The organism is Microcoleus sp. BROC3 (genome assembly GCF_036702515.1).
Lineage (GTDB): Bacteria > Cyanobacteriota > Cyanobacteriia > Cyanobacteriales > Microcoleaceae > Microcoleus.
The window spans coordinates 1-57,671 of sequence record NZ_JAUBTQ010000049.1 but is presented as its reverse complement, the minus strand read 5'-3'; the positions used below and the strand labels follow the sequence as shown (position 1 = coordinate 57,671).

Below are 57,671 nucleotides of genomic sequence, written 5' to 3'. Positions count from 1 at the left end.
TCAGATGGAGACGGCAAATCCCGTCCGTAAATGCGGCGGTTGCTGGATGGAGATTTGCTACTATCGATACAAAGTCTCACTGTTAATAACACGTAAGCAAGCCAAACGTCCCCCATCTCACCTAAAGAACCTTCAGTAATGTTATTCAGTATTATAAACACCAAGTAAATAATCGGTATTCCAGATTCAGATAGCGGGCTGCGATTCAGTTGTCGCACTGCCAAAATTAGATTAGTAAACAGTGAAGCTAACATTAATAAAAGTCCCAGATAGCCGTAAGATAGCAATACTGATATAGCACCGTTGTGAGCAGTTTTTGGTTGAAATCCATTGGCCGTATATATGAAATAAGCTGGAGTTTTCTCCCCAATTTCGTCTTGCTTAAAAAAGCCCTCAAATCCATAGCCAAACCAAGGGCGCTGATTCGCCGCCTCGATCAATTGCGGCCAAAACTCTGTCCGCCCTGTCAAGGTCAAATCTTTCCCCAATCCCCCGACAACAATAGACTCTAAGTTGTCTATGATATAAACGCTGGTAATAATACCGAAGACCGTAAAGCCGACAATACAAGTAAAAGCCCATTGAAACTTTAACCTACTCAAGAAACTTAAAGATGACACTACAGCTATGAGCATCAAACTATTAACTAGAGAACCCCCCGAGCTACTAGCTCTCACCAAATAAAAGGAAAACAACATGAACCCCAGAGCTATCAAGCGTTCTTTCTGAGTTTTAGCACTTTGGGAATAGTGCAGATACCAAAGTGCTGTACTCACAACCATGAGGCTGCCGAAAGCATTTTTATGGCTGGTAATTCCTGCAAATTCTTTGCCCACATTCGGGTACCGCAAAACGCTAACTATGGCGAGAGAGGTATAGCCCCACCTCAGTATTCCAGATAATTCGGGCCACTCATATCGCGCACCCACATAAAAACTAAAAATTGTAAAACCTGTAAATGCTATCCCGCCTTTCAGCGTGATATCGGGAACTAGCGACCACAGCGTCGATGTTATTGGCAGCAAACAATACACCGAAAAGCCAGGATTTCTCAAAACCAAAAATGATAAGGCTTCGACAAATTGATTTTTGAAAAAACTAATAAATCTCCCTGACAACACCAATATTACCCAGGGATAAAAAACCCAGGGAAGTTGAGAAACATTACTGCCATCGGTAGAAGCCAGATTGACAAAATGTAGGTAGTTCAACGGAGGTAGATTGACATGGGGAGATACGAATATGTAACAAACAGCAAACCATTTTTCCCAGAGCAAACCTAATTTTTTTTTAGCAGCTAACTGAAAAATCAAGATCGTGCTAATCAGTGCCACAGAGGCCAATAAAGCCAGCAATAAATTATTGCCGGAAATTAGCTCCCTAATCATTCTGGCCATAAAATTCTACCCTTTGTAAGAAAAATATTAGTTGAGCAGCCGGCTACCTCCACCAAATTAACAAGAAACTGAGGCTGTTGTCGCTCGATCGCCGTGGCGCGGGCTGCGTTGCATCTAAATTGTCTGTTCCTGTTGCTGTCCCCCGTCCGAGTCCCCTCGTCCGAGTGTCGGAGGGCAGGAGAATTCAACGATATTGATTGAAATATGCGGAGTTAGATACGCAAAAGCAAAGAAGCTAAAAGGCATCCGGCAGCATCCTGGTTTTTTTCCAAGCTGAGTCCGGGAAGGAAAATCTAGATGCTTCACCGGGCACTGACAATTATTGCTGATTTTTCCTTGTAGCTGCGATCGAGAGGGCATTTGAATTGTGACGGATTAAACTAATGAATGAACCCAAAAGAAAATACCTAGCCTGTGGTTAACGCCGATTTTCCTAAACAAATCACCGCGCCAGTCTTGAGTTTTACGTTGTGCGCGATCGCCGCCAACGGTATTATTGCGGCCAGATTTCCCCTCGCTGCGGCGGCACAAGTGCGATTGCGGCCCGAAACAGCCATTGCACAATCTGGCGGCGTTCGACGATCGCCCGAAAGCTACAAACTCGGCGGTGGCGATCGCATTCTAGTAGAAATACTCGAAGTACCCGATCTCACCCGCAACTACGAAGTCCTTTCCGACGGTTCAGTTAACCTGCCGCTGATCGGCCTGGTCTCCCTCCGCGGCCGCACCTTAGTAGAAGCCACAACTATCATCCGCAACGCCTACCGCCGCGTCCTCAAAGACCCCATAGTCACAGTCAGCCTCGTCGCCGCCCGCCCCCTTAACGTGGGCGTCATCGGAGAAGTTACCAGGCCAGGAAACTTCACCATTACCCTAACTCCTGGCCCGGGAGTCGCGCCGAGTGTCCAGTACCCCACCGTCACCCAAGCGATCAGACTCGCAGAAGGCGTCACGGGTGTCGCCGACATCCGCAACATCCGCGTCCGCCGTCCCCAACCAGACGGGCCCGATCAAGTGCTCAACGTCAACCTGTGGAAATTCTTGCAAGAAGGAGACATCTCTCAAGACATCATTTTGCAAGACAGAGACACAATCGTGATTCCCACAGTCGCCAACTTCAACCAAGCAGAAGCTCGCCAATTTGCGACAGCCAACTTTTCGCCGCCGCCAGAAAAACCTCGATCGATCTCCATCGTCGGTCAAGTCACCCGCCCGGGGGCTTACGTCGTCATCGGCGGCAACACCACAAGCGACACCAGTCGCCAAGGCTTCCCCACCGTCATCCGGGCTATTCAGCTCGCCGGCGGCATCACCTCCGATGCCGACATCCGGCAAATCCAAGTGCGCCGCGTCACCAGAAGAGGCGAACAAATTATCCCTGTCAACCTGTGGCAGTTCCTAGAGTCCGGCGACGGAGCCCAAGATACCATCCTCCAGGAGGGAGACACGATCGTCGTTCCCAAAGCCACGCTCGTCAACCCTGCTGAAGCTGGCGTGCTGGCTAACACTAACTTTGCTCCCCCCGGCATTAACGTTTTTATAGTAGGAGAAGTCACCACAAGCCTCGATCCGCTGAGCCTCCCAGCTAATGCCACGCTGAACCAAGCTTTAATTTCCCGAGGATTTTTTGGCTACGGTAATAACAGAGCTAGAAGGAATCAAGTTGAGCTAGTCCGCCTCAACAACGACGGTACAGCTACTAAACGGACGATCGAAGTTGATTTAACTCAAGGAATTAACGAAGAACTCAATCCTCAACTTCGCAACAACGACATGATTATCGTATCCCGCAGCGGTCTCACCAAATTAGTAGACCGCATGAACACTGTAATCGGACCTGTCGGGCCAGCTACCGGAGTGTTAAATTTTATAAGCATTCTCCGATCTTTATTCAGGTAAGAATGCTGCTGCTGAGGTGGATAGTTCCTAGCAAAGGCTAAAATAAACTAAACAATAGGATTTCCCAGTCGCGGCGCGGCAGCTTCAAAAATATCAACCTCAAAAATATCAACCTCAAGAATACCCAGGCTGAATATGGATAGCAGACAAGATTACCAACCCTTCACACCCAAATCAAATGGCAAACTCCCGGACTTTTCGGCTCAGAAATACCGAGATCACTTCGTCGAGGATACAGAGGAAGAAAAGCTAGACTTGTCCTGGCTCTTAGGCGTCCTGCGCCGCCGTATCTTGGTCATGGCAGCAGCCACCATTGCTTTGAGCGCCCTCGCAGGAACAGCGATCGTCATCACGTCTAAACAGATTACGATCGAGTATGAAGGCTCCTTTTCTCTGTTAGTAGAACCAGCCACCGCTGAAGGTTTGCTATCCAAACAATTAGACAACACCGTCGCTGCCGACTTAGCAAAAATTAATATAGAAGGAATTAGCTTAGTAGACTACGAAACCCAAATTAGGATTTTGCGCAGCCCCAAAATGATGCAGCCCGTTCTTCAGGAATTGCGCGCTACGAATCCCAAATTGACCTACAGCGAACTGATGTCAAAACTGTCGATCAACCGCATCAGCTACACCAAAGATGGCAAACAGCAAGGCACAAAAATTTTAGAAGTTCACTACAAGGATTCAGACAAAGAAAAAATTTACCGCGTCTTGGATAAAGTTTCTAAAGCTTATTTAGAGTACAGCTTGCAGCAGCGACTGACGGGCATTAATCAAGGCATTAAATTTATAGATATGGAAATGCCAAAGCTTCGAGAAAGAGTCGAAGTTTTGCAACTGCAAGTCCAAAAACTGCGCCAGCAGAGCAACTTGTTTGACCCCCAGTTAGAGGGAAAATCTCTTTCAGAACAAGTGCAAAGCATTCGGGGTCAGCAAGTAGGAATCCAAGTACAGCTAAAAGGAATGCGCAACCTCTACCAAAACTATGAAAAATTACTCAGGGAAAATAATCCCCAGGGGCTGCTGATGACCCAAGGACAAGCTTACGCTGGACTGTTAGGTCAAATCCAGAAAATAGACTCGGATTTGTCAATGAAATTAGCTCAGTACAGAGAAGACAGTTTGCCAGTTTTAGCACTGCGAAAAAGTCGGGAAGAACTGATTTTAACCGCCACTCAACAAGCAAAAGAAGTGGTGATGGGAAATTTGGAGACACAAATTAAAGAATTGGAAGCGCGCGATCGCGAAATGACTGATTTGCAAAAGGATCTCAACCAAAAAATTAGAACTTTTTCAGTTACAACCCGACAATACGACAATTTACAGCGGGAACTGCAAGTAGTTACTAAGAGTTTTTCGGACTTCTTGGCAAAACGAGAAGCCTTGCGGATCGATGCAGCTCAGCAGCAAATCCCCTGGGTGCTGATCAATCCTCCAGAAATTCCGCTAGACAAATTCGGCCGGCCGATAACCGCTACCGTCAAACAAACCAAAAAACAGTTAGCGCTGGCAGTAATTTTAAGCGGTCTGCTGGGCATAGCAATCGGCTTGCTCGTAGAGGTACTAAATACTGTTTTCCACACTCCAGAATCACTGAGAATGGCCACAAGATTGCCGATACTCGGGGTGATTCCGTTTACCAAAAAAGTCAAGCGCAGAAGGGCACCCAGACAGAGGCAACTAACATCGGCTCGCTCAAAATCGAAAGTGGAAGTTGTAGAACCGGGCGAAGCTAAACCTACGGCTGCGATGCTCGGGGGGCCAAGTATTTTGAGCGACTTAGACTATCAATTTTTAGAAGCATTTCGATCGCTCTACACGAACATTCACTTGCTTAGTGCAGGAAAGGCGATTCGATCGCTCTTAGTCTGCTCTGCCGTAGCCGGAGACGGCAAATCTACAGTAGCTTTGCACCTGGCAGCCACAGCCGCAGCAGTCGGACAGCGAGTATTGTTAGTAGATGCAGATTTGCGCTGCCCGCAACTGCACGCTAAGTTAGGACTGCCAAACGTCCGGGGCCTGGGCGATGCCATCTCCACAGATATCAGCCTCAACGACGCGATTCAGCGAGCGCCTAACCAAGACAATTTGTTCGTACTCACCGCCGGCCAAATTCCCCCCGATCCGATCAAGCTTCTTTCTTCCAAAAAAATGCAGTATCTGATGGAGCAATTTCAAGCATTTTTTGACTTAGTGATTTACGACACCCCCCCGCTAGCAGGCTTGGCAGACACCCACTTGCTCGCAGCTCACACAGACGCTACGATTATGGTCGTGCAAATTGGGAAAACAGACCGATCGCAAGTTCGCAAAGTTTTAGAAGAATTAAAAATTTCTGGAGCTTCTGTGTTGGGAATCGTTGCTAACGGCTGCAAAAACTCCGGTCAGAGCTACCGGCAGCGCCCGGTCGTTTTAGAGACGCTCTACGACCCAAAACTATCGGCTTTAGGTACCAAAAATCATAATTAGACAAATTTCGCTCCCGGCGGCGCACCGCCGCCGTACTCGACCGGAAACGCACAACCAAGCTACACCTCATTTTTTAATAAAAGTACCATTTGAGAAAGAAAATGATAGACTAACGGACAGAGCCTCGTGTGTCAACCGAGATTGCGCGGATCTTTAATTTTGCGATAATTACTCAGACAAATGATTGAGAAATCAGCAAAAGTGGGTAAACTACATCTAGCAGAGCGCAATCTCAATCAGGAAAAGACACCTTTGAAGGTAAACGTTAATGTAAACGTTAATGTGAACGTTTCAACCCAGAAACTTGGTAGGGATTATTCTATGAGTACAGTTATGGTTGTTGATGATAGCGTCACTCTGCGGGAGATGATCGCCGACTTGCTAAAAGGTAGAGGACTAAACGTCACGGTAGCTAGTGATGGCGTAGAAGCTCTAGAGCAAATCAAGATCAACCGCCCAGATTTAGTCGTTCTGGATATAGTTATGCCCCGGATGAACGGCTACGAAGTCTGTCGCCGGCTCAAAAGCGACCCTAAAACTCAGAATTTGCCGGTAGTAATGTGTTCGAGTAAAAGCGAAGAGTTCGATCGCTACTGGGGAATGAAACAAGGAGCCGACGCTTACATCGCTAAGCCATTTCACCCTCAGGAATTGGTCGGTACTATCAAGCAACTGCTGAGAGGTTGAGCTAGAGGAATAGGGACAGGAAAAAATTGTCTGGAGTGCTTCTTATTTCTGCTCCCGCAGCCTCTCTAAACTACTCGATTGACAATAGTCCAAACATCCCCGTCCGATCGCACGTAGGGAACATAAATAGTCTTAAAACCAGTAATAAAAGGCTTGTAATAAACCTGCCAGTAACTGGGGCTAATTTGGTCGGCGATCGCTTTGAGTCCCTTCACTTCTGCAGCCAGTTGAGCCGCTAATTCGTTAATCCGTTCCGCGTGTCCGAGAGCGAGCACTCTTCCCTCTTCAACTTGCTGCTCCATCGGACTGCTTCTTTGCAAGTTTACCGACTGCTGCTGTTTGTGACTCAGTTGAGCAGAAAGAGCCGCGATCGCATCATCAATTCCCTTGACTTCGGCCGACACTTGTGCTGTTTCCCTCGCATGACGGCGGTAAGCATCGGCGATCGCTTGGGGCGAATCGCCGGTGGGGACGATCGCGGCATTGCTAAGCTGCTGGCGTTCCAGGCGCAATTCCTCAATCTGAGAGCAAATTGCCTCTATTTCTGTCTGAAGTTTGTCCACCTAATTACCGTGGTTTTTGGATATCTTAGCATATTAACCCAAACTAATAAAGTGTTACATATAATCGAGAAACCAGTTTCAAAGCGGCGCACTATTACCAATTCCCAATTTCCAATTCCCAATGATTAATTGAGTGTTTTAAATTGTTAGCGCTTGCTCCCTCAACTTGACTATAGTCTCTACCAAGACATCAGGTGGCACAGGTTTAGACAGATGCCGATCGAAACCCGCAGCCAAAGCACGATCGCGGTCTTCATCCCTAGCATAAGCCGTCAAAGCGATCGCCCAAAATTTCCCTCCCTTTTCGGTTTTCCAAGAGCGCAGCCTTAACAGAAGCGAATAGCCGTCTTCCTGTGGCATTCCGATATCGCTGACCAAAACATCCGGCACAAACTCCGCAGCCACCTCAAACGCCTCAGCAGCAGACGATGCAGCCCTGACAGCGGCCCCGGAATCTGCCAAGACAAACATGATAAATTCCCGCGAATCAACCTCGTCATCAACCACCAAAACCTTCACTCCCAGTAAATTACCACCCTCAGGCAACACCTGCGCTTCCTCCCGGGCGAGCGAACTTACCGGAATAGAAGGCAAGCGGAAAGTAAAAGTCGATCCCCTATCCAGTCCCGGACTGCTCGCCCAAACCGTGCCCCCGTGGAGTTCCACCAACTGCCGGACGATCGCCAGACCCAGCCCCAAACCGCTATGATAGCGAGTAATCGTAGCATCCGCTTGCCGGAAAGAATCAAACACGTAAGGCAAAAAATTCGCAGCAATCCCAATTCCCGTGTCGGTAACAGCCAGCTCAACCTCCGAATCAAGTCGCTGCAGCCGAATTTCAACTCGCCCCCCGCGCGGCGTAAATTTAATAGCATTCGTCAGCAAATTCCAAATCACCTGCTGCAAGCGGCCGGGGTCTCCTGAGACCAAAAATCTCGGATTTAACTCGGATTGGGAATGGCCGGAAACCTCCCCGGAATAGGAAAATTCAGCAGTATCCAAGCCCAAATCTACAATTGCCAACCGCAAATCGATCGACTTACCGTCGGCCGCCAACCGCACCGTATTCACCGCTGCTTCCACCATCGAAATCAAATTTACCGCACAAGGATTCAAAGTCAACTTGCCGCGAATAATTCTAGAAATATCGAGCAAATCCTCAATCAATTGAGTTTGCAATTTAGCATTTCGCTCAATAGTGGACAAAGCCCGCCCAGTAACAGCCGGACTCAAACTGCGTTGCTGCAGCAGTTGCGCCCAGCCCAAAATCGCGTTTAAGGGCGATCGCAACTCGTGAGAAAGAGTTGCCAAAAACTCATCTTTCACCCGATTGGCCTGCTGAGATTCCTCGTAAAGTCGGGCATTGTCGATCGCCCCCGACACCGCCTGAGCCAACTGCATTAAAATAGTTTCGTCATCTTCGGCGAACTCCCCCTGGTACTTGTCCGACAACTGAATCAATCCCAGATTTCTGCCGTCCCTAGTCGTCAGCGGTACTGCCAGCCAGCCCCGCATCGGCGGGTGCTTCCCTGCAGCCTTGCCGAACCCCCGCCATCTCGGGTGAGCCTCTAACTGGGTTTGAGTCATCCGCATCGTTTGTTGGTGCTGGCAAACTTCCTGGTAAATGCCCGTACCGTCTGGCTCTTCGCAGTAATCTTGCCACGCGGCGTATTTTTCTGACATCGAAAACTTGCTAATTCCCGCATCCCAGTTGGCCGCAGGGTTGAGGTTGACCGCTACCTGGTGAACTTCGAGAATTTGGCGGGCGCTATCTGCGGCTAACTGAAGTATTTCTGTCACCGACAGCGTGGAGTTGATAGCAACTGAGGCGGAGGTTAACTTTTGCAGGCGGCGCAAATACGACTGCTCCCGTGCCAACGCGCGCGAGCGGTCGTACTCTAATTGTTTGCGATCCGTAATGTCGATCGCCACGCCGAACAGCCGAACAGGTTTGCCCGATGCGTCAAAAACCACTCGCCCTTTGTCGTGAAGCCAAATCACCGATCCGTCGGGTAGAACGTGGCGGTGCTCAGAATCGTAAACTCCCGCGCCCGTGAGTGCGGCATCCACATCTGCCAAAAAGCTTTCGCGGTCTTCTGGATGCACCGCATTCTTTTTTTGCTCAAAAGTACCACAGGTGCTATCTGGGCCCAAACCCATCTGTGTTTCGGCATTGGACGAACGGCGGAGTTCCCCCGATGCCACATCCCAGGTAAAAGCGATCGTGTTAGCTGCTTCTAGAGCAAAGCGCAAATTTTCCTCGCTTTCTTGCACCCTGGCTTCCGATAATTTGCGATCGGTAATATCCCAAACTACGCCGCTCGATCGTACCGATTTACCCGTATCATCATCAAAAAACTTGCCCCTACTCGCGATCCAGTGCAAGCTGCCGTCGGGCCAAATGACTCTAAATTCGTATTGGTATTCTATTTTATTTTCTAAAGCAAAGGCAACAGCCCGGGCGATCGATCTCTGGTCATCCGGGTGTATGCAGGCAAAAAACGCTTCGTAAGTTCCCGCAAAACAGCCTTTTGCCAACCCGAATAACAGTTCGTGTCCCTCCGACCAAACCACCTCGCCAGTTAATAAATTCCAATCCCAAGTTCCCATTTTCGAGGCTTCGATCGCCAATCTCAGCCGTTCCTCCGAAATTGCCAACTGCGCCAACGTTTTCGCGTAGTTCTCGCGCAACTGCTGTTTTTTCAAGCTTTCACCCACGGCCCCCGCCAGTCGCTTGAACTGCCGCCCTTTGAACACGTAATCGCTCAAACCCGCTTTCATAGCTTCGACTGCCACTTGTTCGCTGCCGCTGTCAGTACACATAATTACCGGACAATTTGGGTAGCGGCTTTGAACTTTGTGGAGAATAGTTAATCCGTCGCTCCAGTGCAGTTTGTAGTCCGTAATTACTATGTCAAAACCTCCTGTTACCAGGATTTCTTCGAGAGTTTGGGCATCAATAACCGACTTAATTTCTAAATCGGGAAAAGTTTTCCTCAGTTCTCGATCGATCATCAGGCGATCGTTCGGGTTGTCGTCGATTAACAGAATAGACAGCATTGGGCTTTTAGTTTTTGTATTGGCGCAAACATTCTTAAACCTAATAATATGTTATTGAGCAATCTCGAGCATTTGAATATTTACTTGGATGGTCAATTATACTTACAAATAAGTTTATTGTATTTGCAAGTATTTATTATATCTTACAGATTGTAAGATCCTCAACCACCCTTTTAGAGGTGTGCCCCACAAACAAATTAATTAAGTTGTTGTAGAACAGGTCACAAAGCCTGCTCGGGCGGTAACGATACAAGAGATACGTTAACTCTCACTATACTAATTGTTTATTCTATGTTCTGGTGTGAGGAAGCGCCTTGATTGATTCTTTCAGCTACAGCAGAATATTGCTGTTAAAACTCTCTTCCCGGGAGCCTCATCTGTTAAATCCCTGACACTGCTTCGTTACCGAACTTGCTTGTTCAACACTCGCACTTGCGCAATTTTAGCCAGAATCGGGTGCCGATTCCCAATGTCGATTCCAGCCCGATCGCGCCGCCCATCCGATCGACTCCTTTGTTCGCTATCGCCAGCCCTATTCCCGTCCCTGGATAAACTTCTTGACCGTGCAGGCGATCGAACAATCCAAAAATTCTTTCATGAAATTCTGATGCAATTCCAATCCCGTTGTCTTCTATCCAAAGACAGATATATTCCTCCTCGGCTTCAGCATAAAATCGCACCTGCGGCTCTATCCCCGGCTGCACAAACTTAATAGCATTGGAGAGCAAGTTAGCCAAGACTTGCAGCAGCGTAGGAGGATGTGCCAACACCGAAGGCATCGGTTCGACAACAGTTATCCGAGCTTGTGTTTGGGCAATTTGAGTTTCTAGTTGCGCGATCGATCGAGCCACAATTAAACTAAGAGAAACTGCTTTTAATGGCAAGTTAGCTTTGCTGAGGCGGCTGTACTCTAGCAAATTTTCGATTAAAGTATTCATCAGACTTGCAGCGTCGGTAATCCGAGACAAGTAATCTTGTGAGGTAGCATCGAAGTCGCTAACTCGATCTTTGAGCAACATTTCACCAAAAAACAAAATTCCCCGCACAGGAGCGCGCAAGTCGTGAGAAACTGAATAGGTAAACGATTCTAGCTGTGCGTTAACTTCTTCTAACTCAGCAGTACGCTCTCTCACCCGCTCTTCCAAAGTTTCATTAAATTCGCGCAAAGCAAGTTCAGCTTGCTTGAGTTCCGTAATATCTTCCACCAATCCGTCGATCGTACTTTCACCTTCTGCGCTGTAGAGATATTGAGTAAACCGAATCCATTTTACTCGACCGTTTGCCAAAGGAAATGTAATTTCCAGATTTTGACACCGAGACTCCCCTGAATCTAGCGGCTGTAAAAACAATTGCTGCCGATAGATGCCTTGGACATCTGCTAAATTGCTGGCATCGAACAAGCGCAAAAAAGCTTGATTGCTTTCCAAAAGCTGCCCCTGGGAACTCGCTCGAAAAACTCCGACATTTAAGCGTTCTAGCAGAGAATTAAGTTGATTTTCTAGTCTGGCGACTCGTTCCCAGGCGGCAACTCGATCGAGGACTGCGCGAACAGCAACGCACAGGCGGACGTAGTGCTTAGGAGACTTGATAATATAATCGTCCAATCCGGATTTCATCGCCTCTACAGCAATTTCTTCATTGCCAGTATTCGTAAACATTACAATCGGGCATTGTGGATAACGCGCTTTGATAGTTCTAAGCACATCTAAACCGTTCGTCCAGCGTAGTTGGTAGTCGGTAATTACCAGATTGAATCCGCCTCGATTCAGGGCTTCCCCGAACAATCTACCGTCGGAAATTTCCGTTACTTGCAATGGCGAAAATTGCCGCTCTAACTCGCGTTTGACGAGCAGCCGATCCGTGGGGTTGTCGTCAATTACCAGAATGTGTACCACTTTAAAAATTTATAATTTTGCTATTAGTTAGAGTGCAGATCGATCGCTCTGAATAAAAATGTTGGAGGTTGCCTCTTTAAGATGATATGGCAATCCTAAATTATTTGTGAATTTCTTACTTTCTCCCCGCAGGTTCGGGGAGGGTTGGGGTGGGTAAAAAATTTACGACTCATGTAAGGATTGCTAGAGAGGACGCGATTCCTAACTATAAACTTAATTTCCTCGTTATCAAAAATATCCTGGTAACGAGGGAGAAAACAAGCAATAAAAATCGGGAAAACGCCGCTACCATAAAAAGCCCGGTAAGGAAGAAACAAGCAATAAAAACCCGGAAACCGCCACTAAAAACCCGAAAATTATCTAGGTTCCGGCAGTTCGGTATAGGTGAGCCAATACTCGCTAAAACTCTGCATCATTTGCAATAAAGAAGCAAACCCTATCGGTTTAACCAAATAAGAATTTACCCCTAAATCGTAAGCTCGTTTGACATCAAGTGTTTGGCTAGAAGAAGTAAGCATAACCACCGGCAAGCGTTTTAGTTCCGGCTGCTGCTTCAGCCAAACCAGAACCTCGTGACCGGATCGTCTGGGCAATTTCAAATCTAGTAAAATTATCGCAGGTAAAGGATAGCGATCGCGATCGCTGTATTCTCCGTCACCATTTAAATAAAAAACTGCTGCATCTCCATCTCGGACAATTTGCAGTGAAGTATTAGTAAAAATCCGATCGCGAAAAGCCCGCTGCATCAACAAAATATCAACGGGGTTATCTTCCACCAACAAAATCGTCTGCGTTTCCCTCATGCTTCCTCAGTTGTATCCAAAATCGACTGCCCTGTCCTAATTGAGATTCCACTCCTACTTGACCGCCCATGCGATCGATCCCTTTTTGTACAATAGCTAATCCTATACCAGTTCCGGGGTAAGACTCGATACCGTGCAGCCGTTCAAAAACCCGAAAAATGCGTTTTTGATGTTCTGGAGCAATACCGATGCCGTTGTCTTCTACCCACAGACGGATGGTGGGTACTGGCAATTCGCCACTGGTAATCAGTAACTGGGAATGCTCCCACTGTCCCACTCTTCCCCTTTCCAATTCTCCCGCTGTTGCGCTATTCGTCTCTCCCTCTTGAGGCAGCTTAATTTCCTCAGCCCAAATCTGCAATTGGGGAGGTGCGCCTTCCACAAATTTTATAGCATTAGCCAGCAGATTTGCGATTACTTGAACTAAAGTAACGCGGTGGCCAATTATTGCAAACAAAGGCGGTCGAACAGTGATTTGAGCGCCGCTGGATTTAGCGTCGGCTTTTACCACAGCAATTGCCTCGGCGACAGCAGATTCTAAGTCTAAAACTTGCAGCGATAACTGAGCACGGCTCAGGCGGCTGTAAGCTAGCAAATCTTGGATCAATGCTTCTAATTGTTGCCCAGAATTAACAATTTGCTGGGCGTATTCTTGACCGAGTTCGTCGAGGAGGTCGCGGTAATCTTCTAATAAAGCTTCAGCTAATCCCTGCATTCCCCGCAGGGGAGCGCGCAAATCGTGGGCGACGGTATAGGTGAAAGATTCTAATTCTTCGTTAGCTGCTTGAAGTTGAGTGGTGCGGAGTTCCACCCGCCTTTCTAAGGTAGCGTTGAGCATCCGAATTTCTGCTTCTGCTTGTTTGCGTGCAGTTACGTCAATGGCGGTACTAATTACTAAACTTCTGCCGTCGGAAAGCTTGCCTAAAGGTGCGGAATAAAACTCCCAAATTCGACTTTCGCCGTTGGCTGCGGCAATCATATATTCGCCTTCAGAGATGCGCGCGTTTAATTGGTGCAGCCGATCGATATCTGCTTGCACTAGGGATTTGCGGCTGTGGTAAGCTTTTTCTGTCCAATCTTCAATTGTGGGAATTTCTGAGTATTCGTAGCCTGAGAGTTCTGTCCAAGCGCAGTTAATTTGCAAAACTTCTCCGTTTTCAGCGTGCAGCATAATTGGCAGCGGTGCGTCGATAATGGCGCGGCGGAAACGTTCTTCTGTTAATTGTAGGGAGTGGCGATCGTGTTCTAGCTGTTCTAACAGTTGATTTTGCTTGATTTCGGCATTGTCGCGCAAAGTTCGATCGCGCTTCACCAAATAGTAAACCAACACCATCAACAGGAAATTTACTAAACTCGCAACGGTAAAACTCAGGATTGTCAAATTAGCGCTTTTTTTAGATTCGCGGGCGCGCTGCTGCAATAGCTGAGTTTCTTCGGCAGTCATGGCGGCTATCTGCTGCCGAATGCCGCCCATGATTTGCTTTCCCCTACCGGTTTTTACTCGCCGCACGGCTGCTTCTAAGTTTTGTTGGCGTCGCACATTGATGGTTCCTTCAAGTTCGACTAATTTAGAGTCGATCGCAATTTTCAAATCGCGAAGGCGCTGTTGCTGCCGCTTATTGTCAGCCGTTAGCTGCTGCAATCCGACTACTTGTTCGTTGATGCGGGCGATCGCGCTGTGATACGGTTCTAAATACCGTTCTTCTCCCGTCAGCAAATAACCGCGCTGTCCGGTTTCAGCATCTTTTAAGGTGGAAAGCGTGGCTTCGAGTTCGGCTAAAACTTGGTGAGTGTGGCCCACCCAGCGTTCGTTTGCGACTAACTTGAGAGTGTTGCGGTAGGAAGTTGCCGCATTGAAAATTAGCAGCGCCACGACCATTCCGATACCTGCGGTGATTTGGGGAGTCAGTGATTGTTTCATGAAATAGTCGGCGTGCGAGTCCTGCTTTTTTTATTTTAGCTGGATGCGGACTAATCGAATTTTTGGCGCGGGCATATAGGGCGGCTAAACACTATAAATTTAAGGCTCAAATGTGCGATCGCTTTTTTAGTTTAATCTCGAACTTCCTGGCATCCCCCTTAAGTCTGAGAAGCAAGAAAGCGCTCTCTTCCTTCTCGTGATTCAGAGAGATGCCCGACAATCTAGGTGGTCAGTAAAGCTTAATTCGCCATCTTTTGTTGCATCGATCCTGCGGCTTTCACCGTTTCAAATTGCTGCCCAAAGAAAAGGGTTTTTACCTATTGACTCAAGTTGATTTTTGGGATATCATTTAATAATGGGAATATTGAGATAAATTTAAATTTGGCAAATATTCCCATTATTAAATGATACATTGTTAAGCTGGACAAGTCAAGCTTTTTACCCCAAAAAAAAGGCAAGTTTAAAAAATTTATTTAAAAAATAATGCTGGAGGCAGGGGAGAAATTCACAGTAACTATTGTGCAGGTGAATAGTATCAGAAATGCCGGCGATCGGGTAATTGCGGAGGATTCACCGGTTCAAATTAATTTAATATCAAATCCCGTAACATCGGAATTATACTCTGTTTGCGAGACGATCGCACTGCACTCGCAAAAGGATAATTCCGATGCCCGCGAAAACGATATAATTAGGCAACCGCAGCGGCTTTCATCGCGAAAATGCGATCGATAACATCTTCAACAACTTTATCAGGCGTAGAAGCACCAGAAGTCACACCGACCACAATTTTACCATCCGGTAGCCAACCTTCAGCTACGACCAAATCTCCCCCTAAAGGCTTGTGTTCGATGCGATTTCCCGGTAAAATGCGCTCCGCACAATCAATGTGATAAGAAGGAAGAGTTTTGTCGATCGCAATTTCCTGCAAATGCGTAGTATTAGAAGAATTAAAACCCCCAATCACCAGCATCAAATCCAACTTTTCCTCAACCAAACTCAACATAGCATCTTGCCGTTCCTGAGTCGCATCGCAGATAGTATTAAAACTCTGAAAATGCTCGTTCAAATTCTCAGGCCCAAACTTCCGCATCATGGTTTTTTCAAATAACTTACCAATCTTCTCCGTCTCAGTTTTGAGCATAGTAGTTTGGTTAGCAATACCAACTCTTTCCAAATCCACATCTGGGTCAAAACCAGCAGAATAAGCCTTGCTAAATTTAGCAATAAACTCATCGCGGTCGCCCCCATGCAAAATATAATTGCTGACATATTCAGCTTCCTGCAAATTCAGCACAATCAAATACTTATCAGCAAAAGAACTCGTAGCAACAGTTTCCTCATGCTTGTATTGACCGTGAATAATCGAAGTATAATCCCTCTTCTTGTGCTTCTCAACAGTATTCCAAACCTTAGAAACCCAAGGACAAGTAGTATCAACAATCTTGCAGCCCTTATCATTAAGCAACTGCATTTCTTGGACGCTCGCCCCAAAAGCCGGTAAAATGACCACATCGCCGCTATCGACAACCGAAAAATCTTTCTGCCCCTTCTCAACAGAAATAAAACCAACTTCCATATCCCGCAAATGCTGATTTACAGACGGATTGTGAATAATCTCATTAGTAATCCAAATCCGTTCGGAGGGGAAATGCTGGCGAGTCTCGTAAGCAATAGCTACAGCGCGTTCCACCCCCCAACAAAAGCCAAAAGCCTGAGCCAGCCGGATCGTGACTGCGCCGCGTTCGAGTCTGTAATTATTGTCGCGAATTTGCTGGATCAGACTGCTTTGATAAGCCGTCTGCATCACGCCAGCTACCTCAGCTTCGTGTCCGAAACCCTTGCGGTGGTAGTTTTCAGACTGTTGGAGCGATCGTTTAAAAGCTTTAGTATCCATGCGGTATCGAGTAGAAATCTAGGTTAATTACCTTTGATTTTAGAATGCCTGGGGTGCGATCGGGATTATTGGTTTAGTAGCGAAGAGGGGATATGCTATTTATACGATCGACACATTGAATTGAGAGCAAAGAAAGAATGAACGCGTCTTCGCGGTTCGTTAAAAAAAAACTCAAAAAAAAAGCGTAGAGGCCCAGATAGCTGAGTCTCTACACGATCGAACTCCCACAGAAAATCAGCTTCAAACCTTCTTCGGCGCAAAAGGAGAACTCGATTCAAACGAACTGAAACCGCCGGCAAAATCCTCACCGTAAGCTTCTTCCCCGTGCTGGCCGATATCCAAACCTTGGTCTTCAGCAGATGAGGGCACTCGCAGTTCCATAAACTGCCCCAAAATTTTCAGGATCGCAAAAGTGCCCACAGCGGCAAACACGTAAGTAGCTACAACGCCTACAAACTGGGTCACGATTAGCCCCGGATTCCCGGCAAAAAACCCGTCATTTCCGGCAGCGTTAACCGCTTTAGTCGCAAATAAGCCAGTCAGAAGCGCGCCCACAGTTCCGCCGACGCCGTGAATCGGGAAGGTATCCAAAGAGTCGTCAAATCCCAGCTTAGCCCGCCAACTAACGGCAAAGAAGCAGCAAACCGAAGTGATCGATCCGATCAAAAGCGCCCCCACTGGAAGCACGAATCCAGCCGCAGGTGTGATTCCCACCAATCCCGCGAGGAAACCGCTAGCAATTCCCACTGCTGTAGGTTTGCCTTTGAGAACCCATTCCACAATAGTCCAAGTTAAACCTCCGGCTGCTGCAGAAATCATCGTGGTGACAAAAGCCACTGTTGCTAAAGAACCAGCTCCCAAAGCGCTACCGCCGTTGAAGCCAAACCAGCCGAACCACAGCATCCCAATTCCCAGCAAGACGTAGGGTACGTTGTGAGGGGTGTGGGGCTTGTTCAAGTGGTCTTTGCGAGGCCCGATCATCCAAGCTGCGACAACCGCAGAAACACCGGAACTGATGTGTACGACTGTGCCGCCGGCAAAGTCCAGAGATCCGATCGCCTGCAGCCAGCCTCTACCCCAAACCCAGTGGGCTAAAGGAGAGTAGATGAAGGTAGACCACAGCAGCACGAACCAGAAATAGGTTTTAAATGTTACCCGTTCGACGATCGCCCCGGAAATCAAGGCTGGAGTGATGATCGCGAACATCATCTGGTACACCATGAAGACTTGGTGGGGTACTGTCGGTGCGTAGCCGATCGGATCTGGTGTGTCCGCCGTGACGCTGTTCAATAACATCCAGTCGAAGCCGCCGATGAAGCTTTCGATCCCTTGACCAAAGCCTTCGGACGCTGGAGTCGAAACGTCAAAGGCCAAACTGTAGCCCCACAGCGTCCAGGTGACGCCGATCAGTCCCATCATGACTAAGCTCATCATCATGGTGTTGAGGACGTTGCGCGATCGCACCAATCCTCCGTAGAAAAACGCCAGCCCCGGTGTCATTAGCAATACCAGTGCTGAGGAGACCAACATCCAGGCCGTATCGCCGGTGTCGATCGGATTGGGCACCACCGCCGCAGCAGCAGGATCTTGAGCTAAGGCATTGTCCGTCAGCGGGCCGCTTAACAGCCACAGCACGATGATGCCGATCGTTAAACTTTTTTTGATCACGTTAGTTGTACCTTCTCATACTCAGCAATTTTCAGGGAAGACCGAGCCGATTTTAGATGCGAGGATTTTAGATGCAATAGTTATTTGGTTTTCAGTCCCTGTTTTAGCGGAACAAATCTTCAATAGATAATTCCCCAATCCTCAACCCCCCGACTTGGTATAACCGGACTCATCTAAATTCATCAACGCTCAATCCAATGGTCTATGCCTTTTGGATTGCACCATTTGTACAAACAGTTATTCTGTATCACCCTATACTAAATAGCTACCTATCATATTTCTTAATCTATCTCCGGCTACTTGACGCAGCCCGTGAAAGCAGAGTATTTCGGGAGGGGGAGTTGAGGAGAGTTTTGAGTTCGGTAGAGTTGGGGAGAATATGACTCGATCCTCGATCCTTCTAATTAATGACTCATGACTCATTTTTCAACTGCATCTGACCGAACATTTGCAGGGCCGATCGCCAAACCAGATAACCTCGATCGTTAAGGTGCAAGCCGTCTGTGCTGAGTTCGGTTAACAAATTGCCCTCAGCATCCGCAAACAGCGGGTGCAAATCCAGATACAAAACATTTTCGGAACTAGCAATTTCTTTCAGCCGTCGATTTATTGCCCGAATCCGACTGTTAGGAATCGCCAATAGCCGATCGCGATTTTCCCAAGTAGCTTGTTCCCCGCTGTGTGGCAAAATCGACTGCACCACCACTTGTGCTTTGGGGTGAGCCCACCGCAAATCCCGAATAATTTGCCGCTGGTTGTCCAAAATCTCTTCGTCGCTTGCCCCCCGCAACAAATCGTTAATCCCGATCATCACAAACACCGTATCCGGCGCAGTTCGATCGAACAACTGCAACCGCTTCAGCAAACCCACGGAAGTCTCCCCCGAAATCCCTTGATTCAGCCAAATTCTATCGGGCGGTAACAGCTTCGTCGGAAACCACATACTCAGAGAATCCCCAGCCAAAACACTCAGTTTTGGGGGTCGATTCGTCGCCGCCGCCTCAGCTTCGCGGCCCAACTGCGTCACCCACTGCTGGTAAGTCCATTTGTGTCGCTGTCCCGGAACGGGCACGTCTAGCATTGCCTTTGCAGAGTTTGTAGACTGGCGAATTTCTTCCTCAGCGGCTTCTTCCGTAAGCGCAGCACTCGCAGGAGAGCTTTCTGTTAAGTTGTGTCCCCGCATCACTAATTGAGCGACTGTGAGTATCAGTACCCCGTTCGTTACCAGAGATAGCAAAGCCCAAACCGGAACACTTTTCGATCGGCTAACTTCCATCCCTAAGAGGGATTTATGAGTTCTACTTCTGCTAATTCCTCCAAACTTCTCCATAAACTCAAGCGATTTGCAGGCCCCACACCGAATAATTGGCACTCATTGCTGCATCCAATTTTACCGCTCAATTTTCGCCTCAATTCTGGTTAAGAATCAAGCACAGTGCTGTGTTGGGCGCGATGGCGATGCAGAACTTTGCTTTTTCGCACTACTCTACCATAAAAAATCTGGCTACTAAACTTTCTGGCACAGAAATCTGATTTGTCAAAGCAGCAGCAATTGAGCGAAAATTTCCCTAATACGATCCTGGACGCAGAAACCCGGTTTCTTAAAGAAATTGCCTGATTTTAGCAAGAGACTCAGAACCGTAAACCGGGTTTTTGAGGGTCGCGAGTGCGTCCGGGACTGCATGGGTGGGCGACTATTTTAGATTGTGGTTGTTCTAAATAAAGACGTGAATTAGCCTACAAATCGCTAATATAGCTTACAAAAGCTGCATTGGTCGATCGACGAGCGCACGCTCTACAATTTGGTACTCCTCCCCCCAGAACCCCCTGCATAACCGCCGTAGCCACCCTCAATTCTGTTGTCCAAGCTCGTTTCCTTGACAAACCCTGTGTAAGCTTCCATCCCGTGTTCGCCGATATCCAAACCTTCAGCCTCCTCTAAAGCAGAAACGCGGATACCCAGCAAAGCTTTGAGTGCCATCCAAAAAATCGTACTCAGCAGCACGGTCATCCCGCCTACAGAGATAATGCCGACCAACTGCGCCCCGAGTTGACCGAAACCTCCGCCCACAAGCAATCCTGCTGCCGGGCCTGCGGTATAAATTCCAGTTGTAGGGCCGTCAGCAAACAAGCCAACTGCCAGAGTTCCCCAGATGCCGCAGACTAAGTGAACTGAAGTTGCGCCTACAGGGTCGTCAATTTTTAAGTTGTCGAAGAAAGTTACGGCGAAAACTACCAGAATGCCGGCGATCGTGCCGATTATGGCAGAGTTGGGTACGTTGATCCAAGCGCAGCTAGCTGTTACCCCGACTAAGCCGGCAAGGATGCCGTTGATAATCATCGAAAGGTCGGGTTTGCCCAGGTACAGCCAAGCAGTAATGGTTGCAGCAATTCCCCCGAAGGCACCGGCGGTGTTGGTGGTGATCGCAATGTGGGCGATCGCATTTGGATCGACTGCCATTGTCGAACCGGGATTGAACCCGAACCAACCCAACCACAGAATCAAACAGCCGAGGGTGGCAATACTCATATTGTGTCCCGGCATCGCCACAGTATCGCCGTCGCGGTACTTGCCGATCCGCGGCCCCAAAAATGCCGCTCCCATCAAAGCAGCCCAACCGCCTACGGAGTGAACCACTGTCGAACCTGCAAAATCCCAGAAGCCGGCTTTTGCGAGCCAACCGCCGCCCCAAATCCAGTGTCCGGTAATTGGGTAAGCAATTCCTACTAGCAGCAAGCTGAAAATTAAGAAGTCAATGAATTTAACTCGCTCTGCAACTGCTCCAGAAACGATCGTGGCAGCAGTTCCCGCAAAAACTAATTGGAAAAAGAATTTAGCGTTAAGAGGCACTCCCGTCCAGTTTAATGCGCTGAAAATGCCTTGATAAGCGTCTCCTGTGGCGGGGCTGTTGTCGGCTACATTCCACAGAAAAAATCCGCCGCTGCTGCCAATAAAACCGTTGCCGTCGCTGAACATTAACGCAAAACCGATCGCCCAAAAGGCGATCGTAGAAAGCGCAAAAACAATCAAGTTTTTTGACAGCACGTTGACTGCATTTTTTTGGCGGCAAAAACCCGTTTCCAACATACCGAAACCGGCGTTCATAAAGAACACTAGCATCGCCGCCACCATGACCCACATGGTATCCATGCCCACCTTAAGGCTGGCTAATTGTTCCTCGGTGGTTGGCGCGGGAGTTGTTTGGGCTACCGCCGCATATCCCCACACCAAGACGATGATTGCTGCTATTGGTATGCAGGCTTGCCAACTTGGAGTGAGGCGGGCGATCGCCCTTTGTAATTTCTTGAACCTGTTAACTTTCGTAAAAAAATTAGCTGCTGACAAATTTAAAGACTCCCGCCTGACTGGTTTTGACTTTTTCTTTCCGACAGTCATTTTAATCACTTTTACCCTCTTTACGGCTAGTAAGCTCAGCAATATACGGAAAACTTTCCAATTTTACTACAAAAGTTTAGAGATTATTTGTTCAGATTGAGATAGTTTTGATAGCCTAGCTCTTCTAGTTGATTTTGTTTTTTCATTACTGATTCGGACAATGTTTTGCGGTACTGCAGGACTCGCTCTAGCAATTCTGGCTGATGAGCTGCTAGTATCTGAACTGCCAGCAACCCAGCATTTTTAGCATTGCCGATCGCCACTGTTGCTACGGGTATCCCGGCTGGCATTTGCACGATCGAGTACAGCGAATCTACCCCTTGCAGGTGGCGGCTAGGTACCGGCACACCAATTACTGGCAATGGCGTTAAAGATGCTACCATGCCTGGGAGGTGCGCAGCTCCCCCGGCACCTGCGATAATAACTTTCAAGCCCCGTTGGTGCGCGGTTTGGGCGTATTCCACCATGCGCGAGGGGGTGCGGTGGGCAGAAACGATCGCCACGGAGCAAGGTATATTGAATTCTTCGCAAACAGCGATCGCTTCTGACATGGTGGGCAAATCCGAATCGCTACCCATGATAATTCCAACTGTCGGTTGATTCATAAAATATTCAGATGAGAGATTTCAGATTAATGGTAATTTTAAATTATGGCGTTAACTAAAATTTAGATATTTTCTAGCAGAACTGAGGCTCGAAAGCAATTTGCTCACCAGCCGGCATACAGAAAGCAAAAAGTTCCGCATCCTCATAACCAGCCCCCAGATTTATCCATCGGAGCAAATCTAAAATCTAAAATCTAAAATCTAAAATCGGATGACTGAACCCACAACCCCAACTGCCGCCCCCACAGATATTCTCAATGTTCGCCTCCCCGGTTACAAGGATTTGCAGATGATTGCTGTTGACCAAACTGGCATCATTCAAGAAGTTTTCCCGATGGACGCCGTATTTAAACGAATTTCTCCTCCCAATTTGCAAGTGCTTGATGCAGCAGGCGATTGGCTTTCTCTGGGGGGTGTTGACTTGCAGATTAACGGCGCTCTCGGTTTTGCTTTTCCAGATTTAGAAAACAAGCATATTGAATTTTTACCGAAAATTTCTCAATTTTTATGGTATCAAGGAGTCGATGCTTATTTGCCGACTTTGGTAACAACTTCGCTCGATAAATTCCGGCGATCGCTCTCGACGATAGCTGATTATATGCGCACTGCAAAAACTGCTGCTCCCGCAACCAATAAAGCCAAAACAGCGGAAATTATCGGCGTTCACCTCGAAGGCCCTTTTCTCAACCCCCAGAAGCGAGGAGCTCACCCAGTTGAGTTTTTATTACCGCTAACTATAGAAAATGTCAAGCAAGTTTTAGGAGATTGTGCCGATATTGTCAAAATAATTACTTTAGCGCCCGAGTTAGACAGCACTGGCGAAGTAATTCCCTATTTGCAAAGTTTGGGAATTGCCGTCAGTCTCGGACACTCCCAAGCGACGGCAGAGCAAGCGCAGCAAGCATTTGCCCGGGGAGCTTCAATGGTAACTCACGCTTTTAATGCGATGCCGAGTTTGCACCACCGAGAACCGGGTTTGTTGGGAGCGGCGATCGTTTATCCGGGCGTAAAATGCGGTTTAATTGCTGACGGAAAGCACGTTTCTCCGACAATGATTGATTTTTTGCTGCGGGCTGGTAGGTATGGAAAAGGCGTTTTTTTAGTGAGCGATGCTTTGTCTCCTTTGGGTTTGCCTGACGGTGTTTATCCTTGGGATTCCAGACAAATTGAAGTTAGAAAAGGTACGGCTTGGGTAAGATTAGATTACCACTCGCCCCTGGAATCTGCTACTTTGGCGGGTACAACTCTGCCGCTGTTGGCGGGAGTCCAGAATTTGGTGAAGTGGGGGATTTGCGATCCCGAAAGTGCGATCGCCCTGGCAACGGACTCTCCCAGAAGTGCGATCGGAATTTCGGGAATTATTGGCCAATCGGCAACTCAATTGTTGCGCTGGAATTTAAATGCGCCGACAAAGGAATTGACTTGGCACCGACTCTTTTAAGGCGTTATAGCATTTGAGATTTGAGATTGGCGGTTTTAATTTAAAATCTCAAATCGCCAAGCAAAAATCGGTTGTTGCAAGTTGCGGGTTTTCCAAACCGGATTGCTATATAATATCTAACCGTTGGCAATAACTCAGCAGCAGGCAGATCGATGAATTTGGTAGACGACAAGACTATAGTTAGACAGTATTTTAACTCGACGGGATTCGATCGCTGGCAGCGAATTTACGGTGACGGGAAAGTCAATAAAGTTCAGCTAGACATCCGCACCGGGCACCAGAAAACGGTGGATACAGTCATCGAATGGCTGCAAGCTGACGGGAATTTGCCCGGGCTTTCCGTCTGCGATGCCGGCTGCGGTGTGGGATCTCTGAGCATTCCTCTGGCTGACGCTGGGGCAATTGTTTGCGCTAGCGATATCTCTGAAAAGATGGTAGCAGAAGCCTACGATCGAGCGACTGCAGTTCCCGGCAAGCTCTACAACATCTCTTTCGCCGCCCAAGATTTGGAAGCTTTAACAGGCAAATTCCACACAGTAATATGTTTGGACGTGCTGATCCACTATCCTCAAAATAAGGCTGCGGAAATGATCGCTCACCTAAGTTCGATCGCCCAATCGCGACTAATTATCAGTTTTGCCCCCAAAACTTTAGCACTCACCGCCCTCAAAAAATTTGGCGAACTTTTCCCCGGTCCGAGCAAAACTACCCGCGCTTATCAGCACCGCGAAGCTGATATTATCAAAATCTTAGAAAGCAACGGTTTTGTGATTAACAGAACGGCGATGACTAGCACTAGCTTTTACTATTCTCGCTTGCTAGAAGCTGTGCGAAAATAGGTTAAAAATATCTGCAAAAAAGCTAATTTATCATCAGCCTAGGGTGCGCACCGCGCACCTTCCCTTCCCGTAGTTACGCCAGTGAACCTCCATACTCTGCGATTGTTTCGCTCTCGCCGGCAATGACAAATACGGTACGCACCGCGCACCTTCGAGCTCGACAATTAGATGTTTTTCCTTTTCCTTATTCCTTCTTTCTTCTTCCCAATTCAATAAATATTATGTCAACGCTAATTTTAATGCGAATTTTTATAGCAGCCGCAGCCTTATTCGGAGGTTTATCGGTTGCAGGCGGTGCTTTCGCCTCCCACGCTTTGAAAAATCAATTGAGCGATCGGGCTTTAGCAATTTTTGAGACCGGCGCTCGATATCAAATGTACCATGCCCTGGCTCTATTACTCGTCGCTTTACTATCGAGTACCGCCCAAGAGTCTCAAACCTTTTTTGCAGTCGCTGGATGGGCTTTTATTGCCGGCACAATCATCTTTTCAGGGAGTTTGTACGCGCTGAGTTTGACTGACATCAAATGGCTGGGTGCAATTACGCCCCTGGGGGGAGTTGCTTTTCTTATCGGTTGGGGATGTTTGGCAGTCGCTGCTTTTAACTTTAAATAGGCAACTCGTAAATTTTGAGGCAATTACCAATTACCAATTACTTAATTGTCAAACACATCGCTGGAAAACATCTCTGTCACAGTACGCAAGTAAGGTAAAAATATCATTAAATCTTCACTAGAAAGCCGATCGGAGATTTCCCAAAACAAAATCAGCAGCATATCCTGCACTAACTCCCAACTTACATGAAGTTTGGGGTACAACATCACGCAAATTGGAAATAATTCTTGCTGTACCGGGCGAATGCTACCTTCCAAAACGCACCAGCACAAATAGCTTTGAAAAATCTCGACATCCCGGATACCAGAAATTTTTACCTCCCGATCGCTCAAATAACCGCTGCTGCTGCGGTATCCTTGATGCTGGGAACTAGCCCGATCGTACACTGCACTAGCAATCTGAGTCGTATGCTGCAACAAATGCTGAACTGCTAATAGAGCTCTTGAATTCGGGGGCTGATTCGCCGCAGCTTCGTTAATCTCTCCGTAGGGAATGTGCAGGTAGTCTTCTACAACTTTTAAGTAGGGTGCAAATTCCGATCGCTCTAACTCCGAAAGACATCCTAACAAGATTTTGCTAGTGTATTGAAACTCCACCGCCACAAATCCCAGCACTAACGGATCAGTCTCTGAGTATTTCCGCCTCATTTGGATAATATCTTTTCCCACCAGCACTGACAAGCGGAAAACAGGTTCTCTATCCGCATAAGCGTCGATTGCTTTTAGATATAACGTGCGAGTGTCGGCGGCAATTTCTAAAGGATTAATTAAGATCGGATCGATCGCGTGTCGCTCTATTTGTTCCCCTAAAACAGCTTCTACTCTACTCCAAGCTATCTCGCTGGCTAATTTCAGGTTATCTTTCAATTGGTCAACTATTTTGGCTCGATTTCCCTCAAAGTTGGTTGACTCTGGGCTTGGGGGAATTTGTCGCGGGGCTTGGTTTTCTCGTGCCGCCACTGTACTGTAATATTTTTTTGCCCAGCTAACTGCTAAGGAAGAAACGCTGACGCCTTTAGCCTCTGGGAGTTGGTGAATGTCCGATCCGCTAATACCTTGCGACGCCAGACTTTCCCCATGCTGAAGTTCGTCTGCTGGTAGAGACTTTGAAGATATTTGTGAAATACTCGTCATTATCGACCTCGTTTTTTTATCAAGTCGCACCCGATCCATTCCCTTAATTTTTAACGTTGTTAACTACAATTTTCTGCATTTCTACCCTGACAGTCATCGGCCATTGTGCTTAAAACTATAGGTCATTTGGCTATACTGCCTACATTTTTTATAAGATATACGTTAATAACGTTATTTATTGTGCTTTAGGACACCATCACCCTGTGAATTGCCACCCGATTTTTTTTTCTGTCAAACCCGCACAAAATAAATTTAATTTGTTTTCTATTTTCCCGCTTAAAGTCAATTGTGTTCAAAAAACTGCTCTTTGAAATATTTTATCTTTGTTTTAAATCGCTTTTGCCCATCGCCCTACTTTCTCAAATAACCTACGCTAAAGCACCACCGAGCGGAGATTTGGATTAATTTATTTTCCTAGCTAAATGAGAAATGTATTTTGATACTTGCGGTTGTGAGGAAACAATAACACATTAAACTATCTGCTTTTATAAATAAATAATTAAAATTAGAATAAAATTTATGTGCGTTTCATTAATCCATTGCCAGCGCGGTTTTTTAGCTGTTTTTTAGCTATTTTTAGCTTTTCGGATGACAGCAATTGATAAGCGTTTATTGGCTCGCTAAACTACCCTTCAAAACCGGAATCTAGATAAACTTGGCAGATAGCTTTTCGATTTTATCAACTCCGCCTAGTTCGAGTCCTCCTCCTGCAGAGAGAGCTTGCCCCCATAGCGATAAGATGGGGTTGATTGGGCTCCACGGGCGATCGCTCCTCAAAAACAGCACGGCCACTAGCTCTTTAAGGCTATGCCTTCGGGTAGGATTAGTAGGACGAGAGGAAGTGGATAAAATGAGCGCCAGCAGCAATTCAACAGAAATCAAGTTCGGAACCGATGGGTGGCGGGGACTGATTGCCCATGACTTTACTTTTGCCAACGTGCGAAAAGTCACCCGGGCGATCGCCAGTTACCTAGAAACCGCTTACACAAAAGACCGCCCAGTTCTAGTCTCCTACGATACCCGCTTTCTGGCAGACGAGTTCGCCCGCACCTCGGCGGAAGTATTGGCAGATTTGGGATGGACGGTGAAAGTGGTCGATCGAGATTGCCCGACACCAGTCATCGCCTACAGCGCCAAGCATTTAAACTCCGCAGGAGCTCTGATGTTCACGGCTTCCCACAATCCCGCACCTTACTGCGGCATCAAATATATCCCCGACTACGCCGGCCCGGCAACCCCGGAAATTACCGATACAATTGTGGCAAATATTGCTGGTGCTTCTGATGCCCCAGCCAAAGGCAGTCACAACGATAAAATTTCCACTTTTGACCCGAAACCCGAATATCTGAAGTTTCTTTATACTTTGATAGATGTGGAGCGGATTCGCTCTGCTAAGTTGAAGGTAAAGTACGACGCCCTTTATTCGACTTCTCGCGGCTATCTCGACGGCGTTTTGGAACACTGCGGCTGCGATGTAGAAAGTTTTCACACCTACCGCGACGTGCTGTTTGGCGGCGGAATGCCCGAACCCAAGGGGGAACAGTTAGTTGAGTTGGTGGAAGCTGTTAAGAAGGATTCGGCGGATTTGGGTTTGGCTACGGATGGCGACAGCGATCGTTTTGGTATTGTTGACGAGTTGGGAAATGTCTTGACTCCAAATACCGTGCTGTTGCTGCTGGCGCGTCACTTGGTGAAGAATAAAGGCTTGACTGGGGCGATCGTCCGTACAGTCGCAACTACTCATTTACTGGATAATTTAGCCGCCAAGTACGGTTTAACAATCTACGAAACCGCAGTCGGTTTTAAATACATCGGCGAAAAAATGCGGGAAACTGCGGTGCTCATCGGTGGCGAAGAGTCTGGCGGTTTGAGCGTTTTGGGTCACATTCCCGAAAAAGACGGGATTTTGGCTGATATGCTAGTTGCTGAGGCGATCGCCTATGAAGGCAAACCGCTTTCTCAGTTAGTCGAAGAAGCCATTAAAGAAGCCGACGGCCCCCTTTACAACAAACGCTTGGACTTGCACCTAGAAGAAGCCCACAAAGCAGCCGTTTTGGAATCTTTTACCAAGAATCCCCCCACAGAAGTAGCAGGTATCGGCGTTAAGGAAATCGGCCGCAAAGACGGGATTAAACTTTATCTTGAAGACGGTGGCTGGGTACTGCTGCGGCCTTCGGGAACCGAACCCTTGATGCGCGTTTACATGGAAACCAATTCTGTGGAAAAAGAAAGCCAAGTTGCCCAACACATGGAAAAGGTAATTTCCCAGTTAGAACCTGTTTAAATTTCTACCTATTCCAACGCGGGGCTTTTCTCTACCGCTTGAGATTGTGAGGTGCGCGCGGAGCACCTCACATCTTTTTGATAACTCTTGCAGATCCTCTGAACATTAATCATCGATAATGCTCGGCTAGTTATACAGCGTATTCCAGGTTTATGAAGTACAGTAGCAGCAGCTTTTAAAATAATTTTTGAAGTGTTTAATATTAACCAAATCAAGCGCAGTTGCCAGTAAAACGTCAACCATCTTAGTAGTGGTTGGCGAGAAGTGACGTAAAAAAGCTTTCAGTTGTGACCACCATAATTCGATTGGGTTAAAGTCAGGAGAATAAGGTGATAAATTCAGGACACTCCCACCAGCCGCTTGAATCAATGGTTCAATTACTGCTAACTTATGGGCTGGGAGATTATCCATGACAACAACTGCACCCTCCCATAAGTTAGGCACTAAAAAATGTTCAATAAATACTTCAAAGGCCTTGCCATCCATTGACCCATTTAGCGTCATTAATCCTACTACTTTCGTCAAGCTAATTGCTCCGACAACTGTGACTTTTGCACCCCGATAAAAGGGTTTTAAATCGTAGATTCTACTGCCAGATATTGAACGTGCATGGGTTCGTGTCAACCCCAATAAAACGCCCATTTCATCCAAAAAAACGAGGTTGTCCGGGTTGATATTTTTCACTTTTTCCCAATACTCACATCTCAAAATTTGCACTCTTTCTGTGGCCGCCTGACTACTGCGGATTGTTTTTTTTTTCGCGTCAAATTTTGCTTTTTGAGTTCACGACACATCATACTAGGGCTGACAGACTCCTTGTGCGTCGATAGCCAATATTCACAATATTCTGACAAGGTGCTATCAGGATATTTTTCTACCATTTCCGTCAATTGAGTTGTGTGCGAGTGTAACACACTTTTAACGCTTCCACCTGGTTTTTTGGGTTGAACATGACCCGTCGCTTGTTTTTGTTTTAAGATTTTTTGGACAAAAGCTTTACTCACATCAAATCTGGCAGCTACTTTGCGAATGGATGTATCACATTGTTCATAAGCTTTAACTATTTTTTCACGAAACTCGATCGAATAAGGTTTCATTTTTTTGCACAAATCTACTAAAATTAGTGTACCACACTCACCTGGAATATGCTGTATATTTGCAATACACGTGGATTTGTTAAAGTTTGGGAGTGGTAAATTTATTTATTTTTAATTTTTAATTAATTTAAAAATTAAGAATATTTTTCCGCATCAACTAGACTTTTTCCCTAATCTTATTGTAGATTATTAAATAATGGTATTTTTCCAAAAATAAAATTTTTACACAGATTTCGATTGTAAAATAAGTATATAGCAACCCTAAATCATTTCTGAATTTCTTACTCCCTCCCCGCAGCTTCGGGGAGGGTTGGGGTGGGGTAAAAAATTTACGAGTCCTGCAAGGATTGCTATATAAGTTAAATTATTAGCCTGTCAACCCGTTTATGAAAACAATTCCTCTGCTAGCCATTAGTTTTTTAGTAGCAATTTTAGCAAGCGCGATCGGGATTATCTCAGTGCAGAACGCCGCCCCAGTATCCTTAAACTTTATCTTCTTTAAATCGATACAAATACCCGTAGGAGTAGTATTGGCCATGAGCATTAGTGCAGGACTGATAGGCGGTGCGCTGCTGCAACCTCTGTGGAACCTTTCGGATTCGCCACACTCGCGTCCTAAATTTCAGACAAATTCAGAAGACTCTAACACCGCAGAATATTAAGTTAATTGCTGAATCCTTAGATGGAATACACTTGGCCGTCAATCAGCAGCCGAGTAATTCCCTTGGCTAGCAAGTAAGGCGCGGCTTTTTGCAGCAGCCTGCCGTCAGGAATCTTGAAAACTCTTTGATTGCGAGTAGCAAATCGGCGGGCCACTCGGTGATTGTCAAACACTGCCAGGGTTTTCTCGCGAATTTCCGCAGGCGGAATTTGACCCAGTTCGCCAAAAGCTTTTAGAGGTCTGGTGATTAACTCCGCTGCCCGATCGACCACCAAATAACAAATTTTGGGCACAGAGGCTTCGCTTAAAGGCAAAACTTGAATCAGTCCTGTACCCCGAAGCTCGATCGACTCGCCCGACGATATCGATCCCAGCATACCGACTTCAAATAGAGAGTCTTCATCCTCTAAATCTTCGTCGAAGTCGTCATCTAAATCGTCTTCATCGTCATCCTCATCCTCATCGAAATCGCTAAAATCTTCACCTGCCAGCAGCCCTTCGGCTGGCAGCATTGCCTTTAGTTCACCAGTCACAACAGCGCGGTGGCTGCGATCGGCAAGATTGGCTGCTTGGGCTGGTGGCAAATCAGAAACATCCAAATCCGACTCTACAGTTCCTGGAATTTCGAGTTCTGCAACTGGTTCAGGGGGCGAGCCAGAACGCTTTCGGATCGTCGGCCTCGAATTTGAGGCTGACTGGGAGACTGGGACTGACTCAGACAGGGGGACAGCTACAGGATCGGTTGCGCGATCGGCTTCCGACGACTCAGCAGTAGTATCTGTCGGTTCAGAAACACTGCTGCGATCGGACAAACGCTTTTGTTTTTGGTGGACTAGAAATTCGTATTCCGGCTCCGACAAAGCGCCCTGAAGGATGCGCCTCACAGTCGAACTGCTCACTCCGTAGCGCTTTGCCAGAGTGATAGTATTTTCGTCCGACTGTCGGTACAGCCTGAGGAGTTCGCGTTTGTCTGAATCGGAGAGTTTTGTAGGCGTCATGCCAAGTTTTCCAGCAAAAAGACGTGAAAAGACGCAGGCTAGCGGTCAGCGAACTGTGATTTTTCTGTTTCGATTTAGAGTTGAGAGATGCCGACAAGAGTAAAAAAGCTTTCGCGTCCCCATCGCTTGCCGAAGCAACCCGAATCTCAAATCGCTACGCGGCGCGACGAGTGCGCCTGCTCTGGCGAGAACGGGTTGAGATGTCATGTTCCAAGATAGCTCCAATCCCAAACAGGATGCCGCTGAAAACAAAAAAGATTTCCAGCAAACTGCCGCTTTGATAACTACCCTCAGCCTGAGTATCGCGCCATTTAAAGTACATATCTGCGATGTAAAGCGAAAAAGTTGCAGCCGCAATCATCCTCCAAGATTGGGAAAAACGTCCTCCCCAAAACGCCAGCAGCAATGCAGTAGCAATAATCAGCAGAAAAACGTCCCCGACGATGTAAAACAAATTGATTGCATTTTTGTGAGGCGAGAGTTGCTTGTCCAGTGCCATCACCCATGCCGGAGCTTTGATTTCTGATTCTGATTCTCCTTCTTCTTCGGGTGCGGAGCCATCATAAGTCGCTGCTGCTCCTTGTGCCTGTGACTTGGACGAATTTTCCAAAGCAGGCGCTCTTCCTTTGGCAGAGGTTGCTGGTTCAGATTCTGTCACTACTTCTTGAGTGGCTGCCGGAGCCATTCCTAGCTGGGTTCTCCAAGAATCAGGTGCAGCAACCCAGATAGCTACAACAATCCCGAAGGCTGCAATTCCCGCTAACAAACCCCACTGCCCAATTTCTAGATTCAGGCGCTTGGAAGTCACGGCTAGAACCATGCCCCAGATCAGTACCACATAGCTGCCCAGATAAAACGCATCGGCAGGAGACACGTCCGGGTCTAACCCGAAATAGAGTTCCCAAATCCCGAACAGCAGGTTGGCTATGAAATAGAACAGCATCCCCAGACCAATGCCCAGCCAGACGTTGCGCCCGCTGACCATGTGCGGGCTTTGCCAGTTTCTAAAACAGACTAAAGCTGCTCCGAAGAATGCTCCGCATTCAAAAACATAAGTGCCGATCGAGTACCAAAGCGGTAAACCCTCTTCTGCTGAGAGGGGGACGCTGAACAGCAAAAAGAACAGCAGCGCCATTACAGCCCAGACAATGCCCGCAATCACTAGGGTCTGAGCTGACAGTAAAGATGGAGATGTAGATGACTTTTCTGAAGTGCTACTCATAGGGATTCCACGAGACCTAACTAGCGGTTGAACGCACCCCATCTCAATTTTTGATTGTAGATGAGGATTCTTTCGCCAAAAAACCTTTGTCTGACGCTCCCGGAAAAACTGGCGTCCTCAGCGTGTTGTCGGGACTCTTGCCCTCGTACACTCTAGAAAGACTAAGCAAGACAAATATCTATTTACTAATTCAAGGAATTAGTCGTTAGTCGATCTTTTGCCCGGAAATACAATGATAGAAATACGGTATATGTTTCACCATTTAGGCTTTTACAGTACCAAATCTATCTCTGAAATTATACCCTCAAATGTTGCTGTATCTGTTTTTTTGCTTTCGCACTCCCCGACTCATATCAATGATTGTGGTTGGGGAGTGCGATCGAAATTCAGTTAAATTGCCCGACCATAGATGGCATCCAAACCGAATCAACTATTTGGTTGGTCAATACAAGTTGGCAACCCAACCTGTATATCGCGTAACCCTACAGTGCAATTATCTAAGCTCAATTATCTCACCCCAATTGTCTGAGCAATTGTCAAAGATTTTCTATGCTGCGATCCACAACTTGTTGAGGGCTGATTGTTTCAGCCAATCTAGAAACTGAGTCCGATCCGGTGCTGACATATCTTGCAGCACATCGTTCACTCCCTCAGCGAAGTCCGTATTGCCAAAATATGATTTGCCCAAACGGTGGAGTTCTTGCAATAAGGTCTTGAGATGCTGCTCTTGCCAAGGAGGCACCTTATGATTTTGCAAGGGACTAACGGTCAGCCAATTTTTGATCGCATCAGGGGAGTCTGCCTGGGGGAAGTTTCCCTGCTGAAATACCTTGGCGATATCTTTCTGAAACGATGTGGCTTGCCTTGCGCCTAAGAGATCCTCTACATCGAAGTAAACTGCTTGGAGAAGCAGCAGACAACCCTGCGCGAACAGCGGTGCTTTGGCTGCTTCATTACCTGCCGGTTCTTCACCGGCAAGCTGATCTAAACGGACTTTTCCCCAGACGCTATATCTATCCGGCTCTTCCAGCAGAACGCACGCTTTGCCTCGGTTGTCGGTTAAGTCCCGCCACAAGGCTCTGGCGTCTTCTGCTTGCTTGCCGTTGAAGGCGCTGATCAGGCGAAAAGTCTGCCCCTGATAATTGAGAATGGGAATTTGTTGATCCCGTTTTGGGTGTTGAAAATTGGTTATTTCAACATCCTGCCGTTTCAGAATAAACATGACACTGCGATTTGACTCCTGTCATGGCCGAGGTGCTGTGCTTTTGACACTCCCCATGCCTAAAGGCGAGGGGATTCTTGATTCAGCGAGTCCACTTAAATTAGCAGGATTGCTCCCGATCACCCAGAGATGGTTCTCTCCTCAAGCGTTTCGATACTTTTTTGCTAACAAATGCTAACAAATATCTGAGCTGAGATAGTCTCTCAGCCTGGGCGTATAAATCAATGCACGAAGGAAAATCCCCCGCGCACAATTTACGACTGCTGTACTGGCAACGCTTGATTTTCGCGCTCTTGCCGAGCGGGCGATTGACTGTTTTGCTTTGATGCCGTAGAGGAAGCTTATAGATAGGCTTCTTACCATCAGGGATTTTCACCTGAGTCTTTCAATCCTAGTTCTACCACATTTTTCTCAAATATCAAGTCGAGCAGAATGTTAGCAAACATAACTCAATATCAGCTAATTAGTCGTTGTGGCTCAACTCATGCCTAAAATCAGGGGACAATCTCGGGTTTTTCGGTTATGCGGTCAGCGTTTTAGGCTTTGGCACTATCGAATATTAACATAATCAATAGGTATCTCCGAAAAAGCACCTGTGACTCTTGTCGTGTCTGAGCGCGGACTTAATTTCTGAAGATATCCCATCGACCAAATATTTGGGTTTCCACTCCACCTCCAAATACTTTACCCGAGTTCACGTCCTACCTAGTTTTGATTGTAAATTTACAACTATGCTGTTTTCTGGTGAGTCCCTCCTGCTTTTGTGAGATACTGTCTTGAATGCACAGGCTCTCTCATCGCCTTGGTTTTTTTTCCCCGAGCCATCGCGCTCCACGCCGTATTTTCGTACCTCAAACCGATTTCTGGGTAAGTCCTAAGATAATTTACTTGCTAGATCGCACACTGCACCGATAGAATAATGTTGTTAGCTATTTTTGAGTTGGGTGCGTAACTCAGTTGGATAGAGTAGCTGCCTTCTAAGCAGCGAGCCGCAGGTTCAAGTCCTGCCGTACCCGTTACACAAACCAATATTATCAAGCGTTTCAGCAGTTTTATACCGCAAAGGAGAGAGCGGCTCAAACCTTATTTGTTGTGCATTTGTTTCGCATTTGTTGTGCAATTGTTGTGCAAGACGAATGCACAACAATTGCACAACACTGCCTATTCGGGTCAGGTGGTATCCCGGCATCCTGTCGGTAGACACGGGTTAACTCTCCGAACCCACTATTTCCAAGAACGTCTCCACGTCTGCCAAGTCCGCTCTGGATTTTTTGCGCCGCGCTTTCAACTGGTTGAGTAAGTCGGCTGACTCTGGAAAAACTGCCACGGTCGGAGCTGAGTTTTTATTTGCTTCCCGTGAGCGCTGCGCTTCCTTGACTTCTTGCTCCAGCATCTGCACCTTCAGTCCTAAATTACGGTTGCGGTCAAGCACACGGTCAAGGCGATCGCTCGCAACCTTGTCTACAGTTCCACCCGATTTGTAGACAAATTGTAGACTTGACGCTGTTGTTGCTTCGTGTAGACAAGTTTGTAGACAGCGTGTAGACATCTCACGGCACACGAGCTAAAAAAGTAGATTAAATCACTTGACACAGTGCTTGAAAGTTAAACGAGTCCCTGTTAGGGTGAAAGGAGATTCAATCACTTGTAACGCGTGAATCATGTCTAATCCCAACGGAAATATTCAAACTTTAAAGCCTTACGAGAGCAAGTGGCGATCGGGCAAAACTCAAACCATCAGAGTACCCGTTGCCCTCGCTGAACAGATACTGGCGGTGGCACGTCAGATGGATGCAGGTGATTCACCTGTGACAGAGGATGAACTTGTTATTAGTTTGACAAAACTTAGGGACAAAATAGAGGCTAAAGAACCAGGGTACAAGGTCAACTCAGCCAGCAAATTGATATCTGCTCTCAAGCTGATTTTTGACAAGCTGTAGACACAAAAATCCCCCAGTTAAGGGGGATGAGATTGAACCTAGTCAACGGCTTCCAAGTCCTTGGGGTCAAGCCGTGTAGTAAAACGTCCGTCGGGCTTTAAACAGGTAATTTGTCTGTATTGGTCAATGTCATCCACCACCAACTCTAGACCCGCTAGCTGTTCGGCGTACTTTGTCCCGATGTAACGGACTCGGAGTCCTTTATTGGCAGGTACGCTCTTGGGCTGGGTTAGCATTTCCACCAACTTTTGCCGCTCGCTGTCGGTAAGTTGAGAGAGTAAATTGCAAACCTGACTAAAAGGTGAGGAAACGTCGGTTCCATCGGTTCCACCGCTCTGTATAAGAGTTTGTGCGGTTCCATCGTTGGTTCCAGTATTTTTTGGAACCGACGATGGAACCGCTGTATCCCTTACTGCATCTACTGGAACCGATGGAACCGATGTTTTTACAGTTTTTGGGCAAACTTGAACAAATCCAATTCCAAGCAAATATCTTTGTCCTCTTCGCTCCATTTCATCGCGCTCAAGATATTTACACACTTGAAGCTTAGGAAAAATCTCGCTAAGCCTTGATGACAACTGGTTTATAGCTTTCACCGGAGCGTCATACTTATTGGAAAGTTCATTCCAAATCAGCTTCTCTTTGGTGGCGCTAGCCTCTCTCTCTAGAATCCCTGCATCCTCATACCAAGCTTGCAATCGCTCCCACAAATCTTTAACCCAGACACGACCCCCAGACTGAACCTCCAAACCAACCTCGCGCGCAAACTGCCACAAGTGCCGGCTTCCCTCCTGAGCTTCCCGCATCGCCTCACGGGTCGCCTTGTAGTCAATCCCCTCTTTCAGCAGCAGTGGCAACCGCTCCAACATCTTGTTAAGCATCGCCGGTGCAATCCGCTCAAGGATGAAGTTCTCATCATCCTTGAAACGTGGGTCAGCTTCCAACTCACCCTGAGACGGGTCAGCATTGTGCTTGTAAGTTTTCTTGAAACTCAGGATGCCGTAGCGGTCATCAATGGCGGCTGTCCCTCCAGTGATAGAGGGTAGTTTGTTGCAGTTGGCAAGAAAAATAGCAGCAGGTTTGTACTCATAACCATCCTTGCCCTTGCGTTCAATATCAAGAATGTCACCTGTAATTAACTGCTTAAGGCTCTGGATGGTGTCGAGGTCTACTTTTGCAGTATTCTCGGAAGCCCAATTACAAATACTTCCTTCAATTCCTGCCAGAGAGAACTTGCGGCCATTGTCATAGGATTTGAAGTCTGACAGCGACTTCCCGGTCATCCCCCGCCCAAAGACAGCGGACAACACAGCCCGCAATGTATCTTTACCGTTAGACCCCTCGCCGTGGCACAGCAAACCTTTAACGCCCCGTCCCGTCAGCTTGGAGCGGACAAGCTTCAAATTCAACGCAGCAGCAGCAGTCCGCAAAAATACCTCACGCTGCGACGACTCCAAGCATTCCAAAAGGCGATCGCAATCCGTCGAGTCAATGTCAGGGTCATACTTGCAGCCAACATAGGTATAGACCTGGTTGGGGTCATGTGGCACAAACGAGTGAGAACCGTCAGGGTTAATTTTCACTACCCCGTTAGAGCAGTTCAAGCCGTCAGGATTTATTTTGTTTGGGTCAACCCAGTTCTGATCGATAACCCACTTCAGTACCTCGGTTCCGTTACTAGACCTGGCTCGGTTGTTGACCCAAACACCCTTTACCTTCTCCGCGTAGGTATTGAGCCAGCCACCTATACGGCGCTTTTCCTCGGATTCCGATCGCAATTCGTAGTGACTGCCGACATAGCGATAAAGCTGACCTCCAATAGCTTTCCAGTGACCGTCTGAGTAAAGTGCAGCCTCTGCCTTCTGGACGAAGTTTTGTAGTGCAGTCGGCGCTGTGTCTGGGATGTAGTCATTTTCACTACTGTCATACTTCTGGCATACTACTTCTTCTCGCGTGCGCGGGTGAGAAGTTAGAGAATTTAGTATGTCTTGAACAGTGACTTTTTCGCTGTCAATCCAATCTTTGACATCCAACCCCTGACTCTTTGGCAAGTTATCCCAAGCCCCAGAATCGGGATAACAGTAGAGCCACTGAGCACCGGGGAAGTGTTCGGAAAGTTTAGCGGCATCCTCCACACCGGGGATATCGCGGTCAGGACAAATAACAACCTTTGCACCCTGTAAATCGCTTGTGTCAGTGATTCGCCACTTACCCATGCCGCCGATGCTGGTGGTAGCCGCCAAGCCTAAATCCCAGAGAGCGTCGGCACACGATTCGCCGTCAACGATAAAAATGTAGTCGCCGTTTGCGATCGCCTTTTGAGCCTCGGCATAGCGGTAAATCGGGATACTGGCACGCTGAACATCCCCTAGCTTCATTACCCAGTCATTCTTGTTTTTGTCCCAGTGCTGCTGATTAATCTTCTTCTTGCGTCCGTCTCCATAATCAGTCCGCTGCACCCTGACAAGCGGAAAACCGTCGCGAGCGGGATAGGGGAAGCAGCGAATTGCAGCGGGTCGAATGGCTTTTTTCTCTGAAGCCTGAGCGTAGTAAAAATGCCCGTCATCGTCATGCTTCGTGGTTTTTTCCCAACCAGTAGCGGGCGGTTGGTCGCGGTTGCAGACTGACAGATTGCCGATGAGGTAGCACCAGTCAGGCTTGCCGCAGTGGGCGCAAGGATTGTCTTTGGTTACACGGATAAGATTGCGGGCGCTTGAACTTTGCCCGTTAGTCGAGTTAGTATTGGAAGACATGGAAATTTTGCCTTTTCTATGGGTGAATCCTTAAAACCGTTGCGTGTAGGTACCAATTACGAGCAGCGGTTTTTTGGTGGGCTTTTACAAGACTTGAAGAAGTTTAAAAGCGTAATTGGCACCGCCTCGCTAGCTACTAGCAAGTGCGGGTAGGCTATCTGTCAAGCTGACACCGATTAAGCCATTGCAGAATTTAGGAATGAGAATCAGAGCCTTTAGTAGTTGAGCCAGACTTTTTAAATGCTTTGCTACACAAAAAACTTTCGCCCATCTCAAGCAATCGGCATTGACCGCCCACTGTCTCCAAATGTTTCGGTAGGGGTAGTGCTTGATAACTAACCGTCGAAACTCTTTTTCTCTGCGACGAGCTTCGATTCTTTCTCTAGGGGTGAGAGGGCGTGTGTCCATGCAAAATATTTTAAATTACGGATTGGAAGTATGGGACACGCATCTTAGCTTTGAAGGTACTCTGACCGTACTCTGACAGTGTACGAAACCCTACGGGTTTCGGATTTTGACTACATACCGAAAAACCACGAGCTAAGCCCCCTCGCAACCCGACCATACTTTGACCATACTCTGACAGCATGGGAAACCCTACGGGTTTCCGACTTTGACTACATACCGAAAACAGGCTCGAAAAACTCTCTGTCATTTGCTCTAAAATCCCTCGCGGTTTGACCGTACTTTGACTGTGCTCTGACTGCATCACAAACCCTACGGCCTTGTGAATTTGTTTACACACAGAACCAGTGCAGTAAATTCTTGCTCGTTGTGTGCTAAGCGTTGCTGCTTTTTGCTGTTTAGGTGTGTACCGGGTATCACATAACCCGGTTGGACGCGGCCGGGAGGCAGGCCGTAAGCCAGCCCCCTCCCGGCCCACATTACTGCTGCCCTTCGGCAGGTGTGTTTGAGATAGGATTGGGGGCGCTTACGGCTTCGAGTAGGTAGTCGTATTGTCCGTATTCCTCCCGTGGCTTATATTTTTGACCTTGCGCCCACTGCCAACCCCAGTTTGTAAGCGTAGTGAGGGTAGCATCTATTTCTAGCAGCGTCCCCGTCAAGCGCATATTTACCAGTTGCGTTCGTTCAGTCATCGTTGGACTCTCCCTCAAATTGGTTGATTAAATCCTGTAATTTCACCTTACCTTCTGCAAATTTTCGCCCCTTCATTTTGAGAACGTTCTCAATAATCCAGGTATTAGTTTTACCAGCTTCCCGCGCTTCCTTGATTTCCGCATACAGCTTCCCAGCTAGTTCATGGGAATCATCGGTAGTGGTAGTTATTGCGACTTCCACTTCTTCCTCAGACTCAGAGCTGTAGAGAGCTTCCAGGGTTTTCCGGGCTTCTTCCACATCGGTAGTCGGTGCTGCCAAAATAGCTTCAGCTTCCTGCTGTCTCTGCTGCTGACTTACATAGGCGCTGACGGCGATTTCATCCACCACATCAGCAGTAATTGCCCTGGTTTTGATTGCCTCAATTTCCCCTTGTTCAGACAGTTCGCGGGCGATGTTGCCGGCCGACACCGCACAAGCAATCGCAGCGCACAAACTGACACCTTGCAGCGCTTTGTGAATGTCTAGCTTTTTGTCTAGCACTGCTAGCGGTGTTAGCCACAACATAATAGAAGACGCGCTCAGCACAAACAGTTTTAGCTGCATGATTCCCCCTCAAATAACTTACTTGAATGATTGTTGATTTCGCTAGCAGCTTTCTCAAAATCAAGGTTTTCAGCTCGAATCGCTTCTTCCAGAGCAGCGGCAACTCTGTCTTCAAATTCGTACTGTAAATCTGTAAAATTCCAATCAAAAATTGCACAGTCGTCTTCCTTTTGTCGCTTAGCCCTTGCGTATTCTTTCAAGTTTTCAGCTTTTATTTCTTCGACAAATTGCGAGAGAAGATTGATAAAATCTTCTGTAGTCAAAAAATCTAGCTGCATAAAAACACCCCCAAACCAATCAGCAGCATCGCTAAACCGCCGATTAAAAGTGCTTGTAAATCGGCAACTGAAATCTTGAGTAACTTGCTCAGAGAGTAGTCAAGCAACCAACTCAGTCCCCAAGCAATTGCAATTGCCGCTAATAGAAATAAAACCGCTTTCATTGCCATCGGATGCAAACTCGCTATCCACCCCAAAAGGGAGGAAGCGACGCACCCGGCAACGAAGTAGTTTGTCAAGTACATCGCTTTCATTTAGTTAGTCCCTCCGGTCAGCTTGGCTTTGATTGCATCAATCCGAGTGCGGGCATCTGAATCCGCTTTGTCTATCCCCAAGCCCAGGCGAGCGTAACCGGGACGCAAGCCGTGTAATTTCTTGGCTAAGCCAGCATCAGCGCGCTTTTTGCCTAGTTCGTTTTCAGCAACCGCTCCCTCATATTTCCTGTGTTCCTTGTGTACGGTTTTGTCGGCCGCTTCAATTTTTCCTAGTGCTTTGTAAGCGCGCTTCGTTTGCTTTGCACAGTCGGTTTTTTCCTTTGCCAACTCTTTCAGTTTGTCAGCTTGTTCGCGGTCAAAGTAGCGCGGTGCTGGCACAACTGGAACGCTACGAATGCTAGAGAAGTTACCAGGATTTAAGGGTGTGATAACGCTTGTGTCAGTGCTTGCCAGTACCTTAGACTTGTCGATTGCGTGTCCGCCGTCGTTGCTGGTGGCTAATTGGTTGTTGTCAGATTTACCGCCGAATAGTCGCAGTTGTAAGCTCATAATTTTGTCCCAATTTGAATGTTGACTTTGACAGGGGGCAATAGATTGAGTGGGTTGATTTGTCGCCAAAAATTCATAGCCAGTACAAAGACCCCCACTGATGCGAGCAAGAATGCAATGAGTTGAGCAAAATCAACCCAGTCTAAAAAATTGATGGAATTTTGAGGGGTAAAGCTGCACACCGGGGACAAGCCATCATTTATCCATCCACTTGTGTCAGGCGATTCAGTCAGGGTATACAAACAGTCCGACGGATTGCGACGGATTGCGACTGTTTCACCCTCTAGCACTGTGTCAGGCGATTCAGCGCGGTACAAGCAGTGGGGAAGCGTGAGACTGTCTGGGACTGTGCCTGTGTCAGTTTCTAGCACTGTGTCAAGTGATTCACTGTGATTGTCCTGAGTGTTGACAGCACCGGCAGCACCGGCTGCATCTAAATCTAAAAAAGCGTCGGAACCTAGGTCATCAAACACTGTGTCAGGCGATTCACCGTCAACAAGATAAAACTCTAACAGCGATTCCCATGTAGCAGTTTTGCTGAGTTTTCCAAACTGTCTGGCGTCTTCATTGGTGAAGCCCCGGTCAAAGGCGATCGCCCTTAGTTTGTCAATGCGGCGGTAGTTGATGGCGGGCTTAGTCATGACTGACAAGCCTCAAGCTAGACTCACAAATCAAAGCTTCATCAAACATTGGGTACATCCAATCGGCAGCATCGCCGGATGTCCAATTGATAATGTACTCCCACGCCTCATTTTTTGGATTCCAGCAAACCCCCATTATTTCGCCAAATTCAGGAGGAATATCATACTCCTCATCCTCACCGAAATCCAAATCCCCGTCATCCCAAGGGCTGAAGATTTGGTCGCCGATAGCGAACTTAGGTGCAGGGTATTTCTTGGGGAATTCAAAAGCTGATTGACTGCGTGGCACAAAAAATAGCAAACCGGCCGATGCGATTTTTTGCAATAACTCGCGACAGGGAAATGTAAAGTGTTGCGATCGTCCGCAAAGACAATCGTCTGAAAGTGTCATAATTATTCGGCTCCAAACGTTGTTAGAAAACGGTTTGGGGAAGTCGTAGTTTGCCTGGTGTTGGAAGCACCGTGCAAACCGCGCATATCAAATCTTCCTTAGTTACTCACGATTGCAGACTTACAATCCCTTGTCAACACCGGGACTGTAAAGTTTTGTTTCGCAAAAGTTGCCCCTAGAATCAACATCCTAACAGCATCAAAGCGGGCGTAAATGCTCCAAAATCTTGTTATCTAAATAGTGGGAATTAATAATACTTTCCGACGTATCGCACCAGCGAGCAATTACCGCAGACGGGATACCTTGCGCCAATTGTTCGCTAATAAAAGTATCCCGGCAAGAATATGGAGTAGTAGGTTTGTAACCCGGTTCCCGCGTCTTGTCAGTGATAGGTACAACTATCTTGTGCCAAGCTCTTTGAGAAAAATTGCTGTAGTTAATTGCCTCCCCAGTTGGAGAAGAAAAAACCAATTCTTTAGAGTCAAACTGTTGTGGCTTAATTGACACTAAAAGCTCTTTCAACTCATTATTGCAAGGGAATTTTCGGTGTTTGTTATTTTTACTCCCCTTACTCTCAACAGCTTTGCCCTCAATGAACTGAATGCTGCTGTTGAACAAAACATAAGCACAGTCTGGCGAGACATTCCCCCAAGTCAAGCCAATAGCTTCGCTAGGACGGCAACCCGTTAAAAACCAAAACTTTACTAATGGGTAATATGTGTGGTAACAGTGTCCGGGCTTATTTTTGTGAGACTCAAAAGCTTGTAGCACCAGCAACTTTTCTTCAGTGACAAAAGCATTAGGGGTGGGGTCATTCTGCCAGTTGTACTTAGGTAAATCATTAGCCATGTCTTTGTAGGGACTAACAGGCAAAATAATTAACCCGTGCTTGATACCCCAATTAACAGCAGCATTTAAGTGGGTGAGAATGCGCTTAGTCATGTCCCCCGTTGTTGTCTCTAAAAGGACTTCGCGAACTTCTAGCGCTTGCAGAATATCCGAAGGACACTTGGCTATGTGTCGCCCCAACGTAGTCCGCAAGTAGTGCAAAGACTTTGGCTTGAGCGCACCCTGCTTGTAGTTTAAATATTTGTCCCACAACTCTTGCAGCGTCAGACTTGTTGCCCCAAATTTAGCCTGTACCAGATTACTGCTGTGTTTGTGGGGCTGGACAGGCTTGTATTTGCTTAAATCATTTGGGTCAAACATCCCAGTCAGGATGTCAAGCTCAATCTGCTTAGCCTTGCATTCTGCGATCGCCCGGTTTTCCAAAGTATCCGCCAGACCGATATACAGAAACGTATTTTTACCGGAATAAAGCTCGCGGGGTAAATGAAGACGTAGCATACCTCGGCTTGCCATCACTCCGACAGTCCCCTTTTTCCGACGCTGAGATTGGTTTATTTGCACGATTGCGCCCTCAACTCTACAGGCTTACAATATCAAAATGTTGTGCATTTGTTGTGCAATTGTTGTGCATCTTGGTTTGGTTGTGCGTGACTAAAGGTTGAAAGAATTACATACAAAGGGATTCAAGAATTTGACACTTCTGCCTTCTAAGCAGCGAGCCGCAGGTTCAAGTCCTGCCGTACCCGTTACACAAACCAATATTATCAAGCGTTTCAGCAGTTTTATACCGCAAAGGAGAGAGCAGCGGAAACCTTATTTATTTCGGACTTGTTTCGGATTTGTTTGGCCTACTCAAATCCGAAAAACACTCACATCCGTGAAAAAGCCCGGCCTGCCAAACCGGGGCTAATTTTCCAGCTTCCCCGATCGACACTGCAAGTTTTCTGAGTTAGTTCTGGACGCGTAAATACCAAAGAAACCGGGTTGTTACCAGTTTTCAAGGTCGGGAGGCAGTATTTTCGCAATAAACACCCGGCTTCTGACCACCCGTGCGTAAATTTTATGAGTATGTGTTTGCCACAGCCCATGTAATATCATAAAATGTGTATTGTGTCAATATCCGACCGCCTGCGATCTGAAAACAGCCGCGCGCGGCGGTTGTGGCCCGAGTAGCCCTCAGGGGTTATCCTTAGTAATCAGGCTAGTTTCCGACAGGTTTGGATATGTTCCCAGCAACTTTATTTCATATTCCCCAAAATTTAATGCTATTACTCGACCGCGGCGCGATCGACCTATTAAAGCCCCTATTGGCGCAAACAACCGGAATGCCTATAGTTGCATCGGAAAATACGGCAACCATTGCGCTGGTATTGGTTGCTCTGGGAATTCTGGGTTGGGGATTTTATCGGGCCAGACCTTTTGGCAAACTGGGAATTTTGGCTTGGTTGCAGTCAGTTGCACTGATGAGCCCCTGGCTGCTGTTCTTTGGTTTGTTCGCCGCCGGGATTTACCTCAATCTAGTTGCGGTATTGTTGCTGCTCGTGGCATCCACGGGATTGTACATTTATCTGGGCAGGCAATTGCGCAAGGCTGCATCCGATGCAGTGCTGCCGCGCCCGGATGCTGCTGAGGTAAATTCCCAAAGCGATGATTTCTCAGCCCCTGACTCGCAGCCGACACCAGCCAAACAAATTATTAAGATCGTCACAGCGCCACCGGCAACTAATGAATTAGAAATAATTCCCGTTCCAGTTGAAGACCTCAAGGCAATTAAAGGCATCTTTGGCATCGATACTTTCTTTGCCACAGAAACGATTCCCTATCAAGATGGGGTAATCTTGAAAGGCAATCTCCGGGGAGACCCAGAACAAGTACACTCGCGTTTGACGGCAAGTTTGCAAGAAAGATTAAACGATCGCTACCGCCTATTCTTAGTAGAAAATCAGGACGACAAACCGGTAGTTATTATCTTGCCCAGCACCAACGACCCTCAGCCAACTACCGTATATCAAAAAATCCTAGCAGTCGTGCTGCTGTTGGCAACAATTGCTACCAGCTTGGAAACAGGCGGTTTGCTGCTGGGTTTCGATTTCTTTAACTCGCCGACTAGATATCTAGAAGTTCTGCCAATGGCAGCCGGAATTTGGGCGGTTTTAGGCTCGGGCGAAATTGCTCGCCGAGTGCTGGCAAATCGGTACAATATTCGCTTGAGTTGGCCGTTTTTTATACCAACTTTGCAGATAGGTTGTTTTGGGGCGATCGACCGTTTTGAGTCGCTGCTGCCCAACCGTAAAGTTTTGTTTGACATCGCTTTTGCCGGGTCAGCTGCTGGCGGAATAGTTTCTCTGCTAATGCTGGTAACGGGTTTGCTGCTGTCTCACCCCGGCAGTTTGTTTCAAATTCCCGCAGAATTTTTCAAGGGATCGGTTTTGGTGGGAACTTTGGCAAAAGTGGTTTTGGGTTCGGCTTTGCAGCAGCAGATTGTTGATGTTCACCCGCTGGTTGTTATCGGTTGGTTGGGCTTGGTAATAACGGCGATTAATTTGATGCCGGCGGGACAGTTGGACGGCGGTAGAATCGTGCAAGCCATCTACGGTCGAAAAATAGCAAGTCGCGCTACTTTGGCGACGTTTGTGGTGCTGGCCATCGCTTCTTTAGTTAATCCTTTGGCTCTGTATTGGGCGATCGTGATTCTGATTTTACAGCGGAATCTGGAACGGCCGAGCCTCAACGAGCTGACTGAGCCTGACGACGCTCGCGCGGCTTTGGGTTTGCTAGCTTTGTTCTTGATGATTGCTGCGCTGTTGCCTTTGACTCCGGCTTTAGCGGGCCGTCTGGGCATCGGAAACTAACAGCAGCGGTGCAGCTTTGGTAATAGGCTCTTGGGTTGCGGTAAATTAGTGAAATCTAGGAATTGGGCGATCGGGTTCTTAACTACTAATTTCCAATTAAGATCCCCGCCCCAGGTTATTTCTCTCTTACCAAAAGTTGATTTTTGGACAACCCAAAATTTGTTTAAACTCGATCGATAAAGTAAAAATAACTTATCTAAGCATATAGGATAAAGTCATGGCTAATCAACTTCCTCCTGTATTGGTAACTTTTGATGCAGATGTTTTGATGGCTGGTAGAACCCAAGTGTGGCAAGAATATGCCAAGGTAGGAACTTGCTATATCCCGGAAGTAGTGTACGACGAAATAGATCGTCTGACAGGGCAAGCGGTGGAAAAAGCTCAAGAGCAAGTAGCTAGAGAATTTATGCGCTTTTTTGCCGACAGCGGCTGGATAGCAACTGACGCTCAGGAAACACACCGAGCTCTGGAACCTTCGATTAAAAATCAAAGCAAGCCAGCAATGCTCGTAGTGGCGACGGCTCAGTGCGTTTACGGTTTGGCTCAAGAACACCCGGAGGGATTGGTGATTTTTGTGTCCAACAGCCAGCCTCTACTGAAGCGGCTGGCTTCTGTAGGCGCTACGAATCTCTGCGGGATTACCGGGGCAATGCTGTTAAATTGGGCGAGGAAAGGGGAACGCCCGCCGGCGGCGACTCAGCAATTGCAAAGTTTGATGCGCACCCTCGCCGAACGCAAATTGACTCAGCGCTCTAACAGCAGAATTCAGGATGCTGCGGTTGGCAAAACCGGGACTTCTGCTAGCAAGTTAACCGAGACGCGCGGCGCTTCTGAATTGAAGTCGCCCAGCAGTTTTACTAAAACAAATAAAACGGGTTTGACTGCCAGCAGCAGTGCGAGTTCGCGCCCCAAAAAGCCGCCCCGCAGTCGCGAGGAACCTAGAGATTACGAGCCGGCTGTATATCGTATGAAACATATTACGCCTCCGGCAAAAAGGGGCAGCGGTTTTCTGTCTGGTGCCTTAAATTTTTTGGGAGCCTTATTTTTCTTGACGGTAGCGGTGGGTATTTTGTGGCGAGTGTTCGATGTTAAGGGTTTTAGAAAGACTTTTGTGCCGGCTCTACCGCAGCCTGTGCAACAATTTGTTAAGTCGATCGACCCTAAATAATCTGGTTTTCTGAAAATTCTACCTTCAGCTCCGGCTAACTTGTGCCTTCGGTCATCGTTAATCTTCCACCTTCGGAAACCGGGATAGCAGGCTTGGTAAACAAATGGGTTCGCTCCACTAAAGATAGCGGTAATGTGCTTCTGGCGCACTATACGGTTAGAGTTGCTGGCCTTAGTCCGCTGGGAATTTTCAAGGGCTACTATCGAACAGAAGATGAACGCTTCGCTTTAACCGCTCCAAAAATTCATCGCCATGCTCAACAGGAACGAAATAATTAGTGGATTAGCACTGGCTTTTGCAGGTTTTACTTATGCTTTAGTCTTTTTTGTTCTTCTTCCCTTCAGACAGTACGATTATGCAGCACCAATTGAGGCAATAGCAATGGCGATCGCTCTGATTGTAGCAATGAATTGGCTGCTGTCTTCACCTTTGCTAACTGGGTTGAGTTGGGTCGCTGGATTATATGGTTGTCAGTTAGTCCTCATGTTTTTTGGTAGCGTGTTTCTGAAAGATGGGCTGTACCTGCCAAATTTGTTATTTTTTGGAACTGCGATCGTAGGAGTTGCGAGCCTTTATACCAGTTTTTCACAACAAAAAACAGTGCTAATTGTGGCTTGGTATACGGTATTTTTCATAGCTTCAATGTACTTATTTTTGCTTGGCGGCTATGCGATCAAAGGCAAAAATCCTTTTCATAGTTCTTCTACCCAGATGCTGCCGCTGTTGAATCAAAGGGTAGAAATTCTCACCGACAATCCCAAACAATTGTATTTGAATGGTAAAACTGGCGAACTCACGAATATTGACCGTTATGAGGTGACAGTGAAACTAGATTCTGGAGGAGACGAGACATTGATGTGGCCCTATGTCGATGTTTGGTGGGAGGATGTCAAGGCTGCTAACTAACAGAAATGCCAAGACTTATAAACCCTAAATAATTTTATGTCTCTGATATTCTCGCTTTCTCTTATCTCTGCTTCCTCTGCGGTTCATTCACTATTTAAAGCTGGTGCTGTTCCTTCTACAGGTCGAATAATGGCCGGTTTATTCGTAGATTGTTGCTGAAAAAGTGCCTTGAGTGCCAATTCAAGATTTTCTGCCATGACTATGCGGTTTTCATAAACAGCAATAACTCTGACTAAAGTTGGCAAACTATTGCGATCTGCTTCTAAATAAAGAGGTTCTACATACAGCAAAGATTGTTCAATTGGAATGACTAATAAATTTCCTTGAATTGCTTTGGAACCTTGGCGATTCCAGAGAGAAATTTGTTCTGAAATAACCGGATCTTGGTTAATTAAAGCTTCTATTTGTTCCGGGCCGTAAACTAATCGCTGTTTGGGAAACAGATACAGCAGCAATTTTCCGTAATTGCCACCATCAGATCGCCCTGCAATCCAAGCAATTAAATTGTTGCGACTTACTGGAGTAAACGGGAGCAGCAAAATAAATTCTTCTGCTGTTTCTGTTGGCAGTTTCGTAATCAAATAATACGGTTCTACGGGCTGCTGTTCGCTGCCATAAATTTCGTTGGGAACTCGCCACAAATCCTCCCGATTGTAAAATACTTGCGGGTCTTCCATATGATAAGTTAGCAAGCGTTCGGATTGAATGCTCAACAAATCTACGGGATACCTAATATGTTTGCGGATAGCCAGAGGCATTTGGTCAAGGGGTTTAAAGAGTCCAGGAAAGATACGAATCCAACTTTCGATCATCGGATCTGACGGGTTAGCAACGTAGAAGTCCACAGACCCGTTGTAGGCGTCAATGACGACTTTTACGGAGTTGCGGATGTAGTTGAATTCATTTTTGCCTGGATCGGAATATGGGTAGCGGTCGCTCGCTGTATAGGCATCCATAATCCAGTAAAGATAGTTGGAATAATTATTAGTTTTTGAGGAAGAAGGCTGCTTTTTAATACCAATTCTACCCCCGTCTTTTTCTATATCATCTTTATTAAGATTGGCGTTGGCTACTACCAAATACGGGTCAGAATCGTATCTTAAAAAAGGAGCGATTGCGCGGACTCTTTTGTTAATATTTCGGCGGTACAGCAATTTAGTTTCTGGCATAAAATTGCGGGTAAGCGCCATTTGCCAATTTTTGAGATAATTAGCAAACAGCAAGCGCCGCCACATAGAACCGATCGCAATTCCTCCCCTACCGCTGTAAGTATTGTAAACATTGTCTTCGCCGCTGGGATAGTCGAATTCTTTGACTTTTGTCTGTGTCATCGCGTCGGTATTGGTTACTTCGCCGTAGTAAATTCGCGGATACGCCAGGGGAATACTGACTCGAATTTGATCGCTGGTTATTTCCAAAGCAGTCTCTCCTTTCTGGGCTGCCACTCCAATATCTTTGACAAAATAATCGGGTAAACCGCCTACACCGACTGTATTTACGGGAGAAAGAGTAAAGCCGTAACCGTGAGTGTAAACTAAGTGTTCGTTCACCCAAGTTTGAGCTTCGGGGGCAACTGCTGTGTAATCTAATTCCCGCGCTGCCAGAAGCACTTGTTGGCTTTCAGAATCTCTCTTTTTAGCTTTTTCGTTTTTGATGGTGTAGCGATCGATATCGGCATCAGGAAAGGTATAATAGGGTCTAATTTGCTGTAACTGCCGGTTGGTTTTCAGTAGCGGTCGCTTGTCCCAGAGGCGGATGTTGCTAATAGTCAGTTGATTTTTTTCTAAGTCTTTATATGTAAGTTTTCCGGCTGGATCGAAAGTTTTTATTTCGATTTTTGTGAGGTCAAAGGCTTCTTGAGTAAAAGCAATACTGCGCTGGATGTACGGCTGTTCTCGTGCTAGTTCGTTGGGTTTAACTATGAGTTGCTGCACAATTTTTGGCAGCAGTAAACTCCCCAAAAAAATCAAAGCTAGCCACCCTAAAAGAATTTTTTTTATGAGTTCATTCTTAATTTTGAATTGGCAAACCTGGTACAGCATCAAAAGTGCGATCGCCCCTGCCAAAATACTCAAAAATCCATAGCAGGGCAGCCGCACCGTCACGTCAGCATAGTTTGCCCCGTAACTAACGTCTCCCCGGGAATACAGCAATGCGTAGCGCCTTAGCCAGTAGCTGAATGCGGTGGCTAGCATTAAAGCTGCACCTAACCCGTACAAGTGCCGCTGCTGCGATCGAGAAAACCCCAAAAATATCCCTTGAATCAGGCTATTTCCAGACAGCAAATATGTTAAAGCACAAGATACTAAACCGTACAAAAATACAACTGTCAGCCAGAATCCTAGCAACTCTAAGATTGGCAAAATAAATACATAAAAGCTAATATTTTGATTAAAAAGAGGGTCGGTTATGTTAAAATTAGTAGGGTGGAAATATTGCAAAACTTTTGTCCAGCGACTGACGGCAATCACCCCGATCGCCAAACTGAGAAAAAGGGCGATCGCCCGCAGCCAAAAATCAGGCTTAATTGCCACAGCTAACATTGTTCCCAGCAGCAAGCCCAACTCCCACCAGCGAGAAAATAGCTGCACCCCTATTTGCTGGATTAAGTCTAATCCCAACTGCACGGGCGGTGCAGGCAAATTGTCAGCTATACCGAAATAGGTGAGGCTGTTTGCAGCTAACAGCCCGCAGTGAATTGCGGTCAAAGTTGCGATCGAACTCAATCCGAATACCGCCAACAGCAGCCAGGGAAAGGTAATTTGGGATTTAGCAACAGGTAATTCGTAATTCTTCGCCGTTTTGTTTGCCCTCTGTGAAGCGAATAGTGCCGCCCCCACCGGCGATTTGATTTCCTCGGCGGGATGTTGCAGGCGGCGGGCTAAAGCCAAATTTCCGAACAAAAAGGCAGAAGAAACAGCAATTGCGATCGTCCCCAGCAACCCTTGAGTTTTCAGCTTTAACAGAAAAACCTGAAGATATCCAACTTCTTGAAACCAGAAAATTTCTGCCGCAATGCGACACGCAAACTCAAAAACCAGCCACAGCCCTACAATCCATAAAATTAATGGATAAATTCGCCTTCTTAAAGTCATAACAACGAGCTAAAAGTAGGGACATGACATTGCCCATAGGTGTCAACTTAACCCGAAATACCGCTATTAGACCTAAGTCCTTGGCTAATAGCTCGAGTCCTCGCTATGAAGACTAATTACTAATCAGTTCTTCAGTCCTCTGCCAGAGGAATTGAGCTTTGAGGGAGGGATTGAAACCCTGCCGCACTGAGAGTTTAAGGCTAAGTTGACAGCAATAGACAAATGCCTGAGTCCCTACAAATATAATTTACAGTCAAGGGAATTTGAATCGAAAAAACTCCAGTTAGCTGTACTGTTGATTGACATCCACATCCAAATTAAACAGCGTCTGCAAAGTTTGCATCGCTTGCCGCCGCGCCTCAATATCCTGCTGAGCGCGCAACTGTACCATCGGATCGTGCAAAATTTTATTCACAATCCCCCTTGTTAAAGATTCAATCACATCTTGATGTTTCTCCGAAAATTCAGAGCCCAGACGCGATAAAGCTTTTTCTAACTCTTGTTCGCGAATCAATTCTATCTTATCCCGCAAACAGCTAATAGTAGGAACAGTTTCCAGACTGCGCCACCAGAGATCAAAAGCCTCTACTTCCTGTTCCAGGAGGCCCTGAGCTTCCATTGCCATTTTGCGGCGGCTTTCGTGATTTTGAGCTACCACTGCTTTCAAGTCGTCCACATTAAACGACTTCACATTAGCGAGTTCCTTCGCATCAGCATCGACGTTGCGCGGCACCGAAATATCCACCAACATCAAAGGGCGATTCGGGTCTAAAACTGTTTCCAATTTAGCTTTATTTAACAGCGGATCGGTAGCGGCCGTACTGGTAAAAACCAAGTCAGAATCGGCAATTACCTGCATCATTTCCGAGAGCGGATATAGGTGCAATTGAGCATCTTTAAAAAGGCTCGCCAATTCTTCAGCACCTCGGGTCGATCGATTTACGATCGAGATATGGCTAGCTCCTTTTGAGAGCAAATGCTGCACCAAAAGCCGCGACATTTTGCCAGCACCGATAATAGCAATCCTGCTGCTTGCTAAATGCTGACCTTTCATTTGAGCCAATTCTGCCGCCGCCGAACTGATCGAAACCGCACCGGTACCGATGCTAGTTTCCGTGCGAACTCGCTTCCCTGCTGTGAGAGCTTGTTTGAACAAGCGTTCTAAAATTCTGCCTACACCTTTGTACTGCTGGGCGAGTTTGTGAGTTTGTTTCACCTGAGCCAAAATTTGTCCTTCTCCGAGAACCAAACTGTCGAGACCAGAAGCCACTCGCATCAAGTGCATCACCGCATCTTCGTGCAGCAAAATAAACAGGTGAGGGCGCAAAGACTGCAAAGGAACTTTACTGCATTCCGAAAGGAACTGAATAACCTCTCGCACACCAGGCTCAGACTCACTGGTAACAATATAAATTTCTAAGCGGTTGCAAGTGCTGAGGATGGCAACCTCTTGAATGTGGGGATAGCCGCGCAATTGGGCGATCGCTGCTTCAACTTTCTGTTCTGGAATGCTCAGTTTTTCGCGAACTTCAACCGGCGCTGTTTTGTGGCTGAGACCTACGACTGCAATATTCATATCTGTGATTTGTCACTATTTCTTTCTTAGTTGTTAACAGTCACCTGTTATTAGTTCTTAGTTTATCGCTAATTGCTAATCACCGGCGACTGTTAACCGTTAACTGTTAATTGTTAACATTTAACTGTTAACCGCTAACTAATCACTAATTCAATTGCAGATTTTTCGGCTGGTCAAACATATGGATTGTATCCACAAACCGAGCAGTTTTCGACTGAGAAGAAATTACCAAACTTTCAGTTCGAGCGCCGCCGCCAAAGAAGCGAACTCCATCCATCAGCGTGCCGGGAGTAATCCCGCAAGCTGCAAACAGAACTGTTTCTCCAGATGCCAACTCTTCAGCATTGTAAATCTTGTCCGGGTCTGTGATCCCCATCTCTTTCAGGCGAGCGATATTGCTCTCTTTGCTTTCACCGATCAAACCAGTTTTGACAACTGCTGGATCGTAAATTAACTGTCCTTGGAAGTGACCGCCCAAGCAGCGCATTGCTGCTGCGGAAATCACGCCTTCGGGTGCTGCACCAATACCCATAAGTGCGTGGATGTTGGAACCAGAAAACGCGCAAGAAATCGCTGCCGAAACGTCGCCGTCGCTGATCAGCCGAACTCTTGCACCCGCTTGCCGAATTTCATTAATTAAATCTTTGTGCCGGGGGCGATCCATCACCACCACCACCAAATCTTCAATACTGCGGCCGAGGCAATCAGAGATAATTTTGAGGTTTTGGGTTGGCGTTTTGCGAATATCTACATGATTCTTAGCAGCCGCAGGAGCAGCCAATTTGTTCATATAGAAGTCCGGTGCAGCAAACAAACCTCCTTTTTCAGAGATTGCCAAAACTGCCATCGAACCGTTTTGACCGTAAGCAACTAGGTTAGTTCCTTCGCAGGGGTCAACAGCGATGTCAATTTCGATCAATTCATCTAGGTTGCAGATTTCTTTGGCATCTTCGCGGGTACAAATACCTACTTGTTCGCCGATGTAAAGCATGGGTGCGTCATCGCGTTCGCCTTCGCCGATCACGATGCGACCGCGCATATGAATTTTGTTCATGCGCTCCCGCATGGCTTCTACAGCCACTCTGTCGGCTTCGTCTTTCTCGCCTTTGCCCATCAAGCGAGCGGAGGCGATGGCTGCCTGCTCAACTACTTCGATAATCTCTAAACCGATTACATTGTCCACGAACTATATACTCCCAACTAAGTCCTGCGTGCCTTGTGCTTTTTGCACTACCAGCCATCAAGCTTATCAGAAAATTGAGTTTAAAACCCCGTCATAAGCTTGACGGCTTTTGTAAAGTTTTGAGAACCAATCAAAAATCCTATGCTAGACAGTGTAGCATAAGATGGGAGGTAGAGTCATGCTAGTTTTTGAGTTCAAAGCCTACGGAAAACCCAGTCAATTTGTCGCAGTAAGTGAAGCGATTCGTACCGCTCAATTTGTCCGAAATAGCTGTATTCGGCTATGGATGGACAACCAAAAAGTGAATAAATACGACTTAAATAAATACTGTGCTGTGTTGGCAAAAGAATTTCCCTTTGCTTCGGAACTTAACTCAATGGCTAGACAAGCCAGCGCAGAGCGAGCATGGTCTTCTATCTCCCGATTCTATGACAACTGCAAAAAAGGAAATTTTGGAAAAAAAGGATATCCACAATTCCAGAAAGACTGCCGTTCTGTTGACTACAAAACGACTGGATGGAAACTTGGCGATCGCAGGAAAACCATAACTTTTACGGACAAAAAAGGGATTGGAAAATTAAAACTGAAAGGAACACGGGATCTACAATTCTACCAAATTAATCAAATAAAACGGGTGAGATTGGTGAAACGTGCAGATGGTGTATACGTTCAGTTTTGCATTGATGTTGACAAACAGGAAAATATAGAACCCTCTGGTAATAGTATTGGGTTAGACGTTGGGGTGAAAGAATACTACACCGACTCTAATGGAATGACGGTTGAAAATCCTAAGTTCCTCCGCCAAGGTGAAAAAGTTCTTAAAAGTTGTCAACGTCGTATCTCTCGAAAAGTTAAAGGTTCAAAAAATAGAGGCAAAGCTAGACAGATTTTAGGTAAGCGCCACCTCAAAATAAGTAGGCAACGTAAAGACCATGCAGTGAAACTTGCAAGGTGCGTAGTTCGGTCAAACGACTTGATAGCTTACGAAGATTTGAGAATTAAAAATATGGTAAAAAATCATTGTCTGGCTAAGTCTATTAACGATGCTTCTTGGTATCAGTTCCGTATCTGGATTGAATACTTTGGCAAAGTATTTCAGAAGGTGACGATTGCGGTTAATCCGCAATATACAAGCCAAGAATGCTCTAGTTGCGGTGAAATTGTGAAGAAAACGCTATCCACCCGAACACACGTTTGTGAATGTGGTTGTGTGATAGATAGAGATGAAAATGCAGCTAGAAATATCCTAAGTCGGGGATTGGGTACGGTAGGGCATACCGGAACCTTTGGTCTTGAGCCAAGGAACTCTTTAGGAGATGAGACCTCTACTTTGGTTGGAGAAATCCTGCCTGAGCAAGTCATGTCGTAGATTAAAGAATCCCCGTGCGTGAACGCTGGGGAGTGTCAACAGAGGCGGGGATCTGCGAGAGCGTTGGGAGTTGGTTAGTTTGTATTAACTTTTGCTTCTTTGAGTCGGGGACTGGAAAATTGAGTGAAAGGAGAGGGGAGTGGGAGATGGGGAGAGTCGCCATCCTTGATTTATCGTAACAGTTGCCTCAGTCCTGAAGTGTCAAGATGATAGCAAATCAAATTTCCGGGCCAAAATCCGGACGCACTAGACTTTATAAGCGAGAAGCAATAAAAAATGATGATGAAAGCCCAAGATATTATGACCACAGAAGTTGTTACCATTCGCGGTTCGGCAACTGTAGCTGAAGCGGTGGCGATGATGAACGAACTGTGTTTGCGCGCGTTAATTGTGGAACGCCGCCACGAACAAGACGCCTACGGGATTGTCACGGAAACGGATATTGTTTACAAAGTAACAGCCTACGGAGTAGACCCGCAGAAAGTCCGCGTCTTCGAGATCATGACCAAACCGTGCATCACGGTGAATCCCGACTTGGGCGTGGAATACGTGGCGAGGTTGTTCGCCAATACCCGAATCCGCCGAGCTCCGGTGATTAAAGACAAACTGCTGGGCATTATTTCGGTAACGGATATCTTGACAAAAAGCGATTTTGTCGAAAAGCCGAAAAGTATTTTATTTGAGGAAGAAATCGAACAGGCGATCGCGGATGCCAGAACTATCTGTGCCGAGAAAGGCGCTACTTCTAGAGAGTGCGCGGTAGCGTGGGATATTGTAGAGGAAATGCAGGCTGAGGCTTCTCACCAGCGATCGATAAAGCTTGAAAAAACGGCTTTTGACGAGTATTGCGAGGAAAATCCCGAGGCTGCTGAAGCGCGGATGTACGAGAGTTAATTTAGTCATTAGTCATTAGTCATTAGTTATTAGTTATCAACTCTTATTTAGGGATTGATAACTAATAGCTAACAACCGGAAATAGCTGGTTTTCGGCGAGCCTCATGAAAAATAAAAATCTTAAGTGTTTGGCCCAATCATACAAAACACGTTCAGCTTGTTCCCATCAAGATCCCGAAAATATCCCGCATAAAACCCCGGCAACACGCCTCTTGGCCCCGCAGCTCCTTCATCCTTAGCCCCAAGTTCGATCGCTTTGTTATAAACTAAGTTGACTTTTTCTGGACTGTCAACTTGAAGAGCTATCATTACTCCATTGCCAACAGTTGCTGTGTTACCATCAAAGGGTTTTGTAATAGCAAGTGCTGGTCGCTCTGGAGAAACGCTCCATGCGATAAATCCGTCGAATTCCATGAATCGTCGAGCGCCAATTTCAGCAAGCAAAGCATCATAAAACTTGGCTGCACTTTCAATCTCGTTGGTACCCAGTGTAACGTATCCAATCATATTTTGTCTCTTCTAACTGATGTTAAGATTAAAAAAATGTTTGAGCAAATAACAACTGAGTTAAACTGCCACTTAGAAAACCCAAGCTACAACTCAAACATTATTTTACATCATAACTCAAACTATCTCGGTTTTGTCCGCTCCAATGATTTATTGCCGATCGCTAATACACTCGGGACTGTCTCTACTTGGACTGTTGACGATCGCACTTACGGCCTTTGCTTTCATAGCTTCGGAAGCATAGGGCTTTAACAAGGGCAAAACTTCCTGAGCATTTTTAACTGAAGGATCGAGCCACTGTTCCCAATCGCTGTCGGGGAGAATCACCGGCATTCGATCGTGCATCGGCTGCACTGTTTCGTTAGCCTCGGTAGTAATTATACTGCAAGATACAATGTTTTCTTTTTCTGGAGATTCCCAATTTTCCCACAAACCGGCAAAAGCAAAAGGTTCGCCGTCTGCCTTTTGAAAATAGTAAGGCTGTTTGTTCTTTCCCTGCTGCTGCCATTCGTAAAAACCATCAGCGACTATCAAACATCGCCTGTGCTTGATGGCGCTGCGAAAAGCAGGTTTTTCGGCTACTGTTTCCGATCGCGCATTGATCATCTTGCTGCCCATTTTCATGTCTTTTGCCCAACTTGGAATCAAACCCCAGCGCATAAATTGGAACTGTCGCTGCATTGGCTTTTGAGAAACTGTGACTGTGGCAACTGATTGAGTTGGGGCGATATTGTATCGCGGTTTGATGTCGGGAACTTCCGACAGTTTGAAGAATTCGGCGATGATTTGCGCTGAAGTAGTTAAAGTGTATCGTCCGCACATAATTTATAGTTGGTATTAACAAAAAGCTAGATTGCGATTTACCGTTGGGCGGGGCGGGTTGTCGAGATTATTGGTGTTAGGCAAAGATGGTTTGTCAAACCCGCCCTTACGAGACATAGCGATTTACCGTTGGGTGGGGGCGGGTTTTCGAGATGATTGGTTTGAGGAAATTATTGTTGGTAAAACCCGCCCCTTGTATCTTAAAAGAGTCAGGCGATAGATCGCTACGTCAGTCAGTCGATCGCGACA

Annotated in this window: 48 protein-coding genes and 1 tRNA gene (1 of these 49 running past the window's edge); 16 read left to right on the top strand and 33 right to left on the bottom strand. The window is 46.8% G+C overall.

Going from position 1 to position 57,671, the window contains the following annotated elements; all coding sequences use genetic code 11:
* On the bottom strand, window positions 1-1,397 hold the 5' portion of the coding sequence (locus QUB30_RS25630; RefSeq protein ID WP_333339339.1) for an O-antigen ligase family protein. It extends 22 nt beyond the left edge of the window; the window shows 1,397 of its 1,419 coding nt (coding positions 1-1,397); its start codon is at window positions 1,395-1,397; its stop codon lies off the left edge, out of view.
* A 414-nt stretch (window positions 1,398-1,811) separates the two neighbouring features.
* On the opposite strand from QUB30_RS25630, the gene QUB30_RS25625 reads away from it, so the two are divergent.
* The 3 genes from QUB30_RS25625 (at window position 1,812) to QUB30_RS25615 (ending at window position 6,455) form a co-directional block, all read left to right on the top strand.
* Window positions 1,812-3,296, top strand: coding sequence for a polysaccharide biosynthesis/export family protein (locus QUB30_RS25625; RefSeq protein WP_333339337.1), 1,485 nt, complete (start codon window positions 1,812-1,814; stop codon window positions 3,294-3,296).
* A gap of 135 nt (window positions 3,297-3,431) precedes the next feature.
* The gene (locus QUB30_RS25620) at window positions 3,432-5,768 is read left to right on the top strand and encodes a polysaccharide biosynthesis tyrosine autokinase (RefSeq protein WP_333339334.1); all 2,337 of its coding nucleotides are present in this window, start codon (window positions 3,432-3,434) and stop codon (window positions 5,766-5,768) included.
* Between the two features lie 321 nt (window positions 5,769-6,089).
* Window positions 6,090-6,455 (top strand): response regulator, encoded by a 366-nt coding sequence (locus tag QUB30_RS25615; protein ID WP_333237226.1) that lies wholly within the window; start codon window positions 6,090-6,092, stop codon window positions 6,453-6,455.
* A gap of 65 nt (window positions 6,456-6,520) precedes the next feature.
* Here QUB30_RS25615 and QUB30_RS25610 read toward each other — a convergent pair whose 3' ends face one another.
* The 5 genes from QUB30_RS25610 to QUB30_RS25590 form a co-directional block, all read right to left on the bottom strand.
* Entirely contained in the window at window positions 6,521-7,018 is a 498-nt protein-coding gene (locus QUB30_RS25610) for a hypothetical protein (RefSeq protein ID WP_333339330.1), read from the bottom strand.
* Window positions 7,019-7,156: 138 nt separating this feature from the next.
* The gene (locus QUB30_RS25605) at window positions 7,157-10,078 is read right to left on the bottom strand and encodes a response regulator (RefSeq protein ID WP_333339327.1); all 2,922 of its coding nucleotides are present in this window, start codon (window positions 10,076-10,078) and stop codon (window positions 7,157-7,159) included.
* A gap of 419 nt (window positions 10,079-10,497) precedes the next feature.
* Window positions 10,498-11,973, bottom strand: a complete 1,476-nt coding sequence (locus QUB30_RS25600; protein WP_333339324.1) for an ATP-binding protein — start codon at window positions 11,971-11,973, stop codon at window positions 10,498-10,500.
* A gap of 356 nt (window positions 11,974-12,329) precedes the next feature.
* Window positions 12,330-12,776 carry a response regulator gene (locus tag QUB30_RS25595; protein WP_333339321.1) on the bottom strand — a complete coding sequence of 149 codons (447 nt, stop codon included), beginning with the start codon at window positions 12,774-12,776 and terminating at the stop codon, window positions 12,330-12,332.
* Window positions 12,739-14,697 carry a CHASE3 domain-containing protein gene (locus QUB30_RS25590; protein WP_333339318.1) on the bottom strand — a complete coding sequence of 653 codons (1,959 nt, stop codon included), beginning with the start codon at window positions 14,695-14,697 and terminating at the stop codon, window positions 12,739-12,741. Before QUB30_RS25590 ends, QUB30_RS25595 begins: the two co-directional genes overlap by 38 nt.
* A 483-nt stretch (window positions 14,698-15,180) precedes the next feature.
* Between QUB30_RS25590 and QUB30_RS25585 the strand changes: the two genes are divergently transcribed.
* Window positions 15,181-15,429 (top strand): hypothetical protein, encoded by a 249-nt coding sequence (locus tag QUB30_RS25585; RefSeq protein WP_333339315.1) that lies wholly within the window; start codon window positions 15,181-15,183, stop codon window positions 15,427-15,429.
* Here the strand turns inward: QUB30_RS25585 and QUB30_RS25580 are convergent.
* The 5 genes from QUB30_RS25580 to purE form a co-directional block, all read right to left on the bottom strand.
* A complete protein-coding gene (locus QUB30_RS25580; protein WP_333339313.1) occupies window positions 15,386-16,591 on the bottom strand; it encodes a 4-hydroxy-3-methylbut-2-enyl diphosphate reductase in 1,206 nt (401 codons plus the stop codon). The genes QUB30_RS25585 and QUB30_RS25580 overlap by 44 nt on opposite strands.
* Window positions 16,592-16,831: 240 nt before the next feature.
* Window positions 16,832-18,259 carry an ammonium transporter gene (locus tag QUB30_RS25575; RefSeq protein ID WP_333339310.1) on the bottom strand — a complete coding sequence of 476 codons (1,428 nt, stop codon included), beginning with the start codon at window positions 18,257-18,259 and terminating at the stop codon, window positions 16,832-16,834.
* A gap of 412 nt (window positions 18,260-18,671) precedes the next feature.
* Complete coding sequence (locus tag QUB30_RS25570) at window positions 18,672-19,589, bottom strand: SGNH/GDSL hydrolase family protein (protein ID WP_445300548.1); 918 nt, start codon at window positions 19,587-19,589, stop codon at window positions 18,672-18,674.
* A gap of 465 nt (window positions 19,590-20,054) precedes the next feature.
* The gene (locus QUB30_RS25565) at window positions 20,055-21,656 is read right to left on the bottom strand and encodes an ammonium transporter (RefSeq protein WP_333339308.1); all 1,602 of its coding nucleotides are present in this window, start codon (window positions 21,654-21,656) and stop codon (window positions 20,055-20,057) included.
* 83 nt (window positions 21,657-21,739) lie between these two features.
* Complete coding sequence (gene purE, locus QUB30_RS25560; protein ID WP_333339305.1) at window positions 21,740-22,261, bottom strand: 5-(carboxyamino)imidazole ribonucleotide mutase; 522 nt, start codon at window positions 22,259-22,261, stop codon at window positions 21,740-21,742.
* Between the two features lie 211 nt (window positions 22,262-22,472).
* Here purE and nagA point away from each other — a divergent pair, with 211 nt between their 5' ends.
* From nagA to QUB30_RS25545, 3 genes are all read left to right on the top strand, one after another.
* Complete coding sequence (nagA, locus tag QUB30_RS25555; protein ID WP_333339302.1) at window positions 22,473-23,702, top strand: N-acetylglucosamine-6-phosphate deacetylase; 1,230 nt, start codon at window positions 22,473-22,475, stop codon at window positions 23,700-23,702.
* 152 nt (window positions 23,703-23,854) lie between these two features.
* Window positions 23,855-24,541, top strand: a complete 687-nt coding sequence (gene bchM / locus QUB30_RS25550; protein WP_333339298.1) for a magnesium protoporphyrin IX methyltransferase — start codon at window positions 23,855-23,857, stop codon at window positions 24,539-24,541.
* Between the two features lie 221 nt (window positions 24,542-24,762).
* Window positions 24,763-25,155: a DUF423 domain-containing protein gene (locus QUB30_RS25545; protein ID WP_333339295.1), complete on the top strand. Its 393-nt coding sequence runs from the start codon at window positions 24,763-24,765 to the stop codon at window positions 25,153-25,155.
* 41 nt (window positions 25,156-25,196) lie between these two features.
* On the opposite strand, the gene QUB30_RS25540 is transcribed toward QUB30_RS25545, so the two are convergent.
* Window positions 25,197-26,288 carry a hypothetical protein gene (locus tag QUB30_RS25540; protein WP_333339292.1) on the bottom strand — a complete coding sequence of 364 codons (1,092 nt, stop codon included), beginning with the start codon at window positions 26,286-26,288 and terminating at the stop codon, window positions 25,197-25,199.
* A gap of 739 nt (window positions 26,289-27,027) precedes the next feature.
* On the opposite strand from QUB30_RS25540, the gene QUB30_RS25535 reads away from it, so the two are divergent.
* Window positions 27,028-28,572 (top strand): phosphoglucomutase/phosphomannomutase family protein, encoded by a 1,545-nt coding sequence (locus QUB30_RS25535; protein WP_445300547.1) that lies wholly within the window; start codon window positions 27,028-27,030, stop codon window positions 28,570-28,572.
* Window positions 28,573-28,722: 150 nt separating this feature from the next.
* On the opposite strand, the gene QUB30_RS25530 is transcribed toward QUB30_RS25535, so the two are convergent.
* Both QUB30_RS25530 and QUB30_RS25525 read right to left on the bottom strand, forming a co-directional pair.
* Window positions 28,723-29,256 carry a transposase gene (locus QUB30_RS25530; RefSeq protein ID WP_333339289.1) on the bottom strand — a complete coding sequence of 178 codons (534 nt, stop codon included), beginning with the start codon at window positions 29,254-29,256 and terminating at the stop codon, window positions 28,723-28,725.
* A 20-nt stretch (window positions 29,257-29,276) separates the two neighbouring features.
* Window positions 29,277-29,669, bottom strand: a complete 393-nt coding sequence (locus QUB30_RS25525; RefSeq protein WP_333339286.1) for an IS630 transposase-related protein — start codon at window positions 29,667-29,669, stop codon at window positions 29,277-29,279.
* A gap of 386 nt (window positions 29,670-30,055) precedes the next feature.
* Between QUB30_RS25525 and QUB30_RS25520 the strand changes: the two genes are divergently transcribed.
* On the top strand, window positions 30,056-30,331 hold the full coding sequence (locus QUB30_RS25520; protein ID WP_333339283.1) for a LapA family protein: 276 nt from the start codon (window positions 30,056-30,058) through the stop codon (window positions 30,329-30,331).
* 16 nt (window positions 30,332-30,347) lie between these two features.
* Here the strand turns inward: QUB30_RS25520 and QUB30_RS25515 are convergent, their stop codons facing one another.
* The 3 genes from QUB30_RS25515 to QUB30_RS25505 all read right to left on the bottom strand — a co-directional run bounded on the left by QUB30_RS25515 (window position 30,348) and on the right by QUB30_RS25505 (window position 33,772).
* Complete coding sequence (locus tag QUB30_RS25515) at window positions 30,348-31,328, bottom strand: hypothetical protein (protein WP_333339280.1); 981 nt, start codon at window positions 31,326-31,328, stop codon at window positions 30,348-30,350.
* A gap of 154 nt (window positions 31,329-31,482) precedes the next feature.
* Window positions 31,483-32,550, bottom strand: a complete 1,068-nt coding sequence (locus QUB30_RS25510) for a hypothetical protein (protein WP_333339277.1) — start codon at window positions 32,548-32,550, stop codon at window positions 31,483-31,485.
* A 547-nt stretch (window positions 32,551-33,097) separates the two neighbouring features.
* Window positions 33,098-33,772, bottom strand: coding sequence for an Npun_F0813 family protein (locus tag QUB30_RS25505; protein ID WP_333339274.1), 675 nt, complete (start codon window positions 33,770-33,772; stop codon window positions 33,098-33,100).
* Between the two features lie 942 nt (window positions 33,773-34,714).
* Here QUB30_RS25505 and QUB30_RS25500 point away from each other — a divergent pair.
* A tRNA-Arg gene (locus tag QUB30_RS25500) sits at window positions 34,715-34,788 on the top strand.
* 191 nt (window positions 34,789-34,979) lie between these two features.
* Here the strand turns inward: QUB30_RS25500 and QUB30_RS25495 are convergent.
* A complete protein-coding gene (locus QUB30_RS25495; protein WP_333339272.1) occupies window positions 34,980-35,321 on the bottom strand; it encodes a hypothetical protein in 342 nt (113 codons plus the stop codon).
* A gap of 112 nt (window positions 35,322-35,433) precedes the next feature.
* Here QUB30_RS25495 and QUB30_RS25490 point away from each other — a divergent pair, with 112 nt between their 5' ends.
* On the top strand, window positions 35,434-35,712 hold the full coding sequence (locus QUB30_RS25490) for a hypothetical protein (RefSeq protein ID WP_333339269.1): 279 nt from the start codon (window positions 35,434-35,436) through the stop codon (window positions 35,710-35,712).
* Between the two features lie 38 nt (window positions 35,713-35,750).
* Here QUB30_RS25490 and QUB30_RS25485 read toward each other — a convergent pair whose 3' ends face one another.
* The 10 genes from QUB30_RS25485 to QUB30_RS25440 all read right to left on the bottom strand — a co-directional run bounded on the left by QUB30_RS25485 (window position 35,751) and on the right by QUB30_RS25440 (window position 43,548).
* Entirely contained in the window at window positions 35,751-38,465 is a 2,715-nt protein-coding gene (locus QUB30_RS25485) for a DUF5906 domain-containing protein (protein ID WP_333339266.1), read from the bottom strand.
* A 129-nt stretch (window positions 38,466-38,594) separates the two neighbouring features.
* Window positions 38,595-38,873: a hypothetical protein gene (locus QUB30_RS25480; protein ID WP_333339263.1), complete on the bottom strand. Its 279-nt coding sequence runs from the start codon at window positions 38,871-38,873 to the stop codon at window positions 38,595-38,597.
* 476 nt (window positions 38,874-39,349) lie between these two features.
* Window positions 39,350-39,562, bottom strand: coding sequence for a hypothetical protein (locus QUB30_RS25475; protein WP_333339262.1), 213 nt, complete (start codon window positions 39,560-39,562; stop codon window positions 39,350-39,352).
* A complete protein-coding gene (locus tag QUB30_RS25470; RefSeq protein WP_333339259.1) occupies window positions 39,555-40,127 on the bottom strand; it encodes a hypothetical protein in 573 nt (190 codons plus the stop codon). The genes QUB30_RS25475 and QUB30_RS25470 overlap by 8 nt, the downstream gene beginning before the upstream one ends.
* On the bottom strand, window positions 40,118-40,405 hold the full coding sequence (locus QUB30_RS25465; RefSeq protein ID WP_333339257.1) for a hypothetical protein: 288 nt from the start codon (window positions 40,403-40,405) through the stop codon (window positions 40,118-40,120). Before QUB30_RS25465 ends, QUB30_RS25470 begins: the two co-directional genes overlap by 10 nt.
* Window positions 40,396-40,659 carry a hypothetical protein gene (locus QUB30_RS25460; protein WP_333339253.1) on the bottom strand — a complete coding sequence of 88 codons (264 nt, stop codon included), beginning with the start codon at window positions 40,657-40,659 and terminating at the stop codon, window positions 40,396-40,398. The genes QUB30_RS25465 and QUB30_RS25460 overlap by 10 nt, the downstream gene beginning before the upstream one ends.
* Window positions 40,660-41,169, bottom strand: a complete 510-nt coding sequence (locus QUB30_RS25455) for a hypothetical protein (RefSeq protein WP_333339250.1) — start codon at window positions 41,167-41,169, stop codon at window positions 40,660-40,662.
* On the bottom strand, window positions 41,166-41,810 hold the full coding sequence (locus QUB30_RS25450; RefSeq protein ID WP_333339247.1) for a hypothetical protein: 645 nt from the start codon (window positions 41,808-41,810) through the stop codon (window positions 41,166-41,168). Before QUB30_RS25450 ends, QUB30_RS25455 begins: the two co-directional genes overlap by 4 nt.
* A complete protein-coding gene (locus QUB30_RS25445) occupies window positions 41,803-42,201 on the bottom strand; it encodes a hypothetical protein (RefSeq protein WP_333339243.1) in 399 nt (132 codons plus the stop codon). The genes QUB30_RS25450 and QUB30_RS25445 overlap by 8 nt, the downstream gene beginning before the upstream one ends.
* Before the next feature lie 198 nt (window positions 42,202-42,399).
* Window positions 42,400-43,548 carry a tyrosine-type recombinase/integrase gene (locus QUB30_RS25440; RefSeq protein ID WP_333339241.1) on the bottom strand — a complete coding sequence of 383 codons (1,149 nt, stop codon included), beginning with the start codon at window positions 43,546-43,548 and terminating at the stop codon, window positions 42,400-42,402.
* Window positions 43,549-44,375: 827 nt separating this feature from the next.
* Here QUB30_RS25440 and QUB30_RS25435 point away from each other — a divergent pair.
* The 3 genes from QUB30_RS25435 (at window position 44,376) to QUB30_RS25425 (ending at window position 47,976) form a co-directional block, all read left to right on the top strand.
* The gene (locus QUB30_RS25435) at window positions 44,376-45,902 is read left to right on the top strand and encodes a site-2 protease family protein (RefSeq protein ID WP_445300549.1); all 1,527 of its coding nucleotides are present in this window, start codon (window positions 44,376-44,378) and stop codon (window positions 45,900-45,902) included.
* 217 nt (window positions 45,903-46,119) lie between these two features.
* Window positions 46,120-47,070, top strand: a complete 951-nt coding sequence (locus QUB30_RS25430) for a PIN domain-containing protein (protein ID WP_333339234.1) — start codon at window positions 46,120-46,122, stop codon at window positions 47,068-47,070.
* A gap of 252 nt (window positions 47,071-47,322) precedes the next feature.
* Window positions 47,323-47,976, top strand: coding sequence for a hypothetical protein (locus QUB30_RS25425; RefSeq protein ID WP_333339231.1), 654 nt, complete (start codon window positions 47,323-47,325; stop codon window positions 47,974-47,976).
* A gap of 83 nt (window positions 47,977-48,059) precedes the next feature.
* Here QUB30_RS25425 and QUB30_RS25420 read toward each other — a convergent pair whose 3' ends face one another.
* The 3 genes from QUB30_RS25420 to glpX all read right to left on the bottom strand — a co-directional run bounded on the left by QUB30_RS25420 (window position 48,060) and on the right by glpX (window position 53,830).
* Window positions 48,060-51,071 carry a UPF0182 family protein gene (locus QUB30_RS25420; RefSeq protein ID WP_333339228.1) on the bottom strand — a complete coding sequence of 1,004 codons (3,012 nt, stop codon included), beginning with the start codon at window positions 51,069-51,071 and terminating at the stop codon, window positions 48,060-48,062.
* A gap of 283 nt (window positions 51,072-51,354) precedes the next feature.
* Window positions 51,355-52,647: a glutamyl-tRNA reductase gene (locus tag QUB30_RS25415; protein WP_333339225.1), complete on the bottom strand. Its 1,293-nt coding sequence runs from the start codon at window positions 52,645-52,647 to the stop codon at window positions 51,355-51,357.
* Between the two features lie 145 nt (window positions 52,648-52,792).
* Window positions 52,793-53,830: a class II fructose-bisphosphatase gene (gene glpX, locus QUB30_RS25410; protein WP_333241171.1), complete on the bottom strand. Its 1,038-nt coding sequence runs from the start codon at window positions 53,828-53,830 to the stop codon at window positions 52,793-52,795.
* 178 nt (window positions 53,831-54,008) lie between these two features.
* On the opposite strand from glpX, the gene QUB30_RS25405 reads away from it, so the two are divergent.
* Window positions 54,009-55,199, top strand: coding sequence for a transposase (locus QUB30_RS25405; RefSeq protein WP_333339222.1), 1,191 nt, complete (start codon window positions 54,009-54,011; stop codon window positions 55,197-55,199).
* Between the two features lie 276 nt (window positions 55,200-55,475).
* Complete coding sequence (locus QUB30_RS25400) at window positions 55,476-56,093, top strand: CP12 domain-containing protein (protein WP_333339220.1); 618 nt, start codon at window positions 55,476-55,478, stop codon at window positions 56,091-56,093.
* A gap of 120 nt (window positions 56,094-56,213) precedes the next feature.
* On the opposite strand, the gene QUB30_RS25395 is transcribed toward QUB30_RS25400, so the two are convergent.
* Entirely contained in the window at window positions 56,214-56,600 is a 387-nt protein-coding gene (locus QUB30_RS25395) for a VOC family protein (RefSeq protein WP_333339216.1), read from the bottom strand.
* Between the two features lie 150 nt (window positions 56,601-56,750).
* On the bottom strand, window positions 56,751-57,422 hold the full coding sequence (locus tag QUB30_RS25390) for an SOS response-associated peptidase (RefSeq protein ID WP_333339213.1): 672 nt from the start codon (window positions 57,420-57,422) through the stop codon (window positions 56,751-56,753).
* Window positions 57,423-57,671 lie beyond the last annotated feature (249 nt).

Bases quoted from the DNA above. Each gene is read 5' to 3' on its own strand.
- QUB30_RS25620 (WP_333339334.1), top strand. From the start codon at position 3,432: ATGGATAGCAGACAAGATTACCAACCCTTCACACCCAAATCAAATGGC.
- QUB30_RS25615 (WP_333237226.1), top strand. From the start codon at position 6,090: ATGAGTACAGTTATGGTTGTTGATGATAGCGTCACTCTGCGGGAGATG.
- QUB30_RS25605 (WP_333339327.1), bottom strand. From the start codon at position 10,078: ATGCTGTCTATTCTGTTAATCGACGACAACCCGAACGATCGCCTGATG.
- QUB30_RS25595 (WP_333339321.1), bottom strand. From the start codon at position 12,776: ATGAGGGAAACGCAGACGATTTTGTTGGTGGAAGATAACCCCGTTGAT.
- QUB30_RS25590 (WP_333339318.1), bottom strand. From the start codon at position 14,697: ATGAAACAATCACTGACTCCCCAAATCACCGCAGGTATCGGAATGGTC.
- QUB30_RS25585 (WP_333339315.1), top strand. From the start codon at position 15,181: ATGCTGGAGGCAGGGGAGAAATTCACAGTAACTATTGTGCAGGTGAAT.
- QUB30_RS25580 (WP_333339313.1), bottom strand. From the start codon at position 16,591: ATGGATACTAAAGCTTTTAAACGATCGCTCCAACAGTCTGAAAACTAC.
- QUB30_RS25570 (WP_445300548.1), bottom strand. From the start codon at position 19,589: ATGGAGAAGTTTGGAGGAATTAGCAGAAGTAGAACTCATAAATCCCTC.
- QUB30_RS25565 (WP_333339308.1), bottom strand. From the start codon at position 21,656: ATGACTGTCGGAAAGAAAAAGTCAAAACCAGTCAGGCGGGAGTCTTTA.
- purE (WP_333339305.1), bottom strand. From the start codon at position 22,261: ATGAATCAACCGACAGTTGGAATTATCATGGGTAGCGATTCGGATTTG.
- nagA (WP_333339302.1), top strand. From the start codon at position 22,473: ATGACTGAACCCACAACCCCAACTGCCGCCCCCACAGATATTCTCAAT.
- bchM (WP_333339298.1), top strand. From the start codon at position 23,855: ATGAATTTGGTAGACGACAAGACTATAGTTAGACAGTATTTTAACTCG.
- QUB30_RS25545 (WP_333339295.1), top strand. From the start codon at position 24,763: ATGTCAACGCTAATTTTAATGCGAATTTTTATAGCAGCCGCAGCCTTA.
- QUB30_RS25540 (WP_333339292.1), bottom strand. From the start codon at position 26,288: ATGACGAGTATTTCACAAATATCTTCAAAGTCTCTACCAGCAGACGAA.
- QUB30_RS25535 (WP_445300547.1), top strand. From the start codon at position 27,028: ATGGGGTTGATTGGGCTCCACGGGCGATCGCTCCTCAAAAACAGCACG.
- QUB30_RS25525 (WP_333339286.1), bottom strand. From the start codon at position 29,669: ATGAAACCTTATTCGATCGAGTTTCGTGAAAAAATAGTTAAAGCTTAT.
- QUB30_RS25520 (WP_333339283.1), top strand. From the start codon at position 30,056: ATGAAAACAATTCCTCTGCTAGCCATTAGTTTTTTAGTAGCAATTTTA.
- QUB30_RS25515 (WP_333339280.1), bottom strand. From the start codon at position 31,328: ATGACGCCTACAAAACTCTCCGATTCAGACAAACGCGAACTCCTCAGG.
- QUB30_RS25510 (WP_333339277.1), bottom strand. From the start codon at position 32,550: ATGAGTAGCACTTCAGAAAAGTCATCTACATCTCCATCTTTACTGTCA.
- QUB30_RS25505 (WP_333339274.1), bottom strand. From the start codon at position 33,772: ATGTTTATTCTGAAACGGCAGGATGTTGAAATAACCAATTTTCAACAC.
- QUB30_RS25495 (WP_333339272.1), bottom strand. From the start codon at position 35,321: ATGTCTACACGCTGTCTACAAACTTGTCTACACGAAGCAACAACAGCG.
- QUB30_RS25490 (WP_333339269.1), top strand. From the start codon at position 35,434: ATGTCTAATCCCAACGGAAATATTCAAACTTTAAAGCCTTACGAGAGC.
- QUB30_RS25485 (WP_333339266.1), bottom strand. From the start codon at position 38,465: ATGTCTTCCAATACTAACTCGACTAACGGGCAAAGTTCAAGCGCCCGC.
- QUB30_RS25480 (WP_333339263.1), bottom strand. From the start codon at position 38,873: ATGGACACACGCCCTCTCACCCCTAGAGAAAGAATCGAAGCTCGTCGC.
- QUB30_RS25475 (WP_333339262.1), bottom strand. From the start codon at position 39,562: ATGACTGAACGAACGCAACTGGTAAATATGCGCTTGACGGGGACGCTG.
- QUB30_RS25470 (WP_333339259.1), bottom strand. From the start codon at position 40,127: ATGCAGCTAAAACTGTTTGTGCTGAGCGCGTCTTCTATTATGTTGTGG.
- QUB30_RS25465 (WP_333339257.1), bottom strand. From the start codon at position 40,405: ATGCAGCTAGATTTTTTGACTACAGAAGATTTTATCAATCTTCTCTCG.
- QUB30_RS25460 (WP_333339253.1), bottom strand. From the start codon at position 40,659: ATGAAAGCGATGTACTTGACAAACTACTTCGTTGCCGGGTGCGTCGCT.
- QUB30_RS25455 (WP_333339250.1), bottom strand. From the start codon at position 41,169: ATGAGCTTACAACTGCGACTATTCGGCGGTAAATCTGACAACAACCAA.
- QUB30_RS25450 (WP_333339247.1), bottom strand. From the start codon at position 41,810: ATGACTAAGCCCGCCATCAACTACCGCCGCATTGACAAACTAAGGGCG.
- QUB30_RS25445 (WP_333339243.1), bottom strand. From the start codon at position 42,201: ATGACACTTTCAGACGATTGTCTTTGCGGACGATCGCAACACTTTACA.
- QUB30_RS25440 (WP_333339241.1), bottom strand. From the start codon at position 43,548: ATGCTACGTCTTCATTTACCCCGCGAGCTTTATTCCGGTAAAAATACG.
- QUB30_RS25435 (WP_445300549.1), top strand. From the start codon at position 44,376: ATGCCTATAGTTGCATCGGAAAATACGGCAACCATTGCGCTGGTATTG.
- QUB30_RS25430 (WP_333339234.1), top strand. From the start codon at position 46,120: ATGGCTAATCAACTTCCTCCTGTATTGGTAACTTTTGATGCAGATGTT.
- QUB30_RS25425 (WP_333339231.1), top strand. From the start codon at position 47,323: ATGCTCAACAGGAACGAAATAATTAGTGGATTAGCACTGGCTTTTGCA.
- QUB30_RS25420 (WP_333339228.1), bottom strand. From the start codon at position 51,071: ATGACTTTAAGAAGGCGAATTTATCCATTAATTTTATGGATTGTAGGG.
- QUB30_RS25415 (WP_333339225.1), bottom strand. From the start codon at position 52,647: ATGAATATTGCAGTCGTAGGTCTCAGCCACAAAACAGCGCCGGTTGAA.
- QUB30_RS25405 (WP_333339222.1), top strand. From the start codon at position 54,009: ATGCTAGTTTTTGAGTTCAAAGCCTACGGAAAACCCAGTCAATTTGTC.
- QUB30_RS25400 (WP_333339220.1), top strand. From the start codon at position 55,476: ATGATGATGAAAGCCCAAGATATTATGACCACAGAAGTTGTTACCATT.
- QUB30_RS25395 (WP_333339216.1), bottom strand. From the start codon at position 56,600: ATGATTGGATACGTTACACTGGGTACCAACGAGATTGAAAGTGCAGCC.
- QUB30_RS25390 (WP_333339213.1), bottom strand. From the start codon at position 57,422: ATGTGCGGACGATACACTTTAACTACTTCAGCGCAAATCATCGCCGAA.